Genomic DNA, 53,637 nt, shown 5'->3' with positions numbered 1-53,637 from the left:
AACCGGGCGAACCTGGGTATGGAAGTGATGCACGAGCGCAATGCTCACAACTTCCCCCTCGACTTGGCGACGGCTGAGGCGCCTGAGATCATCGGCTAGTCTTGACTGACTACTCCACTGATTGATTGAGCAAAGAGCGCTCCTCGAAAGGGGGGCGCTTTTTCGTTCTGGTGTTGGCGATCGCTACACTCTAAAATAAGCAATGCCCATTGGTGGGCAAAACCCAAACGAGACATGGCTCCCACAATGCAAGCACTTCACGATCTACAGCAAAGCCAGGGCGCGATTTTGTCGTTGGAGGGGATTCCCACTGCGTTTAACAATGTTGCTGACTTAGAAACGGTTAAAACTGGAGCTGTACTGTTCGATCGCAGTCACTGGGGCGTGCTCCAGATGTCTGGGAGCGATCGCCTGCGGTTCATCCACAATCAAACCACCAATACATTTACCCAGCGTCAGCCCGGCGAAGGCTGCGACACCGTATTTGTTACCTCTACTGCTAGAACCATTGACTTGACCACCGTCTACTTAACCGAGGAGGCGCTGCTGATTCTTACCTCCCCTGGTCAAGATCAGCGCTTGATGGACTGGATGGATCGCTACATTTTTCCGGCCGATCAGGTATCGCTGGCTAACCTAACCGCAGATACAGCTGTCTTTTCCCTCGTTGGCCCTGGCAGTGCTGCTGTACTTAAGGACTTGGGTATCGAATTAGAGCCTGATTTACCCACAGCTCACCACCGGAGCGTTGATCTCGGTGGTGTTGCCCTGCGCTTAGCGGCAGGCAATGGTCTAGCTCTGGCTGGGTACACCCTCCTAGTGCCGGTAGAAGGCGCAGCATTCGTGTGGCAACAGCTCACGGATGCTGGCATCATCCCCGCAGGAGAATCGCTCTGGCAGCAGTTGAGGGTGCAGCAGGGGCGTCCTGCCGCAGGGCGCGAACTCACCGACGATTACAACCCGCTCGAAGCAGGGCTATGGGACGCGATTTCCTTTGAAAAGGGATGTTATATCGGTCAAGAGACAATTGCTCGACTAAACACCTACCAGGGGGTTAAGCAGCAGCTCTGGGGTCTTCAGCTTAACGGCACTGTTGATCCAGGGGAAGTTATTTTTGTTGGGGATGAAAAAGTCGGTCTTCTCACCAGCGTAGTTGAAACTCCCGGTGGTTCAAGAGGTTTAGGCTATATTCGCACCAAAGCTGGTGGAGCAGGCTTAACGGTCAGCGTCGGTGCAGCTAAAGGCACGGTCGTTGACGTGCCCTATCTAACTCGAGGGTACCTGACGACCAATAATCTACCCGTTTAAGCGGTAATTTGGGTATTCTTAGGTGAACTCACTTGATTGTATTTAAGTAACGCACTGATTGTATTAAGCTTGGTCAGCCAGGCATTGCCGTACCGATTTATACCCTATGAGCCAACCTAAACGCGCCCTGATTACTGGTATTACCGGTCAGGATGGATCTTATCTAGCAGAATTACTTTTAGATAAAGGCTATGAGGTTCACGGCGTTATTCGCCGCACCTCTACATTCAATACCGACCGCATCGATCACGTTTACGTTGATCCCCACAGTGCCGAAGCACGTCTGTTTTTGCACTACGGCGATTTGACCGATGGCACCATGCTGCGGCGCATTCTTGAACAGGTACAGCCCCAAGAGGTTTACAACCTGGGTGCTCAATCCCACGTGCGGGTGAGCTTTGATTCGCCCGAATACACCGTAGATTGTGTGGGTATGGGTACGCTGCGGCTTCTTGAAGCCATTCGCGACTACCAACAACGCACAGGGTTAGAAGTGCGCTTCTATCAGGCTGGCTCCTCTGAGATGTTTGGTAAGGTGCAAGAAATTCCTCAGACGGAAACGACGCCCTTCTACCCCCGTAGCCCCTACGCTTGCGCTAAGGTCTTTGCCCACTGGCAAACAATTAACTACCGAGAGTCGTATGACTTGTTTGCCTGCAATGGCATTCTATTTAACCATGAGTCGCCCCGGCGTGGCGAAACCTTTGTAACGCGCAAAATTACCCGAGCGGTAGCTCGCATCGTGGCCGGTCAGCAGAAAAAACTGTATCTGGGCAATCTCGACGCCAAGCGCGACTGGGGCTATGCCAAAGACTACGTCAAGGCTATGTGGCTGATGCTGCAGCAAGACCAGCCCGATGACTATGTGGTAGCCACTAACGAAACTCACGCCATCAGCGAATTTTTAGATATTGCTTTTAACCATGTCAACCTCGATTGGCACGATTACGTGGAGTTTGACCCCCGCTACCTGCGGCCGGCCGAAGTGGAACTGCTGATTGGCGACTCAACCAAAGCCCGCCAGGCTTTAGGCTGGGAGCCTAGCGTTACCTTTGAGGAACTGGTGCACCTAATGGTGGAGAGCGACCTAGAGGCCATCGGTATTCGTCATGGCAATGGTGCCCCCTCCGATGTGGCGACTATTCGCAAAGAGATGCTGCACTTGGCGCCCCAGGGCTAACAGCTGAAGTTGGTCGATCGCCCCAAAATGGTACCTGTCTTAGAGATAGATACCGTTTTGGGGCAGCAAGGCATGCGTTTTGGAGGCCTTTCCTCTAGTATGAGAAAGAACAACTGGGTAAGTGGCTCAACCCATTGAGTTTGCCTGGATTGCTGTTGTAGGTTTCCTTTATATGGCTGACGAAAAGACTCCCCCAGTAGACTCTGCCCCCGCTGAGGATGCTCCCGCTCCTCAGGCAGACACTCAATCAGCAGATGCTGCGGCTAAAGCTGCCCCTAAAGCAGAAGCTGGAGCTGAACCCAAAGCTGCTCCCAAAGCCGCTCCTAAGAAGGAAAAGCCCCCGGCATTGGAAGACAAGCCCTTCACTGAATTCATTGAGCAGCACTTTATTCCAACGCTAGAATCAGCGCTGAAGGATAAGGGCATTGACGATATTCAGCTCACTCTCGATCAACGGCCCTTAGAGGTGTTTGGGGTCAGTGATGGTGAGCAGTACTGGCACGTGAAGGGACAGTGGCAAAAGGGCGATCGCCAGTTCAACATTGCCTTTACTAAAGACAATATCTCTAGCCCCAAGCTGTTCTACTATGCCGATAGGGGCTCGCAACCCAGCACCATTGAACAGTTCATGGGTGACGAGCGTAAAATCACCCTAGATTTGCTGGTTCTATTCACTCTGAGACGGCTTAACGGTCAGAAGTGGCTGGCGCGAAATTGAGCTAGTAGGCGGTTGAATTAGCGATGCTTGGCTTGTCATTCTCAGGCAGAGTGTTGGGCTAGGAACTGCTTGAGCAAGCCAACAACTACGGCAGGATGCTCGACATGGGGAAGTACCCCGGTGTCGGGGATTTCGATCACCTGCTGCACCGCTTTGGGATTGAGGCTCGCGAGCCGTCTGACCGTGGCTGGCGCTGTGAACCGCGACCCTGCACCCAGCACAACGGTGGTTGGAGTTTGAAGCTGGTCAATATAGCGCGATAGGTCGAAGCTGACCGATCCATTGAGGGAGGCCAGAGCAGAGTACTCGGCGTTGGGCTGCTGGGTGCAAGTGAGGTAGGCCTGCACCGTCTCTGGGGTGATACGACGAGAGTCGGCAAAGAGAAAAGTGGAGAGGAACGATCGCACCGCCAGTTCGTTAGCTGCCCCTACCTGATACAGCACTTTATCCACGCCGGGTGTGCTGGCTAGCAGAGCGGGTAGGCTGGCTTTGTAGTCGCGGCCAAAGTCACTGTTGCCCGAGGGTGACACCAGAAATAGGCCTTTGAATAAATCGGGCCGCAGTCCCGCCAAGCGGATCACTACACCAGCGGTAAGCGAGGTAGCAGCTACTAAGGTTGGGGGCTGAGCTACCGACTCCAGCAGATGGGTGATCATGTAGAAGTAGTCTTCGGTCGAGTAGGTGCGGGGTGGATGGGTTGACTGCCCCCAGCCGATTAGATCAGGGGCAATTACCTGGTGGGTGGTGCCAAAGGCGGCATAGACCTTAGACCATTCAAAGGCTGAAGAGCCGCCCCCCAAGCTGTGTAGAAAAACGAGGGGCGGACGGGTCGCGTGGCCTTCCCCTTGCCAAGGCCAGCCACCGGGGGTGTAGTAGGCCATGACCCCTAGATCTGTAGCGAGGGCCTGCTGAATAAAGCCCGGCGGCTGGAAGTTAAGCATGGTGATATTCGCTAAGATTCGTGGATGTGGGGCTGGCCCTACGCTGTGATTCAATCTTAGGGCCAATCTAGGGGCCTCTGCCGCCCATTTGAATTCTCCCGGGAGGTGAGGTCAACGTTACCGAGTGAGCTGTTAATTTATCGGTTTCAGGGGGAGGGGCTACAGCCCAAGCGGCTGGCGCTGGATGAGGCGAATCGGGCGATCGCCGCCGATCTCATCCAACTTTTTCAGCAGCAGGTGGGCCTCACCCAGGGTGACCTCAACCGCCAGCTGCAAGAGCTAGAGGGCGAAGATACCAACTACCGCATCAAGCGTGGGCTGGCTCACATTCTACGCAACAGCTTTGCCACGTTTGATGTGGTGAGTCCGCTAGAGCCCATTGAACTGCGGCGGCGGGTGTTTGCGCTGTCCGCACAATCAATTCCGTCTCCTAGGGCAGCCGAAGCTCATTTGTCAGTCCTGGGCCAGCAGCTGGCTGAAGAGCTAGCTCGCGAGGTCTCGGTAGCTGACCTACGCCAGGGGCTATACGCCGATCGCCAGGACAACCACATTCTGATCGAGTATGACGCCCCTACCCCCGATGCGCTGCTCCATCGCTACAACCTGTCGCAGACCCAGGGGGTGTTTTATAAAGCCAGCGACCTAGTGATGCACTTGTATCGCAACGACCCCGGCGAGTATAAGCTCATGTTTCGCTATCTGAAACTGTTTCGCCTGATGACTTACATTGAGGGCGATGCCGATCAAGGGTTTACCATCACCATTGACGGCCCCGCCAGCCTGTTTAAGCCCAGCACACGCTATGGGGTCGATATTGCTAAGCTGATCCCCGCTATTCTCCACGTCAGCAAGTGGCGGCTGGCGGCGACCCTGCAAATGAAGGACAACTTTACCCAGCAGGTAAAACCTCGCCAGTTTACCCTCGACAGCGACTGTGGCCTAGTCACCCACTATCCCCCCGGTAAAACCTACGACAGCATGATTGAGGAGTCGTTCGTCAGCCGCTGGCCCGCTAAAACCCCCTGGCGACTGGAGCGAGAAGTAGATCTGGTTCCCCTGCCCGGCAGCGTGATGATTCCCGACTTTCGCTTGGTGCACCCCGACGGGCGCGAGTACTTGTTGGAAATTGTTGGCTACTGGCGGCCTGAATACTTGCGGAAGAAATTCGCCCAGGTGCGTAAGTCGGGTCGCAATAACTTGATTTTGGCAGTTTCAGAACGGCTCAACCTAGAGAATGCTGGGGTGGATATTGCTAACGTTCCAGCCCAGGTAGTGTGGTTCAAGACGAAACTTCAGCCCAAGGTGGTGTTGGAGGTACTGGGGGATTGAGGAGTAAGGATTAAATAAAGTGGGATAGCCGTCTCGGCTGTCCATGGTCAGGCAAGATGCCTAACCCACAAGACAAGGATCTTTAAAGTCCTTGTTTTTAAAGGCTTGGCGAGCTACTCAAGGTTCCGCTGAAGTCAGTCTAGATGCCAGTAGCCACCAAGCTACCCGCAGGACAATTCTGGGTTCTGAAATGATAAGGCTATGTCATAATTGCGCCGCCCATCAGTTTTTCGTAGCGACGCTGAAGTTCTTTAGCGAGTTTGGGCCAGCGACACAGGGTGGGATCTTCTTTCAGCATGGCTTCTGCTGCTTCGCGGGCCACCGTCAGCACATCCTGGTCTTCAATCAAACTAGCTAAGGCAAAGTCGGGTAGGCCAGACTGGCGAGTACCTAGCACTTCTCCAGGGCCCCGAAAGCGCAGATCCATCTCAGCGATAAAGAAGCCGTCCTGGGATTGCTCTAGCACTTTGAGTCGCTGAATGGCAGTTTCGCTGCGGCTGCCGCTAAGCAATAGGCAGAAGGATTGGGCGGCCCCTCGACCGACCCGACCCCGCAGCTGGTGGAGCTGGGAAAGGCCAAACCGTTCGGCGTGCTCAATTAGCATGACCGAGGCATTGGGCACGTCTACACCTACCTCTACCACTGTTGTCGACACTAAAATGTGCGACTCCTGATTGCGGAAGGCGGTGATAGCAGCATCTTTCTCGGCGGAGGACATACGGCCGTGGAGCAGGCCGACGGTGAATTCTGGAAAGATCACCTCCGCTAGCCGCTGGTGCTCCTCCACAGCCGATTTGAGATCGAGCTTTTCGGACTCTTCGACTAGGGGCAGCACGACATAGACCTGACGACCCTGGGCAATTTCACGCTTGATGAGATCGTAGGCATGGGGGCGTTCTTTGTTGGTCAGCAAGGTTGTTTGAATCGCTTTGCGCCCTGGCGGCAATTCATCGATTTGGCTCACATCCAAATCGCCATGCATAGTCAGCGTGAGCGTACGGGGAATGGGGGTGGCGGTGAGCGTGAGGACGTGGGGATTTGCGCCTTTTTGGGTCAGCCTAGCTCGCTGCTGGACGCCGAAGCGGTGCTGTTCGTCGATAACCACTAAACCGAGATCGCGGAACTGCACCGGATCTTCGATCAGGGCGTGGGTACCCACCAGAATAGGCAGTTCGCCAGTAGCGAGTTCCCCCAACATTTTGCGACGTTTGGCGGCGCGGGTTGAGCCCGTGAGCAGTTCGACCGGCAGGTGGAGCTGGTTAAACCATTCCACTAGTTTGCGATAGTGCTGTTCGGCAAGCACTTCGGTGGGAGCCATGATGGCCGCCTGATAACCTGATTGAATTGCAGCGAGGGTAGCGACTACGGCGACGACGGTTTTGCCGGAGCCGACATCTCCCTGCACCAGGCGATTCATGGGGATGGGCTTTTGCAGGTCAGAGAGGATATCGTTGACGACCCGCTGCTGGGCACCGGTGAGGCTGAAGGGAATCACGCCGTAGAACTGGTCGATCAGTTTCCCGGTGGGGGCGAGGGCGATCGCGGTTTGCTGAGCCTGCTGCTGCTGGCGGCGGCGCAGGAGGCCCAGCTGGAGATAGAGAAATTCGTCAAATACCAGGCGGCGACGGGCTTGGGCAAGTTTTTCTTCGTCGTCGGGAAAATGGATTTGAGCGATCGCATCTTCCACCTTTACCAGCTCATACCGCTGCCGCAGATCTACCGGCAGGGGATCCTGGAGTTCGGGCACCGCCGGCAGGGAAGCGGCTACCGCTTTGCGCACCAGATCCGCCGGGACGCCCTCGGTGAGGGGATACACCGGCACCATGCGACCAATGGTGAGGGATTCGATGCGATCGCTCAAGCTATCCAACACCTCCAAATGCGGGTCTTCTAGCGTCACCCCAAATTTGCTGTCTTTGACTAGGCCGGAGGCCGCAACGATCGCCCCTTGGGGATACTGGCGCTTTTGCTGCTGCTGCCAGCTGGGAGTGGCATAGCGATTGCCGGGGTAGAAGCGGTTGAGCTTGAGGGTGCCGCTGCCGTCGGAGAGCTGAAGCTCAAAAATGGTGAGCTTCTTATTGCGTGGACTAGTGAAGCAGTTGACCCGCTTGACGGTGCCAACGATGGTGACAGTCTCACCCGGTTCTAAATCGCGAATTTTGACCTGCTGGGCGTAGTTGATGTGGTCGCGAGGGTAGTAGTAGAGCACATCCTGCACAGTGAACAGACCTAGCTTGGCCAAGCGCTCGCTGTTTTTAGGGCCGATGCCTTTCAGGTAAGTGACGGGCTGCTCGAGGCTAAAGTTAAAGCTGCCGGTGCCAGAGGCCTCTGCCAGCTGAGTGGTTTTAGGGGTGGCTTTGGACGTTTTAGACGTTTTGGCTGTTTTAGTCGCGGTTGATTTTTGAGCGTCTGAAGCGCTGCCTTCACGGGTACGGAGGGATTTGGTTTCGGCAAATTTTTCCAGCAGGCGCTGGGTACCGTGAAGAAAGCGGCGGGTTTCAGCTACCAAGTGCTGGCGTTGGGCAAAGCTGAGGTCGATGTAGCTGTCGTACTTTTGGGCCAGGCTCTGCCAAGATTGCTGATGATCGCCAGGGAGAACGGCTGGAGCTTGTTGCAGGCTGTCGCGCAAAAATTCGTTGAAGCTCTGCTGTTTGCCCACCAGATTGTTGAAACCGGTTTCGGCCTCAACTGAGAGGGCTCGCTGGAGCCGCACCCAGTCGGGTAGGGATGTCTGTGCTTCTGTCATGGATGCTTCCCCAGTGCCCTACCGGGAGGAGTCGTCGTACCAGACTGCTCGCCACGCTTGTTCGGCCTGGGCGATCGCTAGCTCACGCTCGGCCCGCTGGTACTGTTTACCCAGCTTGCGCAGTTGTCCCACAGCAGTCCGTAGTTTGCTGCGCCACAGAGCAGTCTGCACATCCCCTAACTCTAGATCGGCTAGACGCAGCTGAACGGCGGCTAAGTGAGTCATGGTGCTTTCTAGGGCCTCTTCCTCGTCGTCTGAGGTATCAGCGTCGTCCTCGTCTCGTTCGGTTTGCTGACGGTCAAATTCTGCAGCTACGTCTCCAGCCATCGCCACCAGCACGTTGAGTACGTTGGGAACGGCACGCCCCTTGGGAACGGCCATGTCTGCGTCGGAGGCGACCTCTAATACCGACTCGGGCAGGTCAGGAATAACCTGAGCCTTACGCAACAGCCGGTTAGCTTTTTTGGAGACGCGCTGAAGGACGTCGCGGATTCTCTGCTCCAGAATTAGGTGGTGTTTGGCGACTAGGGTAGGGGTCATCGGGTCGCCGGTAAACGGGCGATCGCGAAACACGTCTTCTATGTCGTTAGAGATAGCCGCCATCAGTACAGACTGGATGAGCTGCTTGGGGTCAAGGGCCGAAGCGTCACCGTCAGAGGAAGCCTCGTTTTCTAAGGATGGTGCCGGGGCTTCAGCAGACTCTGGCGCTGGATTCTCATCAGAAGTTTCGGCGACTGTCTCCTCTGTGGCTGCTTCTACAAAGGCTACTTCTACAGGCTCCTCGATCGCCTCAGCATCGGCCTCGTCAGCCCCTGCTGGTTCCTCCTGCTCCAAAACCTCATCGGTAGGCGGTGTGGAGTCTGTTGAGGGCCGGGTGAGGGCCACCAGAGCAGTTTCTAGGCGATTGAGGTCGTCGCGGTCAAGACTAGGCTCAGCCGCAGATGAGTCGGGCTCCATCAGCTGCTGTAGCCAGCCTTGGGCTTTGTGACCCAGAGTTTGCATGCCTTGCTGCAGGCGGCCGCGATCGCTTACGGGTAGAGCCAAAAACTCTTCAGGGTAGACCTGAGTACAAAGATGGTAAGTGGCCATAACGACCTGGCGCCGCACGGTCTGCCCCAGCACCGTCAGATAGGTGGCATAAATTTGGCTAAACTCTTGGGCTAGGGTGGCGGTGGCACCTTCTAACCCATTGAGATCTTTACGAATGCTTTCAACTGGCCTTACCATACCGCCTTCCCCACGCCATACCTGATTATAGGGAAATATCGAAAGCGGGGGCGCAATGCTGACACCCCCGCTTTTGCAGCAGCCAGGGGCAGGTTTATAACCATCGCGGCCTTAACCACTAACCCCCAGGCCTAAGTAGGCTAACCTAGCCTTACTTTTTCTTCTTACCCTTTTCCTTCTTCGGCTCGGCTTTCGGCTTGGCCTCGGCTACAGGCTCAGCTTCAGCTACAGGCTCAGCTTCGGCTACAGGCTCGGCCTCGGCTGCGGGCTCTTTCTTATTAAGACCAGCTTGAGCCGCGACTTCCTCAGCGAAGTTGGTCTCTTCTTTTTCGATGCCTTCACCCAGCACAAACCGAGAAAAGCGCCGCACCTGAATGTTTTCGCCTAGCTTAGAAACGGCCTGCTTGATCAGCTCTTCCACAGAGATGTTCTGATCTTTGATAAAGGGCTGATCGACAAGAGACAGCTCCTTGAGGCGCTTCTGAATGCGGCCCTCAACGATCTTTTCTTGCATGGCGACGGGCTTGTTGGCAATGTCGTCGCGGCCCATCTCGATGGACTTTTCTTTGGCGGCAACATCGGCAGGAATATCGCTGACGCGCACGTACTCCACATTGGGGCAGGCCGCAATCTGCATAGCGATATCGCGCACGAGAGTTTTGAACTCATCGCGGCGGGCGACAAAGTCAGTTTCGCAGTTGACTTCTACCAGCACACCTACCCGGCCACCAGTGTGGATGTAGCTCTCCACTAAACCTTCAGCGGCGACACGTCCCTCTTTTTTAGAAGCCGAAGCAATGCCCTTCTGGCGCAGCCATTCGATTGATTTCTCGATGTTGCCATCGTTTTCTTTGAGGGCTTTTTTGCAATCCATCATGCCCGCGCCAGTCTTGTCGCGCAGGTCTTTAACGAGCTTTGCAGAAATTTCTGCCATGGTGATCTACCGTCCTAACGCGCTATCGTCAAACTCAATACAAACTTAAGGGGAAACGCCCTAGTTCAGCTTAAACCCCAGGGGCCATCTTAACTAAGGCAGCTGTTGGGCAAAGGCAGAATATTCTGCCTTTGCCCATGGAACTTAGACTCCCGAATTCCTCTCCGGTGGGAAAGGGGATTGGACTAAGTTCTAGTCGTCGCTATCGGCAGCGGGAGCGTCGTAGCCGTACTCGTCGTCTTCGCCACCGTCATAGTCTTCGTAGTCGTCATCGGCACCACGAGCCTTGGCACCGTTAGAGCCTTCGTAGATGGCGTCGGCTAGCTTGCCGAGAATTAGCTTGATGGAGCGAATAGCATCATCATTGCCGGGAATGGGCACATCTACCAGGTCGGGGTCACAGTTGGTATCTAGCAACGAAATGATGGGAATGCCCAGCTTGTGGCATTCCGACACGGCATTGTATTCGCGCTTGATGTCGACAATGATGGCGACATCAGGCACCTTGCGCATAGTTTTGATACCGCCTAGATACTTTTGCAGCTTCTCTAGCTCGCGGCGCAGCACAGCGGCTTCTTTTTTGGGGCGCAGATCAATCGCTCCCAACTCTTCCATGCGCTCAAGCTCTTTGAGGCGGTTGGCGCGAGACTTGATGGTTTCCCAGTTGGTCAGCATGCCACCCAGCCAGCGCTGGTTGACGTAGTGGGAGCCACAGCGGGCAGATTCTTGGGCCACAATGCCAGCCGCCTGGCGCTTGGTGCCAATGAACAGGAATTTTTGCCCCTGCTCTGCCGCAGTGCGGACAAATCTGTAGGCTTCTTCCATCAGCTGGGCGGTCTGCACCAGGTCAATGATGTGAACACCGTTGCGGGAGGTGAAGATGTACTGGTCCATCTTGGGATTCCAACGGCGGGTTTGGTGGCCGAAGTGGACCCCAGATTCTAGTAGCTCAGGGAGAGTAATAACGGGCATTAGGTTTTGACTCCTTTCGGGTTAATCCTCCATTCGAATGCGCTTCCCCCAAAGTTAAAACTAGCGGGGAAGACCCGAAAATTCGAATGTGTGGTTTTTTTGACAACTTTTCTAGGGTATCACAAAAGGGTGGGGAAGGGTTTAGAGGTGCAAGGTATAGGGTTTAAGGTACCGCCCTACGCCCTGCACCTTAAACCCTGTACCTTGCATCCCCACCCTAATCGTTAAAGTGCTTGACGATCGCCTCGGCAAACTCTGAGCACTTCAGCGGTGGGTTGACCGGCGGCTCCATCAGGCGGGCCAGGTCGTAGGTGACTTCGCGGGAGGCGATCGCCCCCCCAATCCCTTTCTTGATCAAATCGGCCGCCTCTTGCCAGCCCATGTACTCCAGCATCATGACGCCGGAGAGAATGACGGAGCCAGGGTTGATGCGATCGAGCCCGGCATGCTTAGGAGCGGTGCCGTGGGTGGCTTCAAAGATGGCGCAGGTGTCACCGATGTTGGCCCCTGGCCCCATGCCCAATCCGCCGACGATCGCCGCCGCTGCATCCGAGAGATAATCACCATTCAGGTTCATGGTGGCGAGAATAGAGTATTCGTCGGGCCGGGTCTGGATCTGCTGGAAGATGCTGTCGGCGATGCGATCGTTCACCATGATTTTGTCTTTCCACTGGCCATTGCCGTGGGTCTCCCAAATGGCGGCGAGAATGCCCTCGACTTCAGCATGGATAGCCGCCTTTTTCTCGGGGGTCAGGGCGTCGTAGCCCGGCTCGATTTGGCGGGCGTTGTCTTCGGTGGAGAGGTCAGGATTGGCTTCTTTATTGCCCAAAATCCAGGACTCGCGCTCGGTAACGCAGTCGGCGCGAAATTCTGAGGTGGCCAACTCATAACCCCAGTCGCGGAAGGCCCCTTCGGTGTATTTCATGATGTTGCCCTTGTGCACTAGGGTGACCTGCTGCTTGTCTTTGGGCAGCCGCAGGGCGTGCTTCATGGCGCGGCGCACGAGGCGCTGGCTGCCGGTTTTGCTGATCGGCTTAATACCAATGCCCGAGTCAAGGGGAATCTGCTTCTTGCCGTGCTCTGGGGTGGCGGGGATTAGCTCGGTGTTGAGGTATTTGATCAGCTGGTCGCCAATTGGGTCGCCCTGCTTCCACTCGATGCCTAGGTAGATGTCTTCGGTATTCTCTCTGTAGATAATGACGTCGAGTTTTTCGGGGCTGCGGTGGGGGGAGGGGGTTCCGGCGTAGTACTTACAGGGGCGCACGCAGGCGTAGAGGTCGTTGATCTGCCGCAGGGCTACGTTGAGGGAGCGAATGCCGCCGCCGACCGGGGTGGTGAGAGGACCCTTGATCGCCACGCCAAATTCTTCAATCGCTTTGAGGGTGTCGTCGGGCAGGTATTGGTAGGTGCCGTACTGCTCACAGGCTTCGTCGCCAGCGTAGACCCGAAACCAGACAATCTCGCGCTTGCCGCCGTAGGCTGCGGCCACCGCCGCGTCAAACACCCGCTGGGCAGCGGGCCAAATGTCTACCCCCGTTCCATCACCACGGATGTAGGGAATGATAGGCGTATCTGGCACGACGGGTTCGCCATCTTTAAAGGTGATGCGATCGCCTACTGTCGGGGGAGTGATCCGTTCGTACATCGCAAATTGCCCGCAAACGACAAAACATCCCATAGTCTAATGCGCTTTAACCCACATTTTTGCTCGTTTAGCCACGATTTAAATCTGGGTGTGAACGTCTGGAGAGCCGCCAGCTCCTAAATCTCTCTAGACATCGAGATAGCGATTGTTTGCTGCAGCCGTTGTAGTCAGTGGTGGCGGTGACGCCATAGATTGCTAGCCTTTGCCCTCAGCCCTAGTCTGCTTTGCCGTTGAGACTTTAGATGTATGAATACGGTTTTAATTGTTGACGACGATCCCATATTGCAAACGGCATTGACCCGGCACTTAAAGGCTCAGGGGTTTGAGGTGATGAGCGCGACCTCAGGCCAAGAGGCACTAGATTTGTTGTGCAATCAACCTGCGGACGTGGTGGTGTCAGACGTGGTGATGCCGGGCATGAATGGGTTCGAGTTTTGCCATCACCTGCGCTCTAGCCCCGCCGGAGAAATGGTGCCGTTTATCTTTCTCTCTGGCCTGGGGGAGTTGACTAACCGGGTGCAGGGTCACATGCTCGGGGCCGATGACTATTTGGTTAAGCCCTTCTCGGCGCAGGAGCTGATTGCCAAAGTGAAGGGAGCGATCGCGCGATCGCAGCGTCTTCACAGTGCTCTAAAACGCATGCTTGAACAGTCTGCCCTCCAGCCCAGCCCCCTACCCCTCACCCCGGCCGAAGAGCGGGTGTTTTGGGAGGTGGTTCAAGGCTTCACCAACAAGCAGATCGGCGAACACCTCTTCCTCAGCCCCCGTACCGTGCAAACCCATCTCAGCAACATGCTGGCCAAGCTCAACCTCGAGAACCGCGCGCAGATCGTGCGCTTTGCCTTTGAGCACGGGTATCGGATGCCGGAGGAGTTGGAGAGGGGGTGAGGGAGTGGATGGGTAGGAGGGTGGATGAGTGATGGGTAGATGAGTGGATGGGTGGATGGGTGGATGAGACCTGACTGCAAACCCTGAACTACACCCAGCGTTTCCAACCCTTTGGGAAGCCACCAGGCAAAAAACATTTGCTCCTCACCCTCTACCCATCCACCCTCCTACCCATCCACCCATCCACTCCCCCACTTCACCTGGCTACCCAACACGCCCTATGATTGGAATGGGCTCTCTTGTGCGGTATCTATGGTTTCGGACAGTGACACATTAGTGAATTTGCGCGCTCAGCTGCGGGGTGATTCGCTGAAGAAGCAACTCTCGGCGGTGCACGAGCTGCTGGCCCTGGGGCAGGAGGGTATTGAGGTTTTGACCACTACCCTATTGGAGCGCAAGGACGAACCACCCACGATTTTGGACGGCAAGATTTTTCAGGTGCTCTACGCCACCGAGCAGGAAGCACTGCGCGGGTTGTTGGCCCAGCACTGGCCCCAGGGACGGCTGGAAACTCCGACGGAGCAGGGTGTTGACTATGGGTCACTGCAAGAGTTGTTGGTTCAACAGGACTTTGAGGAGGCCGATCGGCTGACGTTAGCCAAGCTGTGTGAGCTGGCGGGGCCAACGGCGGTGAAGCGCAAGTGGGTCTACTTTACCGAGGTGGAGCAGTTTCCGGTGATGGATTTGCGTACCATTGACCAGCTGTGGCTAATTTACTCTGAGGGTAAGTTTGGCTTCTCGGTGCAGCGCCGGCTCTGGCTTAGCCTAGGCCAAAACTGGGATAAGTTTTGGCCCCGCATTGCTTGGAAGGACGACAATATCTGGACGCGCTACCCCGGCGGCTTTGTTTGGGATTTGAGCGCTCCGGACGGCCATTTGCCCCTGTCCAACCAGCTGCGCGGCGTGCGCATGATGGCGGCTCTATTGGCGCACCCAGCCTGGAATGAGGAGGGGTAGCTGTGCCGAAGCAGCGCGCCAAGGCCGACTTACCCACTAAGGTTTGCCCGGTATGTCAGCGTCCGTTTACCTGGCGCAAAAAGTGGGCCGACTGCTGGGATGAGGTGAAGTATTGCAGCGATCGCTGTCGTCGTCGTCGCTAGTCGAGCCTCTGACCTAAATACAGAGCATGCTCGCCAGCCTGGACCGGTGTCTGCTTCCTCACTGAATTCTGAATGAGGTATTTCACCCTGGTGAGCTTCAGCAAACTGAGCTAGCGGTGCGATCGCCCTCGCTACAGTTATCTAATAATCAACCCCTTAAGATAGGAAAGCATTTTAAGGACAGCTGCTATGACTCAGGCTTTACCTAAGGTAATCATCCACGGAGGAGCCGGTAGCTCAGTGGGCCACAAGGAAAGACTGCTGACCCTGCGGGAGGATTTACACAGTATTGTCAGCCAGGTGTATGGCAAAGCTGAGTCGGGGGCCAGTGCTCGCGACTGTGTTGTGCTGGGCTGCCAGCTGATGGAAGACTCGCCCCACTTTAATGCTGGGTATGGCTCGGTGCTGCAATCCGACGGCCAGGTGCGCATGAGTGCGGGCCTGATGGATGGTGAGGCCCAACGGTTTAGTGGCGTTATCAATGTGTCGCGGGTGCGGCATCCCATTGACCTGGCAGCCTACCTGCAACCCGCCCCCGATCGCATCGTCTCTGACTATGGCGCGGCTGAGCTGGCCCGCGAGATGGGCCTGGTGCCCTTTGACCCAGTGACCGATCTGCGCTTAAAAGAATGGATGAGGGAGCGGGCCACCAACTTTCAAAGCGCCATGGCTGGGGTGGTGGCTGAGACTGTAGATGTAGCTGCTGACTCCGAAAGTCGGCGGGGTACGATTGGGGTGATTGTGCTGGACGGGTCAGGACACCTAGCCGTGGGTACCTCTACCGGGGGTAAGGGGCTGGAGCGGCTGGGGCGGGTGAGCGACTCAGCGACCCCGGCCGGTACCTATGCCAATGCGTTTGCGGCGGTGAGCTGTACGGGCATTGGCGAAGACATTCTTGACGAATGCCTGGCCGCCCGCATTGTTGTGCGGGTAACCGATGGTATGGAGATTGCGGCGGCGTTTGAAAAAACTTTTGCGGAAGCGACGAACCACAGGCGAGATTTTGGGGCGATCGCCCTTGACCGCTGGGGTCAAATTGCCTGGGGCAAAACTAGCGAGGTGCTGATCGCGGCCTACCACACGGGCGATGGCCTAGGCGATACCCTAGAGCTAGACTCAGGTACCTTGACCGGAGTGGTGCAACCGCTATGACTGACCCCAAAGCTTCTAAGCGCAATCCCTCGGCGACCGAGAAAAACGTGCTTAAAATCGATGTGCCCACCCTGATGGTGATTTTGACTGGGCTGATTTTGCTGCCTCTGCTAGTAACAGGATTTATCTCTCAATAAGGAAAGGGTGGTGGAGCAGTTCTAGGCCAAAGCAGAGAGTACTCCTCCCTAAAAAGTAGGTAAGCGCTACTCTCTGCCTTGGCTTTTGCGATTTTGACTACAGCAGTGTGCGGTCGTACCCGAGAGCTAATTGCCCGGAAAGTTTACGCTGGCCCTCATCTCGCAGGGGGTGAAACCGTACCCCTTGGGCATCGCGGAAGAGTTTTTCTAAGCCAAAGGGACGGTTAAAGGAGCGACCGCCAGCGATCTCCATTGCCATATCTACAACCCCAAGCACCGATCGCGCTACCAAGGCTCGACCCGTCATAATTTGGTTGGTGGTATCAAAGCCAGGCTGGCTAGAGATGCTGGTTGAAATCATATGTTGTAGAGCAATTTTAGCCGCAGCTAGCTCGTTGTCTAAGCCGCCAACTTGATAATAGATATGCTCATCATCACAGTTGCTAATGTGCTGCACGACTAAATCTCTGGCGGCCTCAGCTACCCCAACATAGACCGAATAAATAATGGGGAAAGCAATCATGGTGATCAAATGGAATGCCGGGTGCCATTTGTCGGCCGGACGACGTAGGGCGATCGCCTGATCGGGTACAAAAACATTGGCTAGCACAATGTCGTGGGAGCCCGTGCCGCGCATGCCCATGGCCTGCCAGGTGGGCACAATTGAAACACCAGGGGCCTGCATGGGTAGGGCAAAGTGCAGCACCGTTTTGCCTTCGGCAGGGTCGTCATAAACGGCGCTAGTCATAAGCAAATCACCGGCTGGGGCACCGCTAGCAAAGGCTTTGCGCGCCGTGATTAGGAAACCACCTTCGGTGCGAGTCGCGGTGCCAGAGCCGGGCAGCCAATCGCCGCCGCCACTGCTAAGCAGAATAATTTTCTCTTGGGCAATGCGTTTGAGTAACCCATCTACCGGAGCGTTTTGGTGCTGCCATTTCCAAGCCGGTACCATGACCTGATGGGTGTGCATCGAAAAGGCCAGGGCAGTCGAACTACAGTGGCGAGCTAAGGTTTTTAAAGTTTCACAAACCTCTGTATAGCTAGCCCCACCCCCACCAAATTCTTGGGGAACACCCATGGCTGATAGCCCCGACTGTCGCAATATTTCAAAGTTTTCGGCGACGAAGGCATCGTTGGCATCGGCGGCCTGTTCGCTGGGGGAAAACTGTTGACCTAGAGATTGGGCAAGGGCTGGCCAGTCGCGATTTTGCTGTTGATGGGTGGGTTGATTAAGAAGTTCAAGCATGGGGGCTCCTTGAAAACTGAAATCGTTGAATGGGTCTATTCTGTTGTTGAAGCCCCTGGGGTACAAGATCACAATCTGTACTTCCGTTACAGATTGAAATAACGGATGAGGATGGTTGCCATGGGAAAGGGATATGGACAGTACTGCCCTATTTCTAGGGCGGCGGAAATTATTTGTGAGCGCTGGACACCCCTGATTTTGAGGGAGCTGATGTCTGGCAGTCACCACTTCAACGAGATCAGCTATGGAGTGCCGCTGATGTCGAGGGCGCTGCTGATTAAGCGCCTCAAAGAGTTGGAGCTGGCTGGCATTATTACTCGCCAGGAAAAAACGACTGGGCCGGGATCGGTTTATTTGCTCACTCCGGCGGGGGAAGCGCTGCGTCCTCTGATTGACCAAATGGGGGTTTGGGCCTCCCACTGGACCCGCGATCGCCTCTCCCCTGATCAGCTAGATGACCGGCTGCTGATGTGGGCCATGCGGCGGGGCATTAATCTTGGGGCGTTTCCACCGGCCAAAGTAGTGCTGCAATTTGACCTGCGCGGTCTGACCAAAGGAAAACAGAAGGAACGCAGCTATTGGATGGTGGTTGAGTCAGAACGGGTCGATGTTTGTTTCCAAAACCCAGGCTTTGGGGTGGATGTCGTTATCTTTGCCGATCTCAATGTCTTTACCCATGTCGTTATGGGCTACGAAAGCCTGGAGCAAGCACTCAAGACGGGCAGCATTGCCTTTGATGGGCCGAGTGATTATGTAAAACAGTTGCCGACCTGGCTCTACCTACAGCGCGAACGCCGTCACTTGTCAGGGATAGCACCTGTTGTGCTGGGCAAGATGGCATAGATTGAGGGCATGCTTCTGCCATCGCTACCGATTGACTAACGCTGCCACCGGAGCCTTCAGATACTCTAAATCTGGTCCAGAGGGAATAATGCCGCCTGGATTGAGCGGAAACAGGTTGCCGTAGTAGTCGCGCTTGACCGCTTCGATGTCGCAGGTCTCCGCTACGCCGGGTAGTTGATACAGACGCCGTAGGTAAGGACCCAGGTGGGCATAGTCTTGAATGCGACGGCGGTTGCACTTAAACAAGCTGTAGTAGACCACATCGAAGCGAAAGAGCGTCGTAAACAGCCTCACATCCGCCAGTGTCACCCTGTCGCCGCAGAGGTAGGGGCGATCGCCCAAGGTTTGGTCGATCGCATCCAGCGCATCAAACAGCTCGGTGACGGCGCGATCGTAGGCGGCCTGGGTTTGCGCAAATCCGCAGCGGTAGACACCATTGTTAACAGCCTGGTAGGTGCAATCGTTCCACTGGTCAATCTCGGCTTTGAGCGCGTCAGGATACAGGTCAACCTCAGGGTGGGTTGCCCACTCGTTAAACGCTTCATTCAAAATCACAATGATCTCGGCGCTTTCATTGTTCACAATGCTGGCCGTCTGCGTATCCCACAGCACCGGGACTGTGGCGCGCCCCTTGTAACCTGGCTGAGCCTGACGGTAGAGCTCCGGCAGCGTGCGACAGCCGCGAAAGGGGGTTTCAAACACCCAGCAGCCTTCGTCCGGGGAAGGAACCACAGGAAGAACTGAAATCGCTTCCTCCAATCCCTTTAAGGCCCGCGTCACCAAAGTCCGGTGCGCCCACGGACAGCCCATCCCCACAATCAACTGATAGCGGCCTGCGGCGGGTGGACACGTACCATCCGGTTGAATCCACTGCCGAAACTCACTCTCAGGCCGCTGGTAGTCGCCGCTCTTGCTGCTAGGGGCCATCTGCCCCATCATGGTCTGCCACAGCGCTGTCCAAATCTGCTTAGCGGTGCGAATCAGCAAACCCGGCGGAAGACCAGCCATAACACTCTTAGTTAGGGGATGCCTTCACTATACCGAGGCAGCGGCGACTGAGATGGTGGGCAATGCCCACCCTACGAGAAAGCCTTGCTTAGGTTCATCGGAGTTACTTAAAGGTCAGTTGGCAACATAAAGGTTTAAACCGATGCTAAATAACTCCTTTCCGTGAGGTCAAGGACGGCGGAACGTCCTTGTCGAAGGGGTCTGGGGGCTGCGAAATGCCCCCAGCAGTAGATCTGGCCTTTGACCCTAATTGTTCGCTGCGATCGCCAACTTCTAGCAAAGCCGTACCTGCCTAAAGCCATAGACTTTGCATCGGGCGAACAACCATTCGCTCCTACGAAGAAATGCCGCTGCCCCCAAAAGGAGCAACGGCAATGGTTTGTAGTGAGGTTTTTAACTCAGGGAACTGTTACACCCGCGCCGGAGCCTTCGTCCACTCCGTGTGGAACGTGCCCTCCTTATCAACCCGCAGGTAAGTATGCGCCCCAAAGTAGTCGCGCTGTGCCTGGGTGAGGTTTTGGGGCAGGCGATCGCGCCGGTAGCTGTCAAAGTAATCCAGCGACGCACTAAACGCCGGTACCGGAATCCCAAACGTCGCCGCCATCGCGATCACCTCTCTCCAAGCCGTCTGGCGATCGAGAATCGTCTGCTTAAACTCTGGGGCCAGCAGTAGGTTAGGCAGGCTGGGGTTCTCATCGTAGGCATGCTTGATCTTGTTCAAAAAGCCTGCCCGAATAATGCAGCCCCCCTTCCAAATTCGAGCCGTTTCACCCAAATTGACATCGTACTCGTAGGCCTTAGAGGCCGCGCCAATCAGCGCCATGCCCTGGGCGTAGGAGCAAATCTTCGAGCAGTACAGCGCATCGCGAATTTTGTTGACCACGGCTTTGACATCGCCGTCAAAACTAGCCGTGGGGCCGCTCAGCTCCTTCGACGCCGCCACCCGCTCCTCTTTGATCGACGACATAATCCGTGCATTAACCGCCGCCGTAATCGTAGGAATTCCCACGCCCAGCTCCAGGGCGCTCATTACCGTCCAGCGACCCGTACCCTTTTGCCCCGCCGCATCCAAAATCAGTTCCGCCAGGGGTTCACCGGTTTCGGCATCGATGTTGGTAAAAATATCGGCGGTAATTTCGATCAAAAAGGAATTCAGCTCGTCGGTGAGATTCCACTCAGCAAACACATCAAACAGCTGGTTATGGTTCAGCCCCAACACGCTCTTCATCAGGTCGTAGGCTTCGGCAATCAGCTGCATATCGCCGTACTCAATGCCGTTGTGCACCATTTTGACGTAGTGACCCGCACCACGAGGGCCAATGTAAGTAACACAGGGGCCGTCATCCACCTGAGCCGCAATTTTTTTAACGATGGGCTCAATCGAGTCGTAGGCCGCGCGGGTGCCACCGGGCATGAGACTGGGGCCGAGCAGCGCTCCCTCTTCGCCGCCGCTGACCCCCATGCCGATAAACCGCAGCCCTGTAGATTCCAAATCCTTTGTGCGGCGCTCGGTGTCTTCGTAGAGGGAGTTGCCGCCGTCCATAATCATGTCGCCGTCATCCAGCAGGGGGCGCAGCTGGTTAATTACAGCATCTACCGGAGCCCCGGCTTTGACCATGACCAAAATGCGCCGGGGCCGCTCTAGAGACTGCACGAACTCTTCAAGGCTGTAGGTGGCCTTGACATTTTTTCCTTGGGCACGCTTCTCCATAAAACGTTCGGTCACGGCGGCAGTGCGGTTGTACACGGCCACTGGAAAGCCCTTGCTCTCGACGTTAAGCGCCAGGTTCTCGCCCATAACGGCAAGCCCAATTACACCAAAACTCTGTGCCATATCAATACTCTCGGTAACGGTTCGGTCGGGGGTCTAAAACGGGTTTTTACGGAAAACTGTAGGGTGGGCGGGTAGTGGGACGTTAACGGAATGCCACAAAGAATGCTACTGGCATCAAAGCTGTCAACAGCCTAAACAACTTTTTCGGGATGGCCATGCTCCCAAAGGTTTTCTTTAGGTGTGAGGCTCAAAAGCCAGGAAGTCCTAACCTCCAGCGACCAGTAATCCACCCTAGGTACAGAATGGGAAAAGCCATATTCTGTATTCCACCCTAAACTTCCTGCCCCATCTCCCCCACCCTCCTTACCTCCCTCCTCCCTCACTGGCTTCCACAGATTTTTCTGAGATTCTGTAGCCTCTGAAGCTGTGGAATTGAGCAACTGCCGCAACAATGGCCTTACGTTGTGGTGTTCTCTATTCATCTGGCTATGAAACTTCTGTCTCGTTCTGCCCTGGTGGCTGTGGCGGTAGTTAGCATTTTGGCTGCTGTGCCTGAACTTGCGTATTCTGGCTATGCCCTGTCTAACCTGGGCGATTCTGGAAGCACGACTGGCGATTCCCTGAAAGGGAGGCTTCGCCATCACCCCAGCGGCTTTTGGGCAAGCAATGCTGCGGGCATAGCTCCGGGTGGTTTGGGGGCGATCGCCCTTTGGGGCGGGTCTTTGACCATCGCTGCTCTGCTAACTGGTGGTGCCTTGCTAATGCGGCAGCGCTGGCTAGCCCAAGAAGCGGCGGCCAATGCGGCAGCTCTGGAGGCTGAAGTAGACCTGAGCCTGATTACTGAGACTGAAACGGTTTTGGTGTCTGAGCCAGCTGAAATTGAGAGTGAGGTGGCTTTGGCCTACCGACGCTAGATCGCCTTGACTGTGGTTACAAATCTCCTTGAGTAGCTAAATCGCGGACTGGCCATTGGTCGGTCCCTTTTTTTGCTTTCAGGACGGCTGCACCTGGGCCTGGAGCCAGGTTAGATAGTCAGGCAGACCGGCCACAATCGATAGCGCAATAATTTCGGGCACCTCGTAGCTGTGGTGCTGGGTAATAGTTTGGGCGATCGCATCAAACTGGCTGAGGTCGGCTTTGACGATCAGCTGCCACTCGGGCTCGGCATGAATTTTGCCCTGCCAACGGTAAACAGAACGCACCGGCAACACGCTGACGCAGGCGGCTAGGCGGGCTTCCACTAAATGGCGGGCCAGGCTCTCAGCCTCGGCCTCAGAGCCAGCGGTGACTAGAACGACTCCTAACGACGGGGGCGACATCACTGCTGGGGAATGCGATCGACAAACTGCGACTGGTTCAGGGTTTCTCGGGCTGGACGGTTGGTCCAACGGGTTTCCCCCTGCACCGTTTCGTAGAGATAGGTGCGGGCCTCGGCGGGCAGCACCGACTCAGTGAACTCAGTGCCCACCACCACCGCTGCCTTGAGAGACGCCTCCCCCAAGTGAGCACGGGTGAGGTCAGCCCGCGACAGGTCTACGCCGTCAAGCATGCCGTTCCACAGTACGGCCCCGGTCAGGTCAGAGCCGCTGAGGTTGGCCCCCACTAGGCTCACCCCGCGCATGGTGGTGTGGGTGAGATTGGCCGAGCTGAGGTTGGCATGATCGAGGTTGGCTCCGTTGAGTTTAGCCTCTTTGAGGTTTGCCCCGGCCAAATTCATGCCGTGCAAGTCTACGCCGTTGAGCCAGGCTCCTTCCAGGTTGACGGCATCCATACAGGTGCGCTCTAGGTCGGCCCCACTGAGTCGAGCTCCAGTGAGATGCGCCCAGGATAGGTTGGCGCCGCTCAGATTCGCGCCGCGCAAATTGGCCCCGGTCAGGTTAGCGCCACAGAGATTAGCCCCCTGCAGATCGGCATTGCGCAGGTTGGCATGGCACAAATCGCAGCCGCTGAGTTTAGCGTTGCGCAGGTCGGCCCGCACTAGGAAGGAGCCACGCAGGTTGGCCTTGGTGAGGTCGGCCTGATTCAGGTGACTTTCGCTCATCTTGGCAAAGCTCAGGTTCGCCCAGTTGAGGGTGGCGTAGTCGAGGTTAGCCTGAGTGAGAAAGGAGCGGCTGAGGTTGGCACCTTTGAGATTGGCGCGGCTGAGGTCAACGTCTACCAGAATGTGGTGGCTAAAGTCACCACCGGCTAGGCTAATGCCGGTGAAGTCGCGGTAGCCAGCTTCGTAAAGCTCGAGGAAATATTTAATGTGCATAATGCTTCTATGGTGAGCCGGGGAAGCGCCAGACTCACGGGGGGCGACTAATGGCACGGCAGGTTCCCAAAATTGGGGCATACAGACAGTGGAGAGGGTATGAAAAGCGACCTTAAAAACGAGATTTATGAGTAAGGTTAACGCTTCTTTAACTAAGACTCAGGAACATAAATTTACGGTTCAAAATGTGTTTAATTATTTTTTTACAATTGCCGCACATGGGGGCTGTGTGGCTTGAATACAGCTTATTTGCTTTCTTCTAGGCTGACAGACTTCGTTGCTTTTGTTTGATAATTTGGTGAGAAACTTAGCACTCAACAAGGCATGAATCAATTAATTTTTTGGGGCCTTTGGCTTGGGTTTATTCTGTATGCGTTTATACTTGCTCCCCCCACTCGCCCTGGCACCGCTGATCTGATCCTAAAACTTTTCACAGGTGAGTGGGGGGGCATTAACCCTACCGTTGTCGCCCTATTTAACGCCATGGGAGTTTGGCCGATGGCCTATGCCGCGCTGGCTCTGGTAGACGGCCACGGTCAAAAGCAGCGAGCCTGGCCCTTTGTGCTGGTGTCGTTTGCGGTAGGAGCCTTTGCGCTGCTGCCCTACCTGGCTCTGCGCCAGCCCAACCCCAATTTTAGTGGCCCTAAGAGTGCACTGCTGCGACTAGTCGAGTCTCGCTGGTTAGGAGCGGCCTTGGCCGCTGGAGCGATCGCCCTGGCCGCCTTTGCATTACTTAAAGGAGACTGGCTCGATTTTTGGCAGCAGTGGCAGACCAGCCGCTTTGTCCACGTCATGTCGCTGGACTTTGTTGCTCTGTGGCTGCTCTTCCCGGTGCTGCTGCGCGACGATATGGCCCGCCGGGGCATGAGTCAGCCCTGGGTGGTAGCAGCGGTGCTGGCCCTGCCGTTGATAGGCGCGTGTTTGTATCTAGCGCTGAGGCCGTCTGTTGAGGCTGAAGCGGGGACGGCGGTTAGAGAGGGAGTAGGAGGGTAGGGGGTAGGGGGTGGATGGGTAGAGAGGAGATGGGGAGGATGAGGGAGATAGGGAAGGTAGGGGTGGGGGAAGAGTTTTAAGTTTTGAGTGCTTCGTGTATAACCTAAACTCAAAACTTAAAATTAAGCACTCAAACTTTACTTCCCCACCTCCCTTACCTTCCTCACCCCCTCATCTCCTCCATGCCCTACGCCGTCATACTCTGCAACCGGCTCAGGGTGCGCTGCACTGAGGACAACCCCTGGCGATCGCCCTGAGCTTCTAAATAGGCACTGGCTCGCTCTAGATCGGCGATCGCTCTGGCCTGGTCGCCCTGGCTCTGGTAGGCGGCGCTGCGGTAGCAGTACGGCAGCGCGATGGGGTCGCCGCAGGCAATGGCGTCGCTGTAGTCGCGCACCGCGCCTTTGAAGTCGCCCAGCTTGTGCAGGGCGCTGCCTCGGTAGACGTAGGCCATGGGCAGGTGGGGCTTGAGGGTAACGGCTTGGGTGAAGTCGGCGATCGCCGCCGCGTAGCGACGCTGCTCTAGACGCAGCCAGCCCCGGTTGCAGTGGGGGGCAAACAGTTTGCCGTTTTGCAAAATTGCCTCGCTTAGATCGGCTTCAGCAGCCTCAACCTGGTTGAGTTCGAGCTGGGCTACCCCCCGATTGTTGAGGGCAATGGCGTGGTCGGGCTGGAGGTTAATCACCTGGCTGTAGTCGCTGATGGCGCCGGGCTGGTCGCGCAGGTCGTGGCGGGTGGTGCCTCGGTTAAAGAAGGCCACGGTGTCCCCAGGGGGAATGGCCGGGTCGTGGAAGCGCTGCATGAGGGCATGGACGACAGCGGGTTCGGCGGTGCGCAGCTTGGCGTCTAGATCGGGGATGGCAGCGCTCTGGGTAGGCAGCGCCTTGAGGCTGACAATAGCGTAGGTGTGCCCTATCTCAGCCGAGGTGGTACCGCTGTCGCAAACCAGATAGCTCTCGGCGGTGCCCATAATCCTGAATTTGAAGCGATCGGGGTAGTTTTCTCGCAGGGGCAAGAGCTGATTGAGGGAAGACTTGAGCAACTGGAGCTGGCTCGACTCGGTGCCCCAGCGCTGGCTGATGCGCCAGGCCAAGCGGCCATCGTGCTGGTCGCCCCGGTGGCACCAGCCAATTTCGAGCTGGCCGCCCCGGTCGAGCAGCTGGCGAAACTGTTCTAGCAGGCTGTCGTCGATAGTGACGTAGCTAGCCCAAGGCCACACCAACAGCACCCGCCGCGTGGCGGTTTTGAGGGCAGCCTCCAGGGCCTGACGGCTGGCCATGGCCTGGGGCTCGATGGCGTTGGCCACAGGGAGGTCAATGATCCAGTCGGGCTGGGGCAAGGGCAGTGGCTTGGCCATGGCCGTGGGCTCTTGACGCGAGGTTTTGAGCTCAGTTTCGGTCTGCTGCACTCGCCGTGCTAGCTGCATCAGGGCTTTGCGGTTGGCGGTGTCGTCGGGGGCGGTGACCAGCTGACTGGTGAACTGCTGCTGTCGTTCAGAGAGCGATCGCGTTACCCCTTCTAGCTGAGCCACCTGAGCCTTCACTTGCCCTAAGTACTGCGACACTACCTGCTGCACCTGTTCCTGGGTGTGGCCAGCGGTTTCCTGACGGCTGACCTGCTGCTGCAACTGCTGCACCTCCGCGGTCAGGCGCTCTAGCTCGGCGGTGTTGGGCGGTGTCGCCGGCAACCCGTTTACCGTGCCCACCGGAATTTTGGTGAGGGCTTGCTCCAAGCGGGTTTGCTGGCGAGTCAAGTCTTTGACGTGATCGACTAGCCGACTAAATTCTGACTGGGGCACCAGGGCAGCCATGGCCTTGACCACTTCCCCCATTTCAGAACGGTACTGGCCAGGGGCACTGGTCTGGGGAAACTCCTGCCAGCGGCGATCGATTTGCCCCAGGGCGTCTTGCAGATTGGTGACCAGGATACGGGTTTCTGAACGCAGGTTCTCGAGGCTCACCCGCGTCTGCATCAGGTCGGTTTTGACTTGGGAGAGCTTGTTTTCGGCGGCCTCTACCCGAGGCGTGGTGACCAGCCGCTGCATGTAAGTGTTGAGGTTTTCGAAGCTCACTTGGGCTGCGGCTGACTGCTCCTGGAGCTGGGCAATCTGCTGGTTGATATCGGCCAGGTCGGGGACGGGCAGCGCATCAAGTCGCTGATCGACGTGGGCTTTGAGGCCGTTGATTTGCTTGGCAAAGCGGATGAAGGAATGGTTGTTGCGATCCATCACCGCCCGCTGGAAGTTGGTCAGGGCCTCGGGCGAAGGCATGGCCGTCACCTGTTTGGTCAGGTTGGTGAGGCGGTGGCCGGTTTGACGGTGCTGGCGGGCGAGCTTTTCCTGGGCTTCTTCGAGCTGCTGCTCAACGCGGGTGCGGTTGAGTAGCCCAACCGCCGCCAGCACCGTGAGCGGTGCCGAGGCCAGAGCAATGTTTTGGGCGGCGATCGACGCTACAGCACCCACGCCAGACCCTACAACCAGAGCGCGTTCGGCTCTTGTCAACCAATGATTATCGGCCACGTTGTTTCCCCTGATGATTAAGACCGCTGAGGCGTGGCGATGCCTGAGGGGGGTGTCAGGGGGGCTGCATCGCTACTGATCTACTCTTCGGGAAGCGATCGCGATGTCAGGATGTTTTTAGGAGAAGCTAAGGGAAGCGAGGGGTAAACAGATAAGCATTATTGAAATTTATCAATAAGGAATGAAAAGCAAATAGCATTTAATCAATTTACCCCTTTCTTTTTAGGTCAGGCATTGGCTAAACTCTATTGAAAATAGGCTCAAGTCTATTCATATAGTGATTTGATTGATAAAGGTCAATCCTCGCTTGGGTTCCCATACCTGAGCTGAAACCGCCGCCAATCCCTGCCAGGTAATGCTTTCGCTGTCCTTTTGCCCGAGGATGCTTCGTCTATGACTCCAATTATTGCCCAAACAAGCTGGCTGATTCCCCTGTATCCCTTGATGGGAGCGCTGCTGACTATTCCCTGGTCGCCGGCCTTTATTCGTAACACTGGGCCGCGCCCGGCAGGGTATATCAACATTGTGATGACGGCCCTTGCCTTGATTCATAGCCTGCTGGCGTTTTTGGCCCTCTGGGGGAAGTCGTCGCCCCAGTTTTTCTTTGCCTCCTGGCTGGATGTGGCGGGGCTAAACTTGGCCATTCCCTTAGAGGCGTCGCTGATTACCCTAGGGGCCTGCGTGCTGATTACCACGCTGAATCTGCTATCCCAGATCTATGCTGTGGGCTACCTGGAGATGGACTGGGGCTGGGGCCGCTTTTTCGCCATGATGGCGCTGTTTGAGGCAGGCATGTGTGCCCTGGTACTGTGCAACTCGCTGTTGTTTGCCTACATGCTGCTGGAGATTTTGACCCTAGGCACCTACCTGCTGGTGGGCTTTTGGTACAACCAATCCCTAGTGGTGACCGGGGCCCGAGACGCGTTTTTGACTAAGCGGGTCGGCGACTTGGTGCTGCTGATGGCGGTGCTGGCCATCTATCCCCTCGCCCACACCTGGGACTTTCGTGAACTGGCGGCCTGGGCCCAAACTGCAAATGTGGATCCTGGGTTGATCACGCTGATTGGTATGGGTCTGATTGCTGGCCCGATGAGCAAATGTGCTCAGTTTCCGCTGCACCTGTGGCTGGATGAGGCGATGGAAGGCCCGCTGCCCAGCACCATTTTGCGCAATTCGGTGGTTGTGACGACCGGCATTTGGGTGCTGGTGGAGATGGAGCCCGTGATTGCCCTGTCGTCGACGGCCTCGGCCTTTGCCATTGCGGTGGGAGCGGTAACGGCGATCGGCGCGACGCTGATCTCGGCAGCCCAAATCGACATCAAGCGAGTGCTTTCGTACCTCAGCAGCGCCTACATGGGGCTGATGTTTATCGCCCTAGGCGCTCACCAACCCGGTGCCGCTCTGTTGTTAGCCCTGATCTACGCCCTGGGCATGGCGGCTTTGGTCATGGGCGCAGGCTCAATCATCATCAATATCACCACCCAAGACCTGACCCAAATGGGCGGGCTGTGGGGTCGCCGCCCTGTTACCGCGATCGCCATGCTTACGGGGGCGATTAGCCTGGTGGCCCTACCTCCCCTGGGTGGGTTTTGGGCCATGCTCTCGCTAGTGTCTGGCCTCTGGCACAGCGATCGCGGTCTGCTGGTAGCGATCGTGCTGCTGGTGAACTGGCTGATGGCCTTTAGCCTGGCCCGGCTGCTGGGTCTGATCTTTGCTGGCAAGACCCAGCAGATGACGATGCGATCGCCCGAGCCGATCTGGTTCATTGTGCTGCCGCTGGCGATCGTCGCTGGTTTCGCCCTGCACCTGCCCTTGATCATGGCTCAGTTCAACCTGCTGCCCGCCTGGGCTGAGATTAGCCAAGACATGGCTCTGCTGCTCACCTGGTCGAGCATTCTCGGCGCGGCAATTGGCACCCTGCTCTACGTCAACCGCATGGTGGAAGACCCGAGCAAGCTGATTCAAAAGCCCCTGCAAAACCTGCTGGCCTACGACTTCTACACCCCCAAGCTCTACCGCAACACCTTTGTATTGGGGGTGGATGTGCTGTCGCGCATGACCGACTGGCTCGATCGCTACGTGGTCGATGGCCTGGTCAATGCCGTGGGCTTGGCCTCGCTCTTCAGCGGCGAAACCCTCAAATATGGCAACAGCGGACAGCTTCAGTTCTACGTGCTCACGATTGCCCTGGGCGTTGCCGGACTCGGGGTTTTGATGAACTGGCAAGCCCTATCGGCGCTGTTCTAAGAGGGTGAGGAAGGTAAGGAAGGTGAGGAAGGTCGGGAATTGACGTCATCCCCATCTCCCTTATCATCCCCATCTCCCCCATCTCCCCCATCCTCCCCATCTCCCCATCTCCCCATCTCCCCATCCACCCCCTACCCATCCACTCCCATGCTCACCCCCCTCCTCCTAATCCCCCTCCTCGGCGCGATCGCCATCTCCCTTTGGCCCGGCCTCCCCAGCCAGCAGGCCCGCAACGGTGCCCTGCTTGCCTCCGGTGCCGCCCTGCTGTGGACCATTTGGCTGTTTACCCAGTTCGACCTGGCCTTTGGCGGCTTTCAGTTCCACGAATTTTTGCCTTGGCTGCCCGCCCTGGGGCTCAACTATGAGCTCAGCCTGGATGGCCTCTCGCTGCTGATGGTGGCGCTGAATAGCCTGATCACCTGGATCGCCATTTGGAGCAGTAATCCAACCATTGAGCGACCCCGACTCTTTTACAGCCTGATGCTGCTGGTGAGCAGCGGCGTGGCGGGGGCCTTTGTGGCTCAGAACCTGATGCTGTTCTTCTTGCTCTACGAAATTGAGCTGGTGCCCCTGTATCTGCTGATCGCCATCTGGGGCGGTGAGAAGAAAGCCTATGCGGCCACCAAGTTTTTGCTCTACACAGCGCTGTCTGGGGCGCTGATGCTGGCGGGATTTTTGGGCACGGTCTGGCTCAGCGGCGCTAAAGACTTCACCTACTATGCGGTGATGGGCCATGACCTGCCGATGGTGTGGCAGGGAGTGCTGCTGGGGCTGCTGCTGGTGGCCTTTGGCATCAAAATTCCCCTGGTGCCGTTTCACACCTGGCTGCCCGATACCTATGTGTCGGCCTCGACTCCGGTGGCGATGATGCTGGGCGGGGTGCTGGCTAAGCTCGGTACCTACGGTCTATTTCGCTTCGGCCTAGGGCTGTTCCCTGATGCCTGGGCGCAGTTTTCGCCCTACCTGGCGGGGTGGGCGGCAGTGAGCGTGCTCTATGGGGCAGTGACGGCGATCGCCCAAAAAGATATCAAGCGCATGGTGGCCTACAGCTCGATCGGTCACATGGGCTACGTGCTGCTGGGCGGCGCGGCGATGACTGACCTGGCGCTGACCGGAGCCCTTAGCCAAATGGTTTCCCACGGCATTATTCTGGCCATCCTCTTTCACCTGGTCGGGGTGATCGAAACCAAAGTTGGCACCCGCGAACTGGATGTGTTGAACGGGCTGATGAACCCGGTGCGGGGGTTGCCCATGGTCAGCTCCCTGCTGGTGCTGGGGGGCATGGCCAGCGCCGGCATCCCTGGCTTAGTGGGGTTTGTGACCGAGTTTCTGGTGTTCCAGGGCAGCTATGCGGCCTACCCAGTGCAGACCCTGCTGGGGGTAATTGGCACGGGCCTGACGGCGGTGTACTTCGTGATTTTGCTCAACCGCACCTGCTTTGGGCGGCTGGACAATGCGATCGCCTACTTCCCCAAGGTCACCTTCTCCGAAAAACTGCCCGCCTATATTCTCGCGGGGCTGATTCTCTTCCTCGGCATTCAGCCCAACTGGCTGGTGAAGTGGGGCGAACCGACGGCCAGCCTGATGGTGGCTAACATTCCGATCATGACCACTGAGGTCGTCGCCGATGAGGTCATTCAGCAGATCCCCGATGAGGTTCAACCTGATGCCGCGATCGCCTTCCCCGTCGCTACCCTCCCCGCTCTGCCATGACCCAGAGCCCATGGGCTAACGGCGATCGGTTGAAATCAGAGGAAATCCCAGAGCTGTTCGGGAACCAGGCGGTGGGGGCCATCGCGGAGGTCGGCGGGCGATCGCCAAACCGCCTTAAACTGCCGCTTTCCCTCCACCACATCTAAGCTCTCCTGACCGTAGAGCGACTCATCCACAAATCGCCCGTCGTAGACAAACACGATTTCGTGCCCCGGCTCGCCCTCGTAGACAAAGATGTTTTCCACGATGCCCAGCAGCTCCACCCCAGCAATGTCGGCTCCCAGTTCCTCTTTGATTTCGCGAATCGCCGCCGCTGCGCTGGTTTCCCCAAAATCAATACCGCCTCCCAGAGGCCGTGCAAAGCCCCGCTCTTTCACTGAGTCGTAGCTCTCATGCACCAAAATCTCGTCGCCCCGCCGCAGCAAACAGATCGAAATTGGCCGAACTCGCGCTTTTTTGCCCATCGTGAAATCCCTAGTTGAACGAATTTAGCCTACAGCAGTCTGGATGGTGGGCAGTGCCCACCCTACTTCCTCATCATTCATAACTCTCCTACCCATCCACCCTCTACCCATCCACCCCTATGCCCACCCTCACCCAACCCCAAACCCTAATCCCCCCCTCCACCCACCCCCACGCTGATGTGGTTCACCGGCTGGAGGCCGGCGGCTCAATGCTGCCCGACACGCCGGAAAACTTGATGCAGATCATCGGCATCTACAAGGCCTATGCCGTGCCGATGGATTTCTACTGGCGCGACCTGCTCTACATTGCCGAGCGGGTGTTTTTGAATCCGATCCCGGCGTTTAAGTACTTCTTGCCTCAGGAGTACCTTGACCTGCCCAACCACTATGCGGGCGACACCGCCGATCTGCGGATTTGGCGAGGGGAAGCTACGGCCCACCCGGAGCTGCTGGAATTTATGGAAAAGGGCGAGCTGAAGCGCAAGCTGCCCAAACTGTTCCACCACCTGTGGCACGATCGCGTCAACATGGAGTTTGCCGAAGCCTGCATGCGGGCTATGCTCTGGCACCAGGATATGGGCGGGCGGTTCAACGACTATTTATATACCGAGGAATATAAGGCGGCGTGCGATCGCGCCATTCGCGCCTATTTCAAGGGCAATCCGGCCATGCTGGGGCTGCACAAGCTTTTCCCCGAGATGTTCTACGAAAAATGCCGTGAACTCTCCTACTATTCCAATCTGGGCTTGTTCTGGGAAGTGATGGCCCCAGTCTTCTTCGAGATGAGCGACATCTACGATGAAGGCGGCTTTGCAGGCGTCCCCGACGCCATGAACTTTTTGGTCAACGGCATCTTTGCTGTTGCCGGTCGGCCCATCTACCACCACGTCTATGTGGGTGACGAATGCTTTGAGCTGATTCCCAAATCCTGTGGGTTCACCTGGCTGTATGAAGCGGCTTTGCCCTACGTCGAAGCCGTGTTCTATCGCACCGCCCCCTTCCGAGGCACCAAATCCTATAACGCCCAGGCTGGGCAGGTGCCCCAGGATCAAAACGATTTCCACTACGGCATTCTCTATGCCGATGTTTTCCCCGTGGGCAGCGCGGGCATTCCCCCCACCCTGCTGATGCAGGACATGTTGCATTTCCTGCCGCCCTATCTGCTGGAGTATTACCAGCAGCACTGTCGCGGTGAAGACGACATGCTGATTCAGCTGGGGATCACCTTTCAGCGATCGATGTACAACGTCACCTCAGCGGTGATCCAAGCCCTGCGGGCAGCGCTGCTCTACCCCCTAGATGACCAAAACCCTCGCCACCTGATGGCCAACCGCCAGTTCTTCGAAGCCCAAATGGATCGCTTTGTGCGCCCTGAAGCCCGGTTGCGGGATGTTCAGCGGCAGGAATACCGGTAGATGAGTCGATGATGGATGGGTGGATGAGTCAGCGTCCTCGTCACCCCCTCACCCATCCACCCTGTTACCCATCCACCCTGTTACCCATCCACCCTGTTACCCATCCACCCCCATGCCTACCATCGTCGATATTGCTGTCAACACCGAAGGCTTCTCCACCCTGGTTGCGGCTGTTCAAGCTGCTGGGTTGGTCGAAGCGCTGCAAAGCCCTGGCCCGTTCACAGTCTTTGCGCCGAATGATGCTGCCTTTGCCAAGCTGCCCCCCGGCACGGTGCAAACCCTGGTGCAGAATCCGCCCCAGCTGGGCCGCATTCTCAAGTTTCACGTGGTGGCGGGCAAACACACCAAGGATGACTTGATCAAACTCGGTACCGTGGATTCTCTCGAAGGTGCGCCCATTCCCATCCATAGCCCCATTGAGGATGAGGCGTTCGAGGTGAAAAATGCCACGGTGCTCGCTGCCGATATTGAGGCCGACAACGGCATTATTCACGTGCTGGATACCGTCATGTTGATGGGATAAACCTAGGCTAACCTGAGTTCGGGATAAGCCCGGCATCGTTGTGGCCCTCTCCCTAAATCCCTCTCCCTTAGGGAGAGGGACTTTGAGCGCTTCTGGCTCCCCTCTCCTCGTGGGAGAGGGGCTGGGGGAGAGGGCTGCCGGGAAACATCGCTTAACTATGCCTAACCCGAACTGAGGTTAGGCTAGGGAAGCGATTCTGGAACGGATACTCGTTTCGGGTCGGCTCCCGTTTCTGGGATGCCGTAGGTTTTATGCTTCGCGAATCGCGGTCTCCTGATCTGGCTAGATTGAGTGCGTTCTTGCCGGAACTGCATCACTGGGATAGGTATCCTTGGTATAGAGGGTGACATCCTTTGTGAAACTAGCGATCGCATAACCGGCCCCAATGATGCCCCTAACCCGAAGTCGATATGTGACGACCCTGATTGAGGGGTTGTCTAGTTTAGGACTGTTACTAGTGTCTGGGTGCTCGGCCTTGCCTGAGGTAGAGGCTATTGGTGCCCCGTTTAGCGAAACAGAGAATGCCGAGGCTTCAGCCAGTGAGCAAAATTCTTTACCAGCCGTCACTGCTCAAGACGCGCACCAAGCCGCCGCTAAAACCCTACCCACCGCAACCGTAGTTTCTGTGGGCGATGGCGATACCCTGCGTGTGGAGGGGCAGGATGGCCCAGTCACTATTCGTCTGGCCTGTGTGGATGCACCTGAAAGCAGTCAAGCCTTCGGCCCCGAGGCAACGCTGCGGCTGCGGCAGGTAATTTCAACCGGGCAGCCGGTGGAGGTGCGGGCGATTGAGCGCGATCGCTACGGCAGGACCGTGGCTGAAATCTACAGCGGCGGTGAATCAGTTGGGCTGCAACTGGTGCGTGAGGGGTATGCCGTCGTCTACGAACAATACATTTCTGGCTGCGCCGCCACCGCTGATGACTACCGCCAGGCCGAAGCTGCCGCCCGCAATGCTGAGCGCAACTTTTGGAGCCAGCCCAACCCCACCATGCCCTGGGATTTTCGTCGGGGCGAGGCATCCCCAACTCCGACCAATCCACCTCCGGCTGTTGTACCAGTCCCCGTTAACCCGTCTCCGACGGCGGACTCGGCCAACGCACCTGCCTGTGTCTCTAGTGACTGCGACTGTGGCGACTTCACCACCTGGGAACAGGCTCAGGCCGTGCTCAACGCCTCTTCCGGCGACCCCCATCGTCTAGATGGCGATGACGACGGCGTTGCCTGCGAAAGTTTACGCTAAACCCTTCCCCACCTTCCCCAACCCCCTTATCTTCGCCACCTTGCCCATTACCACCGCCGTCGCCGCGATCGCCGCCAGTTAAACCAGTTCTCGGCCCAGTCGCGTCGCCAGGTGCCGTGCTGCCAGCGCTGCCGCTGCCACTCACTCACCATCAGGGGAATGATCTCCGCCTGGCTGGGGGATAGCGTCGGCACCCGATCGAGCTGCGGCAGCGAAATATTTTGGGCGATCGCCAGCGCTACCGTATGCGTGAGTTCGCTGGCTCCGGGGCCGCAAATCTGGGCACCGAGCAGCTGCCCATCGGCCCGCACTATCCACCGGCAAAAGCCTGTGATGTCGCTACCGTAGTGGGTTTTAAGAATTTGGCCGAAAGCTACCTGCACCACAGTCGCTTCGCTGCCGTACCAGCAGCGGGCTTGGTCAGCGGTGAGCCCAATCCGCGCATATTCTGGCGCGGTGTGGAGCAGAGCTGGGCGATGCAAAAAAGACAGCTTGCGCCAGGGTAAGTAAAGGGCATTGTGCAGGGCGATCGCCACCTCCTGGCGATCGGTCGACTCAGCCCAGTAGCCGCCCAGGGCCGGGCCGCAGGCAAACACTCGGGGATGGGCGGTGGCAAGGCGATCGTTCACCGGTAGAGCGGTGGCGACGCCGTGAACTAGTTGGGGGTGAATGCCGATGCTGCTGAGGTTGAGCGGCCCCAAGGCAGGGTGGGAGGCGGTAGCGAGCACCAGGGTTTGAGCCTTGAGTAAGTCACCATCGGCCAGCGGGACCTCAAAGCTATCCTTGTAATGGATCGCGTCTAAGCGAGTGTTGAGCTTGAGGGTTACCCCTGCCGCCTCTAGCAGCGCTTCCACAAAAACCGATATATCAGGGTCCTCGGTGGGGAGCAGCTGGTCGCCTCGGGTGACTAGGGTGGTGTGACAACCGAGTTGAGCCAGGGCTTGGGCCAGGGCGACCGCCGCCGCACTCCGCCCCAGCACGATCGCCGACTCAGGCGGTGCCGCCAAGTCTAGCAATGTGTCGAGGGTGAGGTAAGGGGTCTCGGCCAGTCCAGGAATATCGGGGACGGCAATCGCGGTATTGGGGGTAAGGAGGTAGCCGCGCGATCGCAGTCGCCGTGTCAACGTCGTCACTGCTAAATTTGGCCGGGGGCTAAATTGGCCGGGTTCTAGCACTACATCCACACCGCTGGTAGCCAGGCCATCGAGACTCAGGTGGGGATAGGCGATCGCCTCTAGCGCTCCAATCTGAGATTTCAGCGACTCCCAGGTCTGGCTCTGAGAGGTTCTAGCTTGAGCTAGGCTGGTAAGCACAATCTGCCGGCGAACCTGCCGCTCCACCTCACCCGGAGGCTCAACCAGGGCTACCCGCGCACCCTCCCGCGCCGCCAGGGCAGCGGCCTCGCGCCCCTGCACCGTGCCGCCGAGAATCACTGCGTCGTAGTCAACGGTCATGGTCTCTCCACTTCGTGTTCCCATGAGTTTAGCGCCAGCGCTAGCGGGGGGAGCGGGAGGTGAGGGAGATGAGGCGGGTAAGGAAGGTGAGGGGGTAGGGAGTGGGGGTGAGGATTTGTTGGCTTCTGTGGATTTCTCTAGTTCCCGACCTTCCCTATCTCCTCCATCTTCCTCACCTCCCCTACCTCCTCTATTTAGTCTCAGTAAAGTTTTTTCCCCGCCCTGATGGGTTGCAGCGGGGCAGGTAAGATTTGAAACAAACGCAGCATGGGCGACTATGACAGGCACCACCACTACCCGCGAGTTCGCATCGATCACTGATTTTTCTGACTTTGCCCCGCCAGAAATTACTAGCGATCGCGTTTTGGCCGCCATCGACGTAGGTACCAACTCGATCCACATGGTGGTGGTCAAAATTCAGCCTGACCTGCCCGCTTTCAGCATCATTGACCGCGAAAAAGAGACCGTGCGCTTGGGCGACTTCAATGCAGCCACGGGGGGGCTGTCGGAAGCTGCCATAGAGCGGGCGATTAAGGCGCTAAAACGCTGCTGTGCGATCGCCACCAGCCTCCAGGCCGAAGATATCGTGGCGGTGGCCACCAGCGCCGTGCGGGAGGCTAGCAACGGCCAAGAATTTATTGAGCGGGTTTACACAGAAGTTGGCCTGGCCATCAACCTGATCTCGGGCACCGAAGAAGCGCGGCGCATTTACCTGGGCGTGCTCTCGGGCGTAGAGTTTGATGGCCAGCCCCACGCCATCATCGACATTGGCGGCGGCTCCACTGAGCTGATTTTAGGCACCGGTGAACCCCATCGCTTTCTCAGCAGCACCAAGGTGGGGGCGGTGCGGCTCACGGCCCAATTTGTCACCACTGACCCCATTTCAGATGCTGAGTTCAGCTCTCTGCGAGCCTACGTGCGGGGCATGGTAGAACCCAATACCACCAAGCTTAAGCACCATCTCAAAGACGACGAGCCGATGCAGCTGATGGGGACCTCGGGCACCATTGAGTGTCTAGCGGCGGTCATTGCCGCCGAGCGACTGGGCCTGGTGCCCAACCCTCTCAACGGGTTTCAGATGAGCTACGACGAGATCTCACAGCTGGTTGAAACCCTGCGCCAGGCTACCTACGCCGAACGGCTGGCCCTGCCCGAAATGTCGCCGCGCCGCGCCGAGATTGTCGTAGCGGGAGCGGTGATCTTGCAAGAAACTATGGGGCTCCTCAACGCTGACAGCATCACGATCTGTGAGCGTGCCCTGCGAGAGGGGGTGGTTGTCGACTGGATGCTCACCCACGGTCTGATCGAAGACCGCATGCAGTTTCAAAAGTCGGTGCGGCAGCGCAACATTCTCAAAACCGCTAAAAAATATAAGGTGCACCTCGATCGCTCCGGACGGGTGGCCCAGTTTGCCATGGATCTGTTTGAGCAAACCCGAGGCAGTCTGCACACCTGGGGCAATTTAGAAAAAGAACTGCTCTGGGCCGCCGCCATCCTGCACAACTGCGGCCACTTTGTTAGCCACTCGTCGCACCACAAGCATTCCTACTATCTCATTCGCCACGGCGAGCTGCTGGGCTATACCGAAACCGAGCTGGAGGTAATCGCCAACATCGCTCGTTACCACCGCAAGAGCGCCCCCAAAAAGAAGCATGAGAATTACCGCAATCTGCCCACCCGCTACCACCGGCAGATGATTACTCACCTCAGCGCCCTGCTGCGCCTGGCGGTGGCCCTCGATCGCCGCGGAATTGGGGCTGTTGAGAGCATTCACTGCAACTTTGACGCTGACGCCCACCTGCTGACTATAGAGGTCAAAGCCGCCAACCCCAACGATGACTGCGCCTCAGAACTGTGGAATCTGGACTATAAGAAGGCCTACTTTGAGCAGGTGTTTGAGGTGAAGCTGGCGGCTCAGCTGGTCAGTTGAGGCATTTCAATAGTTAGAAGCCCTAGTAGTCTACCCAGCCAAGGTGACAGGTTAATGGGGGTTCAGGGTTTAAGGTGTCGGGTTCAAGGCAGGTCCTAAACCCGACACCTTAAACCTTGAATCCTAGGCTGTTGAGCCTGTTACAGGCAGCTTGATAAAGTCCTAGTTTGGCGGCCCTTAGTCTGGCTCGGCGCTGGGACGGCGTTGGGCTTGCTGAGGAGATCGACTGGGCAATAGCTCGGGAGAGTCGGCGGTAGGGGTGACCTCTAGCCCAGCCTCGGGAAGTGCGTGAAGGGTGGTTTCTTCGAGCTGGGGAAGCGGGGCATCCAGGTTGCCAGGAAGCGCGCGATTCCCCTCCGGAGAGACCGTGCCATCGCTCTGGTGTTCTCTGCGGCTGTCCTCAAGCTCTATCAATCGGTGGTCTGGGTTGGGCAGGGGGGCGCGATCGCCAGGCTGAATGGCGGGTTGGGGCGTCTGGGCTGATTTGGCGGGGCGGCGGGGCGGCGGCTGAGGCGATGGCTCTTTCGTCCAGGCTTGCCAGGCGGCGCGGGCTCCGGCCATAAACGTTTTGGTGCCGGTGTTGAGGCGTTTGGCTCCGGTCTGGGCGGTGGCAATACTCTGGTTGACCTGCTGCACTACCTGGCCAGCACTCTGTACGCCCTCGGTGACATCGTCGGTGAGCTCCACAATTTCTAGCCCCGTGAGACGAATGGCTTCTAGGGTGGGGGGCAGCTCTCGACCCAGGGTATCAAAGAATTTTTCAGCACTGCGGGCGGCGCGACCCAGCTCGCGCATGGCCGGTATGGCCACCATCAACACCGCCGTCAAACTGATGACAACCAGCAAAAATGATAGAGCTAGCCAAAACAGCGGGTCGGCCAAAATGGGTGCTCCTACTCCTGGGTAGACCCGTTGCTGGCCACGGGTGCGGATTGGCGAAGCTGCTCATATTCTTGGCGGCTGGCCTCTTGACCGGCGGCGATCGCCGCCCGCAGCCGAGTCAGGGTGTGATCCCAGTTGACTAGGGCAGTTTCCGACAGGCGATCGGCCTGGAGATTGACGCTGGTGGCCAAGTCTTCGACCAGCTCAGGCAGGGCATCGGCAGATTTTTTGAGAATGCGTCGGGTTTCGCGCCCGGTGCGGGGGGCCACCAATAGCCCTGCCACTGCGCCGATCGCGGCTCCTAGCAGTACTCCGCCAACAAACCCCCCTGACTGTTTCTCGCCCATAATGTGTTTATCCTGTGGTTGCCAGACCGTTACCCCAATCCTCTGCCCCAATCGCTTGACTCGCTGGGGCTAAGGCAATCCTACCGCCTTTTAGCAGAAGCCACGTTGGCCCTGGGGCTGAACCGGCGGCCCATTCCCAGCCAACGGCTGGCCTGGGGCAGCAGACCCACCATGGCCATGAGCTGTTGCAGGCGTTGAAGCTGTAGCTGGAGTAAGCTGTAGCGCTGCCGGAGGTAGACCGTGCCTGCCTGGCCGCGCAAAATAGCGGGAGGAACAACAATCGGATTGAGGGTGTTGTGGGTATTGCGCTCCCAGGCCGTCAGCGCGTCGGCCACGGCCCCTAAGCTTTTGCTCAACTGCCATACCCGCCAGGCCACGTAGAAGCAAAACAGCGCAATGACTAGATTTAGGCTAACGGCAACCGCAATCACAACTTTCGCCCTATCCTTTAACTGGCTAAATCATAACGACATTCTGGGCCAACCGCCGTATTTCCTGCTGCCGTTAGGAGATCTCCCCGTTGGATACCATTGCTAAAACCCTCGATGTGGATCCCAACCGTGGGATTGATGAACCCTCGGGCCGTCCTCACCTGCCCTACAAAACCCTGACGATCGCCCTCGGTGCTGCCCAGGGCAACACGCTGATCAAACTCGCCCCCGGCACCTATAGTGCCGCTACGGGCGAACGCTTCCCCATCACGGTGCCGGACGGAGTGATGGTTGCCGGCCAGGAATCGACCCAGGGCCAGGGGATTGCGATCGCAGGCGGTGGGCCGGGGCCAGGAGCAACCTCGGTGGGGTTGATTATTCAGGGCCAGGGCCAGCTGCGGGGGGTGACGGTGCAAAACCCCCAGGGCATCGGCATTTTAATGGATGGGGGCGCGCCTCTGGTGCGAGCCTGCCGCCTCAGCCAGTGTAAGGTAGGGCTTCAGGTCGCGGGGGCAAGCCGTCCCCTAGTAGCCAAAACAGGGGTGGATGACTGCGGCGATCGCGGCTTCAGCTTTGTCGAGCAATCTCGGGGCGAGGTGCAAGACTGCACCCTAGAGCGCTGCGGCACCGGCATTTATCTGGGGCAAAACGCTGCTCCCCTAATTCGCGGCTGTCAGTGCTCAAACAATCAGGTCGGGGTGCAGATCGCCGGGGCTGCTAGCCCAGTGCTGCGGCAAAATCGGCTGGTGCAAAACCAAACTGCTGGACTGGTGGTGCAAGACACCGGTCGCCCCGACCTAGGCCAGCCCGATGACCCAGCGGGCAACATTCTGCGCTACAACCGCCAGAGCGATCTGCGTAACGACACCCAACCAGGGCTGACGCTGGTGGGTAACGATGTGATCCCCACGGGACTGGTGGGGATGGTCAATCTGGTGGCGAGCCAGTGGCCTGACCCCGCCGCCGTACCCCCGGTGCTGCTCGATCGCCCCGCCGTTTCCCCTGCGCCCCCCCAACCCTCACCCCCCACGCCGTCGGACGGGCCCCTAGCTCCAGCCGTGCCAGTGCCCAGCCGCTTTACTGACCTGGGCAGCCACTGGGCCACGCCCTACATTGAGGCTCTGGCCGATCGCGGTCTGGTGAAGGGCTACGGTAACGGCACCTATCGCCCCCAGGAAACGATCAATCGGGGCCAGTTTGCGGCGCTGGTAGCTGCCAGCTACAGCAACCTCGACCCGGTGCGGGGAGCTATCACCTTTGTGGATGTGCCGCCAACCCACTGGGCCGCCAGCGCCATCGACCAAGCCCAGCGCAAAGGTTTTTTGAACGGCTACCCCGATCAAACCTTCCGCCCTAACCAGGGCATGGTGCGAGTGCAGGCGATAGTAGCGCTGGCTACCGGGCTGAAGCTGCCCCCGACCCCCGCCAGCGGGCTGGGGGTGTACCGCGATCGCGCCCAGATTCCTAGCTATGCGATCGATGCTCTGGCCAGCGCCACCCGGTCTGGCCTGGTGGTCAACCACCCCGACCCGGAGCTGCTGCGGCCCCTAGAAACCATGACCCGCGCCGAGGTTGCCGTTCTGATCTACCAGGGGCTGGTGGCTCAGGGCAAGGCCCCACCCTTAACTACCGTCGCTATCCCCCCCGCTGCCATGGCTCAAGGATCATTTCCCGATATTCAAACCCATTGGGCGCTGGACTTTATTCAGGGCTTATTAAATCTCGGCCTGGTGCAGGGAGATGAGGCTGGCCGCTTTAACCCTGCCCAACCCATGAGCCGGGCCCAGTTCGCTGCGTTGATGAGCCGCGCCTTTGCCCCAGCTCCCCGCCGACCCGCCCAACTGTTTCGTGATGTGCCCTCGGGCCACTGGGCGGCCGGTGCCATTCAAACGGCCTATCGGGGCGGGTTTCTCTCGGGGTTCCCCGATCAGACCTTTGGGCCAGACAATTCATTGCTGCGGGCCCAGGTGTGGGTGGCGTTAGTGTCGGGGTTGGCCGTGCTGCCCAACCAGCCTGGCAATTTAAGGCTGCTGGAGCGCTACCGCGATCGCACTACTATTCCCGACTATGCGGTGAATGCGATCGCCAAGGCCACGCAACTCGGTTTAGTGGTCAACGTGCCTGACATTGCTCAGCTCCACCCCAACCGAGTGGCCAGCCGCGCCGATGTCTGTGCGGCGGTGTATCAAGCGCTGGTGCTACAGCTGCGGGCGTCGAGGATTGACAATCCGTTTATTGTGCGGGCGTAGGGGGTGGATGGGTAGGGGGTGGATGGGTGGGTTAGGTGACTTTTTCTAGGACTATGAGCAGGCGGGTGGCGAAGATTTGAGGGAGGTGGTTGCAGAGGCGATCGAGCGTCGTCATTAGTGGCAGCCAGGCGGTGGGGTAGAGTTGGGGTTTGGAGTAGCCGCCGGAGGCGACGTAGGAGATGGCGGCGTAGCGCTGGGTCGTGACGATTCGAAATCCGTTCAAGTCTGGGGGGATTTTGGCTGTGAGAAACAGGCGGCTGGCGTTGCCCTGGGCGGCATAGTAGTCAATTTGGCTTGGATTCCAGGCGGGGGGCGCGTACCACTGAATGGGCTGGTTGAGGGCTAGGGGTTCGGGGTGGAGGGCGCCGTAGACTAGCAGACCCAGCAGGCTGACGCAGGGCTCAAACAAAATCACTCGGCCACCGGGGGCCAGCACGCGATTGAATTCTTGGAAGGCAGTGCCGGGATAGCGCAGGTGGTGAAACACATCAAAGAGCACCAGGTTCGACAGGCTGCCGGAGGCAAAGGAAAGGGCGTAGGCGTTCTCAACTCGATCAATCCAGGGGTTGGGGAAGATATCGGTGCGGATACAGCCGGGGATCACCCGCTGAATATCGGCAACGCCGGAACCTAGCTCGACGGTGGGCTGGGGCAGCGGGGCCAGGTAGTTGGCAATGGTTTGGTGAAACGTTTTGTAGATGGCCCGTAGAGCTGGCTTTTGATGCCAGGCTTCGGCATTTTTGAGAATTTCTTGGTTGTGTCGATCAATGCTTCCCGCCGCCATTGCTTCGCTTGCCTCTCCCTTGAGCTTGGATCTAGGCACCATCATAGGCGCTCATTCCCGCGAAAAAGCGGCTGGCTACCGGTAGCACCTGGCTCTCTCAAGGCCGCCGTCTATAGTAGGGTGATGAAATTGTCTGACCCCGAGGTCGAAACTCTCCATGCCCTTGTCCTCCAGCCTGACCACCCGGCGGTTTAGCCTTGGCAAATCCTCCTTTGCGCCCTACCTGGTGCTAAGTCTGTGGGTGGGCCTGTTGCTGTTATTGCGCAGCCCGTTGCAAAGCCTGATGCCCCACGACGAGGGCCTGTATGCCCAGCAGGCTCGGTGGATTGTGGAAACTGGCAACTGGGTTACCCAGCAGTGGTGGGGTGCCCCAGTGCACGATCGCATGATGGGCATTCAGTGGCTGATCGCGGCCTCCTACCAGCTGTTTGGGGTGAGTGAATGGTCGGCGCGGCTGCCGGGGGCGATCGCCAGTTGGGGGGCGGTGATGCTGACCTACGGGATCGGCCTGCGGTGTTTGACGCCCCAAATTGCTCTGTGGGGTGCAGCAATTCTCGCTGCTACCCCGATCTGGATGCAGGCCTCGCGGCTGGCTACTCAAGACGTGCCGCTGACCGCGCTAGAACTGCTGGGCATCTGGGCCTTACTTCAGGCGGAGGCGCAGCCCCACAGGCGTTGGGGCTGGGGGCTGCTGGCAGGCAGCACCGTGGGCCTGGGCTTCATGCTCAAAAGCATTATGGTGATTCCGGTGGTGATGGCCCTGGGGCCATACCTGGTGCTGGAGCATCGCCGCCACCGCCATCTGCTGAATCCGGCGCTTTATCTGGGCCTGGTGGTGGGAATGGTGCCCGCGATCGCCTGGCTGGCTCTCAGCGTGCAGCGCTATGGCTCATTGCCCCTCGAGCGTACCTTTGGCCTGCTGACCAACCTGGCCCAGGAAGACTTTCACAATGTCGGCCCGCTCTACTATTTTTGGAATATTCCCCTCAATGCCTTTCCCTGGCCGTTGCTGGCGGTGCCGGGAGTGTGGCTGGGATGGCAGTCGCCCTACCCGCGCAAAGCGCTGTGGCTAGGGTATCCGCTGGTGCTATTTACCCTGCTGGCCCTGTTTAAAACTCGCACCTGGTACTACCCGCTTCAGCTGCTACCCTTTGTTGCCCTGCTGGCGGCGCTGACCCTGACGACCCTAGGCGCATTTTATCGATCGCATCACCGTCCTCGTCTGGTAGCAGGGTTAACCACTCTCCTGGCTAGTATTGGTGTTGTACTGGTCATCGCAGGGGGCGTGGCCCTGCTGCAACCCCAGTGGTTCCCGGTGGCGGGGCTGTGGCGCTATGGACTGGTGGCGATCGCGGCGGGGCTGGGGTGGCTAGTGCCGCTAGCCGTTTACTGGCGCTACCCCCGACACCAGCGGGCTGAGACCGCTGCCCTATGGCAGGGGGGGTGGCTGCTGGGGCCGTGGGGGGCGATCGCCCTGCTCTACGCCACCGGCCTGTGGGGCAACTACAACCCCGACATTAAGCTGGCACTGACCACGCCACCCCTCCAGGAGATTGTGGCCAACAACCCTATCCATGGCATCTTCAAAACCGTCAGCCCCGCTGAGGAAGATATGGTGCTGCTAACCTTTTACACACCCCAGCCCGGCAGCGCTACTGACAACTGGCAGACCCTAACACCGGGCAGCTACGCCTGGGTCGCCGTCCCTGACTTAGGTGCGCTGCCCGCCGAGACAGTGCGCCTGGGCCAGGTGCGCGACTGGGCGCTAGTGCAGCTTCCTTAACATTTTTAAAGTCTCCGTAGAGCTGGCAAAACTTAGTGTTGTATTAAATACCACTAGAGGCAGTCTAGTGGTTAAGGTCAATCGCTGGTCACGAGCCGGGCGTTGGCCTCATCCTTATTAACCTTGGAGCACTAAGTATGGCTAAGTTTGGAGTGACGATGACGGCAACGGTAGCCCTGGGGGCGATCGCGATTGCAACTACAGCAACCATTGCCCAGGCTCAGTCTCGCTCAGACTGGCTGAGCACTGGCGAAACCATTACCTATGAAGGCTACCTGCTGGCCGATGAGGCTGTGTTTGCCAGCTGCGACGACGACTGTAGCGACCTCGACATGTTTCTCTACGACGCTCAGTCGGGTGAACTGGTGGCCTCAGATACGCTGGTTGACGCTGTTCCTGGGGTAGTTGCCCCCTACGAGGGCAACTTCTTGATTGAGTTGGTGATGGCGAGCTGCAGCGTCGAACCCTGCGCTACCTGGACCGAGTCGGACGCCGGCTTTTAGGTAAAAGTAGAGGTTAAATTTCCAGGAGAGTATCTGAGGAAATCATAGAGGGCAGGGGCGATCGCTCCTGCCCTCTCGTTTTGGGGAATCCCCACTGAATCCCTTGTGTATGAGTGGTGCCTTTCCCTCGGTTAGGGTGCATCCGGCAGGGGCAATCCATTGAGACGCAAAAATGTCAGCTTGTCCCAATAACCGCGCTGAAAGACAATTTTGCCGTCCAGAATATGAAAAAAGCCGCAGCCTCGCAGACCTAAGGGGTCGCGCCATTCGAGAATGGCCCACTCTCCATCCTGAAAAATTTGCTCAACGATACAGACCATGTCGGCCTGGGCAAACGCCGCCGCAAACATAGCTCGAATGGCGTGGCGACCGACAACGGGTGCTTCGGCCACTTGATGGTTAATGGCATCGTCGCTGTAGAAGGCTACTAGGCCTTCCACATCGCGGCGGTTGAATGTATCAACCCAAGCCTTGATGAGATCTCGCGGTTCCATAGTCGTTTACCCAGGTAAGTATGCAATGGCACCTGTTGCTTCACCTGCTTTCTAAGGGGCTGATGCCGATTTATCCCTTGGCCAGTGCTGCTCTAATCTCTAGCCAGTACTGCCAGTATAGGCAAGTACTGATGTGCCCAATGCGTTAGTTAACTGCTGCGATCGCCCTACCTTTTCTAGTAGTTCACGCTACCAAAAAAGGCCGTGTTCCCCGCGTCCGTTAAATTTTCAGCGACTTCCATCGCTATTTTTAGAAAATACGCCATAGTTTGGGCAGTTAGCGGTATCAACGGGGCATTGGCAAACCTATGGCATTTGATGCAGGGCGGTTTTTTCGGGCTTGTAACCCCAGCAAAACCCTCAACCTCACCTCCCCCGCCGACAAACAGTACTACATCGACTTCTCGGCGGTGCGGGGCAGCGATCTGGTAAAAGAGCTGAAGCGCACCATTACTCTGTCGGGGGAGGAGCCCACCTGTCAGTTGTTTACCGGCCACATTGGCTGTGGCAAATCGACAGAACTCTCTCGTCTACAGGGCGATCTAGAGGCAGCGGGCTACCATGTGGTCTACTTTGAGTCGACCGACGATTTAGACATGGGGGATGTGGACATCAGCGATATTTTGCTGGCGATCGCCAAACAGGTCAGCAAAAGCCTAGAGGATGCCCAGCTGCGTTTAACTCCCAGCCGCTTTCAACAGCTAATCAAGAGCACCGCCGATCTGCTCAACTCTGAGGTCACAGGGCTAAAAGTTAAAGGACCTGAAATTGGCGGTATCAAAGTCGGTGGCGACCTGGGTATCAGCGCTGCGGATGGCACCTATTCGCTCTCCCTTGGCATTGGCGAAATTACCACCAAGGCTAAAGACAGCAAAGACGTACGCGCTCTGCTGCGCCAGCACCTGGAGCCGCGCATCAAGACCATTCTTGACATCATCAATGGCGAGCTGATTGACACCGCTAATCGGCAGCTGATCGACCAGGGCAAGGCTGGGCTGGTGGTGATTGTCGATAACCTCGATCGCATCGACAACAAGCCTCGGGTGCAGGACCGCCGTCAGCCCGAGTACCTGTTTGTGGACCGGGGCGACCAGCTCAAGCAGTTGCGCTGCCATGTGATTTACACCATTCCCCTGGTGCTGTCGTTTTCTAACGAAAAGGAGAACCTGACCAATCGGTTTGGGGCTAGCCCTCAGGTGCTGCCGATGGTGCGCACCCAAAACCGCGACGGTAGCGCCTGCGAACCGGGTTTAGACGCTCTGCGCCAGATGATTTTGGCCCGCGCCTTTCCGGAGGTGCCTGCCGACCAGCGGCTGGATCAGCTGGGGCAAATCTTTGACTCGACTGAAACCCTCGATCGCCTGTGTTTGGCCAGCGGTGGCCATGTGCGAAATTTGCTAGTGTTAATCAACAACTGCCTTAGAAAGGCCGACCCGCCGCTCACCCAGGCTCTGCTTGACCAGGTAATTAGCTTGCGGTTGGGCGAACTGAGCAAGGCGATCGAGGTCGAAGAATGGGGTCTGTTGCAGGAGGTGCATCGCACCAAGGCGGTGCGGGGCGAGGGTGAATATCAGGCCCTGCTGCGCAGTTTGTTTGTGTTTGAATATCGGGATGCTGGGCAAACCTGGTTTGACCTCAACCCCGTGCTACTGGCTGCTAAGGAACTCACGCCCAATGCCTGACGTTTCTACCCTGGAGATGGATCGCCACAACCAGCAAGCGCTGGAGGAGCTTTGCCGCCTGCTGCGGTTTTCGCAGGGGGAGTTTGAGCTGATTTTGGCGGTGTGCAACTCGTCGCGGCAGCGGCAGGGGTTGGTGCAACAGCTGCGGCAGCAGTGCAGCGTTGCCTTTGCCGAAATCACCCTTGAGTCAAGCACTACTACCCTATTCACCACCATTCGCAGCGCTATCGGTAGCCCACCTCCCGAGGCCCTAATGGTCTACGGCCTGGATGGGGTGCATGACCAGCGCCATCTGCTCACCGCCACCAACCAAATTCGTGAAGAGTTTCGCCAGTTTCCGTTTCCCCTGGTGCTGTGGCTTACTGACGACAACCTTAAGCAGCTGATTCGCACGGCCCCAGACTTCTACACCTGGGCGAACTCGGTTACTTTTGCCACGCCGCCCGAGTTTTTTCTTGCTTTTTTAAACGAGCTGATTGCCGATGTCTGGCAGCAGGTGGTGGAATCGCGGGAAAACCGCTTTCTCAGTAACCAGGAGCTGGGCCTTACCCCTGGCTCGGCCCGCTGCCGCGAGCTAGAAACTAGCCTGGAGGTGCTGGCGGTGCAGGGTATGGCCCTTACCCCAGAGCAGTCAGCGGGGCTGGCCTTTGTGCAGGGCCGCATTGCCGATAACAACACCCCAACGGCCCGCGAGCACTATGAACACAGCCTGGCTCAGTGGCAGGCATTGGTTGAGCAAAACCCTGGTGCTGAGGCAGTTGCCCAATGGCAGGAGAAGATCGGCCACGGGCAGTTTTATCTGGGCCTGTGGTGGCGTAACTACTCGGTGCGCCACCGCCGCGAGTTCGAATCGGCCTGCCAACAGGCGTGCCGCTACTTCGAGCAGGCCGTACAAACCTTTGAAAGCGCTCAGCGGCCAGACTTCGTGGCTCGCTACATCAACTACTGGGCCGAAGCCTTGCACCGCCTGGAAGCATGGGACGATCTAGAGACCGTTGCTGCTAGGGCTCGGTTGCTGCACCAGGCCCAGGTCGACCCAATTCGGCAGGCCCGGGCCGAGGGCTTTTTGGCAGAAGTTGACTTGGCCCATAAGAACAATATTGAAGCCCAGCGCCATGCCGAAGCTGCTCTGGCTTTGATTCAGCCGTTGGCTGACAGCAGTGCCGCAACCTCGACGGCAGATCGCGATTTCTACGCTTGGGTGAATAGCTTTCATCGCAGTTGGTATGTGTTTTCGCTGGGCAAGGCCCAAATGGGCCAGGGGCAGGTGGATGCGGCGGTGCAAACGCTGGAGCAGGTGCAGCGCATTACTCAGCCGGAGTATGACCCGTTGCTCTACAGCCAAACGCTGGAGTATCTGCGCCAGGGCTATTTTGAGCAGGGCCACTACCTACAAGCGTTTGAGACGCGGCGAGAGAAAGAGGCGATCGAGAGCCGGTTTAACTTTCGGGCGTTTGTAGGGGCGGGGCGGTTACAGCCCAAGCAGCAGATTACTAACCCGGCGCTGCCCACAGGCGATCGCGGCCCCGATTTGATTATGGCCTCGGGCCGCAGGCAGGATGTGAGCCGGTTAATCACCCGGCTGGAGCAGGATGAATTTGTGCTTACCGTAGTCTATGGGCCATCGGGGGTGGGCAAAAGCTCGCTGATTGAGGCGGGGCTGGTGCCAACTCTAGAGCAGCAGCGGTTTGGGGGGCGGCAGGTGGTGCCCGTGCGGCTGCGAAGCTATGGCAATTGGGTGGAGGAAGTGCTGGGCGCTATGCCAAGGCCAGCTGCTCTAGCCGAACCGGCAGGGGAGAAGGTCGCTGACTTAGAGACCCTGTTGTTAAATCTATTGCGTCAGCAGACTCAAGTTAATAGGGTTATCATCCTTATTTTTGACCAGTTTGAGGAGTTCTTTTTTGCCTGCGATCAGCCAGCGGAGCGTCTGCGCTTTTATAACTTTTTGCGCGACTGTTTGACGATGCCGTTTATTAAGGTAGTGCTGTCGCTGCGCGAAGACTATACCCACTACCTGCTGGAGTGCAACCGCCTGACGGACCTGGCAATTATTGACAACAACATTCTCGATAAAAAGTGGCTCTACTACCTGGGCAACTTTAGCCCTGACGATGCCAGAGGCGTAATCAACGATTTGACCCACCTCACCCCATACGCCCCTGCTTCCGATTTAGTGGAGCGGGTGGTGGCCGACCTGGCGGCAGAGGCGGGGGAAGTGCGCCCGATTGAGCTGCAAATTGTGGGCTCTCAGCTACAAGCGGAGGGAATTGCGACGCTAGCGGATTACCAAGGATGGCTCCATACCGGGGCGAACATTAAAGCGGCCCTAGTGCAGCAGTACCTGAACGATGTGGTGCGAGATTGCGGCCCGGTGGCCCACCAGCAGTTGGCGAACCTGGTGCTATATCTGCTAACGGATGATAAGGGCACGCGCCCGCGCAAAACTAGGTCTGAACTGGCCAATGAGTTGCAGGCGTTGACGGCTCAGGCGGCGATGGATGTGGCCCCCTTTGGGCTGGTGCTGCAGGTGCTGACGGAGTCGGGGTTGGTGGTGCAGCTGCCCGAAGCGCCGGAGGATCGCTACCAGCTGGTGCATGACTATTTGGCGGCGTTTATTCACCACCAGCAGCAGCCTCAGCTTGAGGCGCTGCTGGCCGAGTTGGAGGAAGAAAAGCGGCAGCGGCGACGGTTAGAACAGCAAAAAGCAGAATTAGCCGAGAGTAATGAAAATCTTGGGGCAAACCTTGCACTTATGAGGGCTGAGCAGGACGACCTGCAACAAAAGAATAGACGAGCAAGACGGGTGTTAGCAGGTACGGTGGTAGCAGCGGCAGCCGTAGCAGCACTGGCCGGAGGCACAGCCATTACCTCTACCCTGCAGGCAAGATCTGCAAGGGCTCAGACAATCGAAATTCAAGGGAAAGCGACAAAAAAGGAAAAAGAGGCTGACCTGAATGTAATGCGGGCTGTGTATCAAGTGGGTATGGCTACCCTACAAGAAGGAGTAGCCGATCGCCGAGCCGTCCAACGGGAAGCCGAAGCACAGCAGGAAGTTGAAGCCGCCCTGGCCCAACTGTCAGATATTGACCAGAGGGCTAAACAAGAGCAGCAGGTCGCTCAAGCTGCCATTCGAAATGCTGAGGCTCAGGTAGCTGCTGCTAAAGTTGCCAGCGTGCAGGCTAAGGCAGATTTAGCAGTAGCCCAAGAGGCCAGAGCCATCGCCCTTATGGAACAAGAAAGAGCCCGCTACGAAGCTACCCTGGTCAGGCGAGTGACTACTCTAGAACGAGCCGGAATAACGGCGGCTCAAACATTTCGGTTTCGTGAAACAGAGACTCTTTTAGCGGCTTTTAAGGCGACTAATGAGGTGAACACTTTTATTAGAACTGAGGGACTTGCTTATTTGGCCTACAACCCGCTACTGGCGTTGCAAACCAGCTTGAATCAAATTCGGGAAACTCGACTTACTGGTCATGAGGGCTATATCGGGCAAGTGGTGTTCAGCCCGGATGGGACGCAGATTGCCACGAGCGGGGTTGACGGCACGGCACGACTGTGGGACTTGGTAGGGAATCAGGTGGCGCTGATGGAAGGTCATCAGGGCTCCGTCGGGCAGGTAGTGTTCAGTCCGGATGGGACGCAGATTGCCACGAGCGGGGTTGACGGCACGGCACGACTGTGGGATTTAGCAGGGAATCAGGTGGCGCTGATGAAAGGCCATGAGGGCTATATCGGGCAAGTGGTGTTTAGTCCGGATGGGACGCAGATTGCCACGAGCGGGGACGACGGCACGGCACGGCTGTGGGACTTGTCGGGGAATCAGGTGGCGCTGATGAAAGGCCATGAGGGCTATATCGGGCAAGTGGTGTTCAGTCCGGATGGGACACAGATTGCCACGAGCGGGGACGACGGCACGGCACGATTGTGGGACTTGTCGGGGAATCAGGTGGCGCTGATGAAAGGCCATGAGGGCTATGTCGGGCAGGTGGTGTTTAGCCCGGATGGGACACAGATTGCCACGAGCGGGGACGACGGCACGGCACGGCTGTGGGACTTGCAAGGAAATGAAATTACCAGCATTGTTGGTGTTTCGTCAATTTCTTTAAGCCCCTTACAAGACTATATTGTTCTGGCAAACGGCAGTGGTTCTGTGAGGTTATTAACTTGGTCTGACATGAGAACATTCAGGAGTGACATACTGCTCACAGAAGCAAAAGAATTAACCAATGAATTCAATGTCTTTCCGAATAGAGGTACTTACTTCTCAACTCATACCTTTGAAGGAAAAAAAGACCAGGTCATCTCAGTATCTTTAAAGAGTGATGACTTCGATACGTATTTATATTTAGTCGATGCTGAAGGCAATGTTTTAACAAGTGATGACGATAGTGGATTCAATTCCAATTCGCTCCTTGTTTATTCATTGCCTGCTGATGGCTCTTACCAGATAGTAGCAACCACTTATGTTGAGGGTGCTATCGGTAGCTATGAAATTGCAATTAATATTGAAAACACCTCTACTGTTCTGACAGGTCATAAGGGCCCTGTCTGGCAGGTAGTATTCAGTCCGGATGAAACGCAGATCGCCACGAGTGGGGCCGACGGTACGGCACGGCTGTGGGACTTATCGGGGAATCAGATGGCGCTGATGAAAGGCCACCAGGGCTCTGTCGGGCAGGTGGTATTCAGCTCGGATGGAACGCAAATTGCCACGGGCGGGGCTGATGGCACGGCACGGCTATGGGACTTGTCGGGGAATCAAGTGGCGCTGATGGAAGGCCATCAGGGCTCTGTCGGGCAGGTGGTGTTCAGCTCGGATGGGACACAGATTGCCACGCATGGGGCTGATGGCACAGCACGGCTATGGGACTTGTCGGGGAATCAAGTGGCGCTGATGGAAGGCCATCAGGGCTCTGTCGAGCAGGTGGTGTTTAGTCCGGATGGGACGCAGATCGCCACGCGCGGGAACGATGGCACAGCACGGCTGTGGGACTTGTCGGGGAATCAAGTGGCGCTGATGGAAGGCCATCAGGGCTCCGTTGGGCAGCTGGTGTTTAGTCCGGATGGGACGCAGATCGCCACGCGCGGGGACGACGGCACGGCACGGCTGTGGGACTTGTCGGGGAATCAGGTGGCGCTGATGAAAGGCCATGAAGGCTATATCGGGCAAGTGGTGTTCAGTCCGGATGGCGCACAGATCGCCACAGGTGGGGCTGATGGTACGGCACGGCTGTGGGACTTATCGGGGAATCAGGTGGCGCTGATGGAAGGCCATCAGAGAGGTGTTTGGCAAGTGGTGTTCAGTCCGGATGGGACGCAGATTGTCACGAGTGGGGTCGACGGTACAGTACGGCTGTGGGACTTGTCGGGGAATCAGGTGGCGCTGATAGAAGGTCGTCAAGGAAGTGTCGGGCAGGTGGTGTTTAGTCCGGATGGGACGCAAATTGCCACGGGTGGGACCGACGGCACGGCACGACTGTGGGACTTGTCGGGGAATCAGGTGGCGCTGATGAAAGGCCATGAAGGCTATGTCGGGCAGGTAGTGTTCAGTGCAGATGGGATGCAGATCGCCACGGGTGGGACCGACGGCACGGCGCGGCTGTGGGACTTGTCGGGGAATCAGGTGGCGCTGATGAAAGGCCATGAGGGCTATGTCGGGCAGGTGGTGTTCAGCCCGGATGGGACACAGATTGCCACGAGCGGGGACGACGGCACGGCACGGCTGTGGGACTTATCAGGGACTCAGGTGGCGCTGATGGAAGGCCATCAGGGCTCTGTCGGGCAGGTAGTGTTCAGTCCGGATGGGACGCAGATTGCCACAAGCGGGGACGACGGTACCAGCCGCATCTGGGCCTCAAATGGCCAACAAATTGCTCAGTATGAAGGCTACAGCACCCTGCGCGATGACTGGCGGTACATTGCCGTTGCCTTGGAGGCTGATCGTTTACGGGACAAAGGCGTAGTTAAGCTTTGGCCTGTTTACACCCTCGATCGCATTGATGAGCTATTAGCCGCTGCCTGTCAGCGTCTGACCCCTTATCTAACTCATAACCCCGATATCAGCAACGAAGACCGTGCCCTATGTGGCATTCCACCCCGTGAGGATGAGTAATCACTTATCTTCCAAAATGCTCTACCGTCATCTGTGCCAGGGGCGGCATTTTAACGCAGGCAATGCCGTCAAAGAAGCCGAACTCGTTATGCGCGACTACTCCGAACGCATTTTGCTTAGCGTCGCCACCCGCTACGGCAAAGACAGCGACGAATACGAAATGGCTGGGGGTGTGCGAAAGAGCGATCGCAAGCGCCCTATCCGCAAACCCAAACTGGCTGCGTAACGCCAAAAGGACAGTTGAGCAGAGTCGTTCGTTTTGCGTCTCCCAAAGGGAAAAAGCTACTGTTCCTTAAAATTCAGCCCAGCAGCAAGGGTGAGAGAAGGTCAACTTCCCCCACCCTTGCTCATTAGATATAGCTAAAGCCGGTTAGGTTAGGACACGGCTTGCTTAAGGATTGACTCCATGGCAGCGCGCAAGCCATCGTCATGGGGAAGGAGCTTTCGAATTCGGCTTTTTAACCAACC

At 57.5% G+C, this 53,637-nt stretch carries 43 protein-coding genes; 24 read left to right on the top strand and 19 right to left on the bottom strand.

Going from position 1 to position 53,637, the window contains the following annotated elements; all coding sequences use genetic code 11:
• Positions 1–246 precede the first annotated feature (246 nt).
• The 3 genes from H6F75_RS09785 (at position 247) to H6F75_RS09775 (ending at position 3,206) form a co-directional block, all read left to right on the top strand.
• On the top strand, positions 247–1,308 hold the full coding sequence (locus H6F75_RS09785) for a folate-binding protein YgfZ (protein ID WP_190751634.1): 1,062 nt from the start codon (positions 247–249) through the stop codon (positions 1,306–1,308).
• Positions 1,309–1,414: 106 nt separating this feature from the next.
• On the top strand, positions 1,415–2,488 hold the full coding sequence (gene gmd, locus H6F75_RS09780; RefSeq protein ID WP_190751628.1) for a GDP-mannose 4,6-dehydratase: 1,074 nt from the start codon (positions 1,415–1,417) through the stop codon (positions 2,486–2,488).
• A 172-nt stretch (positions 2,489–2,660) separates the two neighbouring features.
• Positions 2,661–3,206, top strand: coding sequence for a DUF2996 domain-containing protein (locus H6F75_RS09775; protein WP_190751626.1), 546 nt, complete (start codon positions 2,661–2,663; stop codon positions 3,204–3,206).
• 41 nt (positions 3,207–3,247) lie between these two features.
• Here H6F75_RS09775 and H6F75_RS09770 read toward each other — a convergent pair whose 3' ends face one another.
• On the bottom strand, positions 3,248–4,147 hold the full coding sequence (locus H6F75_RS09770; protein WP_190751624.1) for an alpha/beta hydrolase: 900 nt from the start codon (positions 4,145–4,147) through the stop codon (positions 3,248–3,250).
• Between the two features lie 105 nt (positions 4,148–4,252).
• On the opposite strand from H6F75_RS09770, the gene H6F75_RS09765 reads away from it, so the two are divergent.
• A complete protein-coding gene (locus H6F75_RS09765; protein ID WP_190751622.1) occupies positions 4,253–5,476 on the top strand; it encodes a DUF790 family protein in 1,224 nt (407 codons plus the stop codon).
• 199 nt (positions 5,477–5,675) lie between these two features.
• Here H6F75_RS09765 and recG read toward each other — a convergent pair whose 3' ends face one another.
• The 5 genes from recG to H6F75_RS09740 form a co-directional block, all read right to left on the bottom strand.
• Positions 5,676–8,222 carry an ATP-dependent DNA helicase RecG gene (recG, locus tag H6F75_RS09760; RefSeq protein WP_190751620.1) on the bottom strand — a complete coding sequence of 849 codons (2,547 nt, stop codon included), beginning with the start codon at positions 8,220–8,222 and terminating at the stop codon, positions 5,676–5,678.
• A gap of 18 nt (positions 8,223–8,240) precedes the next feature.
• Positions 8,241–9,449 (bottom strand): hypothetical protein, encoded by a 1,209-nt coding sequence (locus H6F75_RS09755; RefSeq protein WP_190751618.1) that lies wholly within the window; start codon positions 9,447–9,449, stop codon positions 8,241–8,243.
• Between the two features lie 151 nt (positions 9,450–9,600).
• The gene (gene tsf / locus H6F75_RS09750; RefSeq protein ID WP_190751616.1) at positions 9,601–10,383 is read right to left on the bottom strand and encodes a translation elongation factor Ts; all 783 of its coding nucleotides are present in this window, start codon (positions 10,381–10,383) and stop codon (positions 9,601–9,603) included.
• A 192-nt stretch (positions 10,384–10,575) separates the two neighbouring features.
• Positions 10,576–11,355: a 30S ribosomal protein S2 gene (gene rpsB, locus H6F75_RS09745; protein WP_190751614.1), complete on the bottom strand. Its 780-nt coding sequence runs from the start codon at positions 11,353–11,355 to the stop codon at positions 10,576–10,578.
• A 217-nt stretch (positions 11,356–11,572) separates the two neighbouring features.
• The gene (locus H6F75_RS09740; protein ID WP_190751612.1) at positions 11,573–13,000 is read right to left on the bottom strand and encodes an NADP-dependent isocitrate dehydrogenase; all 1,428 of its coding nucleotides are present in this window, start codon (positions 12,998–13,000) and stop codon (positions 11,573–11,575) included.
• A gap of 246 nt (positions 13,001–13,246) precedes the next feature.
• On the opposite strand from H6F75_RS09740, the gene H6F75_RS09735 reads away from it, so the two are divergent.
• The 5 genes from H6F75_RS09735 to H6F75_RS09715 all read left to right on the top strand — a co-directional run bounded on the left by H6F75_RS09735 (position 13,247) and on the right by H6F75_RS09715 (position 16,277).
• On the top strand, positions 13,247–13,888 hold the full coding sequence (locus tag H6F75_RS09735) for a response regulator transcription factor (protein ID WP_190751610.1): 642 nt from the start codon (positions 13,247–13,249) through the stop codon (positions 13,886–13,888).
• A gap of 252 nt (positions 13,889–14,140) precedes the next feature.
• A complete protein-coding gene (locus tag H6F75_RS09730; RefSeq protein ID WP_190751608.1) occupies positions 14,141–14,845 on the top strand; it encodes a GUN4 domain-containing protein in 705 nt (234 codons plus the stop codon).
• A 2-nt stretch (positions 14,846–14,847) separates the two neighbouring features.
• Positions 14,848–14,988, top strand: coding sequence for a DUF2256 domain-containing protein (locus tag H6F75_RS09725; RefSeq protein ID WP_071527445.1), 141 nt, complete (start codon positions 14,848–14,850; stop codon positions 14,986–14,988).
• Positions 14,989–15,177: 189 nt separating this feature from the next.
• Positions 15,178–16,140: an isoaspartyl peptidase/L-asparaginase gene (locus H6F75_RS09720; protein ID WP_190751605.1), complete on the top strand. Its 963-nt coding sequence runs from the start codon at positions 15,178–15,180 to the stop codon at positions 16,138–16,140.
• On the top strand, positions 16,137–16,277 hold the full coding sequence (locus tag H6F75_RS09715) for a hypothetical protein (RefSeq protein WP_190751603.1): 141 nt from the start codon (positions 16,137–16,139) through the stop codon (positions 16,275–16,277). Before H6F75_RS09720 ends, H6F75_RS09715 begins: the two co-directional genes overlap by 4 nt.
• A 97-nt stretch (positions 16,278–16,374) precedes the next feature.
• Here H6F75_RS09715 and H6F75_RS09710 read toward each other — a convergent pair whose 3' ends face one another.
• On the bottom strand, positions 16,375–17,523 hold the full coding sequence (locus tag H6F75_RS09710; protein ID WP_190751601.1) for an acyl-CoA dehydrogenase family protein: 1,149 nt from the start codon (positions 17,521–17,523) through the stop codon (positions 16,375–16,377).
• Between the two features lie 120 nt (positions 17,524–17,643).
• Between H6F75_RS09710 and H6F75_RS09705 the strand changes: the two genes are divergently transcribed.
• Positions 17,644–18,366, top strand: coding sequence for a helix-turn-helix domain-containing protein (locus tag H6F75_RS09705; RefSeq protein WP_190751599.1), 723 nt, complete (start codon positions 17,644–17,646; stop codon positions 18,364–18,366).
• Between the two features lie 24 nt (positions 18,367–18,390).
• Here the strand turns inward: H6F75_RS09705 and H6F75_RS09700 are convergent, their stop codons facing one another.
• Entirely contained in the window at positions 18,391–19,374 is a 984-nt protein-coding gene (locus tag H6F75_RS09700) for a glutathione S-transferase family protein (RefSeq protein ID WP_190751597.1), read from the bottom strand.
• A gap of 409 nt (positions 19,375–19,783) precedes the next feature.
• Complete coding sequence (gene gndA, locus H6F75_RS09695; protein WP_190751595.1) at positions 19,784–21,208, bottom strand: NADP-dependent phosphogluconate dehydrogenase; 1,425 nt, start codon at positions 21,206–21,208, stop codon at positions 19,784–19,786.
• A gap of 428 nt (positions 21,209–21,636) precedes the next feature.
• Between gndA and H6F75_RS09690 the strand changes: the two genes are divergently transcribed.
• Positions 21,637–22,062 carry a hypothetical protein gene (locus tag H6F75_RS09690; RefSeq protein ID WP_190751593.1) on the top strand — a complete coding sequence of 142 codons (426 nt, stop codon included), beginning with the start codon at positions 21,637–21,639 and terminating at the stop codon, positions 22,060–22,062.
• Between the two features lie 78 nt (positions 22,063–22,140).
• Here H6F75_RS09690 and cutA read toward each other — a convergent pair whose 3' ends face one another.
• The gene (gene cutA / locus H6F75_RS09685) at positions 22,141–22,467 is read right to left on the bottom strand and encodes a divalent-cation tolerance protein CutA (RefSeq protein WP_190751591.1); all 327 of its coding nucleotides are present in this window, start codon (positions 22,465–22,467) and stop codon (positions 22,141–22,143) included.
• Positions 22,467–23,483 (bottom strand): pentapeptide repeat-containing protein, encoded by a 1,017-nt coding sequence (locus tag H6F75_RS09680; RefSeq protein ID WP_242019854.1) that lies wholly within the window; start codon positions 23,481–23,483, stop codon positions 22,467–22,469. Before H6F75_RS09680 ends, cutA begins: the two co-directional genes overlap by 1 nt.
• 243 nt (positions 23,484–23,726) lie before the next feature.
• Between H6F75_RS09680 and H6F75_RS09675 the strand changes: the two genes are divergently transcribed.
• Positions 23,727–24,395 (top strand): DUF2834 domain-containing protein, encoded by a 669-nt coding sequence (locus H6F75_RS09675; RefSeq protein WP_190751590.1) that lies wholly within the window; start codon positions 23,727–23,729, stop codon positions 24,393–24,395.
• A 187-nt stretch (positions 24,396–24,582) separates the two neighbouring features.
• Here the strand turns inward: H6F75_RS09675 and H6F75_RS28990 are convergent, their stop codons facing one another.
• Complete coding sequence (locus tag H6F75_RS28990) at positions 24,583–26,913, bottom strand: tetratricopeptide repeat protein (protein ID WP_190751588.1); 2,331 nt, start codon at positions 26,911–26,913, stop codon at positions 24,583–24,585.
• Positions 26,914–27,306: 393 nt separating this feature from the next.
• Here H6F75_RS28990 and H6F75_RS09665 point away from each other — a divergent pair, with 393 nt between their 5' ends.
• Together H6F75_RS09665 and H6F75_RS09660 are read left to right on the top strand one after the other, a co-directional pair.
• Complete coding sequence (locus H6F75_RS09665; RefSeq protein WP_190751586.1) at positions 27,307–29,160, top strand: NAD(P)H-quinone oxidoreductase subunit F; 1,854 nt, start codon at positions 27,307–27,309, stop codon at positions 29,158–29,160.
• A gap of 147 nt (positions 29,161–29,307) precedes the next feature.
• Entirely contained in the window at positions 29,308–30,873 is a 1,566-nt protein-coding gene (locus tag H6F75_RS09660; protein WP_190751583.1) for an NADH-quinone oxidoreductase subunit M, read from the top strand.
• A gap of 35 nt (positions 30,874–30,908) precedes the next feature.
• Here the strand turns inward: H6F75_RS09660 and H6F75_RS09655 are convergent, their stop codons facing one another.
• Positions 30,909–31,337 (bottom strand): NUDIX hydrolase, encoded by a 429-nt coding sequence (locus H6F75_RS09655; protein WP_190751581.1) that lies wholly within the window; start codon positions 31,335–31,337, stop codon positions 30,909–30,911.
• 119 nt (positions 31,338–31,456) lie between these two features.
• Here H6F75_RS09655 and H6F75_RS09650 point away from each other — a divergent pair, with 119 nt between their 5' ends.
• From H6F75_RS09650 to H6F75_RS09640, 3 genes are all read left to right on the top strand, one after another.
• Positions 31,457–32,752, top strand: a complete 1,296-nt coding sequence (locus tag H6F75_RS09650; RefSeq protein WP_190751579.1) for a CO2 hydration protein — start codon at positions 31,457–31,459, stop codon at positions 32,750–32,752.
• A 112-nt stretch (positions 32,753–32,864) separates the two neighbouring features.
• Positions 32,865–33,275: a fasciclin domain-containing protein gene (locus H6F75_RS09645; protein WP_190751577.1), complete on the top strand. Its 411-nt coding sequence runs from the start codon at positions 32,865–32,867 to the stop codon at positions 33,273–33,275.
• Positions 33,276–33,732: 457 nt separating this feature from the next.
• On the top strand, positions 33,733–34,518 hold the full coding sequence (locus H6F75_RS09640; RefSeq protein WP_347710632.1) for a thermonuclease family protein: 786 nt from the start codon (positions 33,733–33,735) through the stop codon (positions 34,516–34,518).
• 47 nt (positions 34,519–34,565) lie between these two features.
• Here H6F75_RS09640 and H6F75_RS09635 read toward each other — a convergent pair whose 3' ends face one another.
• Entirely contained in the window at positions 34,566–35,972 is a 1,407-nt protein-coding gene (locus H6F75_RS09635; protein WP_190751573.1) for an FAD-dependent oxidoreductase, read from the bottom strand.
• Between the two features lie 277 nt (positions 35,973–36,249).
• Here H6F75_RS09635 and H6F75_RS09630 point away from each other — a divergent pair, with 277 nt between their 5' ends.
• Positions 36,250–37,902: a Ppx/GppA phosphatase family protein gene (locus tag H6F75_RS09630; protein WP_190751570.1), complete on the top strand. Its 1,653-nt coding sequence runs from the start codon at positions 36,250–36,252 to the stop codon at positions 37,900–37,902.
• A 177-nt stretch (positions 37,903–38,079) separates the two neighbouring features.
• Here the strand turns inward: H6F75_RS09630 and H6F75_RS28985 are convergent, their stop codons facing one another.
• The 3 genes from H6F75_RS28985 to H6F75_RS09615 all read right to left on the bottom strand — a co-directional run bounded on the left by H6F75_RS28985 (position 38,080) and on the right by H6F75_RS09615 (position 39,562).
• Positions 38,080–38,784, bottom strand: a complete 705-nt coding sequence (locus tag H6F75_RS28985; RefSeq protein ID WP_190751568.1) for a DUF948 domain-containing protein — start codon at positions 38,782–38,784, stop codon at positions 38,080–38,082.
• A gap of 11 nt (positions 38,785–38,795) precedes the next feature.
• A complete protein-coding gene (locus H6F75_RS09620; protein ID WP_190751566.1) occupies positions 38,796–39,131 on the bottom strand; it encodes a YtxH domain-containing protein in 336 nt (111 codons plus the stop codon).
• 80 nt (positions 39,132–39,211) lie between these two features.
• The gene (locus tag H6F75_RS09615; RefSeq protein WP_190751564.1) at positions 39,212–39,562 is read right to left on the bottom strand and encodes a hypothetical protein; all 351 of its coding nucleotides are present in this window, start codon (positions 39,560–39,562) and stop codon (positions 39,212–39,214) included.
• Positions 39,563–39,651: 89 nt separating this feature from the next.
• On the opposite strand from H6F75_RS09615, the gene H6F75_RS09610 reads away from it, so the two are divergent.
• Positions 39,652–41,811 (top strand): S-layer homology domain-containing protein, encoded by a 2,160-nt coding sequence (locus H6F75_RS09610; RefSeq protein ID WP_190751562.1) that lies wholly within the window; start codon positions 39,652–39,654, stop codon positions 41,809–41,811.
• Positions 41,812–41,842: 31 nt separating this feature from the next.
• Here the strand turns inward: H6F75_RS09610 and H6F75_RS09605 are convergent, their stop codons facing one another.
• Positions 41,843–42,640 (bottom strand): methyltransferase domain-containing protein, encoded by a 798-nt coding sequence (locus tag H6F75_RS09605; RefSeq protein ID WP_242019852.1) that lies wholly within the window; start codon positions 42,638–42,640, stop codon positions 41,843–41,845.
• 112 nt (positions 42,641–42,752) lie between these two features.
• On the opposite strand from H6F75_RS09605, the gene H6F75_RS09600 reads away from it, so the two are divergent.
• Positions 42,753–44,378, top strand: a complete 1,626-nt coding sequence (locus H6F75_RS09600) for a glycosyltransferase family 39 protein (RefSeq protein WP_190751560.1) — start codon at positions 42,753–42,755, stop codon at positions 44,376–44,378.
• Between the two features lie 137 nt (positions 44,379–44,515).
• Entirely contained in the window at positions 44,516–44,881 is a 366-nt protein-coding gene (locus H6F75_RS09595; protein ID WP_190751558.1) for a hypothetical protein, read from the top strand.
• 131 nt (positions 44,882–45,012) lie between these two features.
• Here H6F75_RS09595 and H6F75_RS09590 read toward each other — a convergent pair whose 3' ends face one another.
• Positions 45,013–45,375 (bottom strand): nuclear transport factor 2 family protein, encoded by a 363-nt coding sequence (locus H6F75_RS09590; protein ID WP_190751556.1) that lies wholly within the window; start codon positions 45,373–45,375, stop codon positions 45,013–45,015.
• 308 nt (positions 45,376–45,683) lie between these two features.
• Here H6F75_RS09590 and H6F75_RS09585 point away from each other — a divergent pair, with 308 nt between their 5' ends.
• The 3 genes from H6F75_RS09585 to H6F75_RS09575 are packed head-to-tail and all read left to right on the top strand — an operon-like array spanning position 45,684 to position 53,395.
• Positions 45,684–47,057: an AAA family ATPase gene (locus H6F75_RS09585; protein ID WP_190751554.1), complete on the top strand. Its 1,374-nt coding sequence runs from the start codon at positions 45,684–45,686 to the stop codon at positions 47,055–47,057.
• On the top strand, positions 47,050–53,169 hold the full coding sequence (locus H6F75_RS09580) for a hypothetical protein (protein WP_190751552.1): 6,120 nt from the start codon (positions 47,050–47,052) through the stop codon (positions 53,167–53,169). Before H6F75_RS09585 ends, H6F75_RS09580 begins: the two co-directional genes overlap by 8 nt.
• Positions 53,162–53,395 carry a hypothetical protein gene (locus H6F75_RS09575; RefSeq protein WP_190751550.1) on the top strand — a complete coding sequence of 78 codons (234 nt, stop codon included), beginning with the start codon at positions 53,162–53,164 and terminating at the stop codon, positions 53,393–53,395. The genes H6F75_RS09580 and H6F75_RS09575 overlap by 8 nt, the downstream gene beginning before the upstream one ends.
• Positions 53,396–53,637: the final 242 nt, after the last annotated feature.

The organism is Nodosilinea sp. FACHB-131 (genome assembly GCF_014695395.1).
Lineage (GTDB): Bacteria > Cyanobacteriota > Cyanobacteriia > Phormidesmidales > Phormidesmidaceae > Nodosilinea.
The sequence above is the reverse complement of the archived record's forward strand: the minus strand, read 5'-3'. Positions and strand labels throughout refer to the sequence as shown.

What these genes read in the sequence shown, in the direction of transcription:
- H6F75_RS09785 (WP_190751634.1), top strand. Translation starts at nt 247, where the DNA reads ATGCAAGCACTTCACGATCTACAGCAAAGCCAGGGCGCGATTTTGTCG.
- gmd (WP_190751628.1), top strand. Translation starts at nt 1,415, where the DNA reads ATGAGCCAACCTAAACGCGCCCTGATTACTGGTATTACCGGTCAGGAT.
- H6F75_RS09775 (WP_190751626.1), top strand. Translation starts at nt 2,661, where the DNA reads ATGGCTGACGAAAAGACTCCCCCAGTAGACTCTGCCCCCGCTGAGGAT.
- H6F75_RS09770 (WP_190751624.1), bottom strand. Translation starts at nt 4,147, where the DNA reads ATGCTTAACTTCCAGCCGCCGGGCTTTATTCAGCAGGCCCTCGCTACA.
- recG (WP_190751620.1), bottom strand. Translation starts at nt 8,222, where the DNA reads ATGACAGAAGCACAGACATCCCTACCCGACTGGGTGCGGCTCCAGCGA.
- H6F75_RS09755 (WP_190751618.1), bottom strand. Translation starts at nt 9,449, where the DNA reads ATGGTAAGGCCAGTTGAAAGCATTCGTAAAGATCTCAATGGGTTAGAA.
- tsf (WP_190751616.1), bottom strand. Translation starts at nt 10,383, where the DNA reads ATGGCAGAAATTTCTGCAAAGCTCGTTAAAGACCTGCGCGACAAGACT.
- rpsB (WP_190751614.1), bottom strand. Translation starts at nt 11,355, where the DNA reads ATGCCCGTTATTACTCTCCCTGAGCTACTAGAATCTGGGGTCCACTTC.
- H6F75_RS09740 (WP_190751612.1), bottom strand. Translation starts at nt 13,000, where the DNA reads ATGTACGAACGGATCACTCCCCCGACAGTAGGCGATCGCATCACCTTT.
- H6F75_RS09735 (WP_190751610.1), top strand. Translation starts at nt 13,247, where the DNA reads ATGAATACGGTTTTAATTGTTGACGACGATCCCATATTGCAAACGGCA.
- H6F75_RS09730 (WP_190751608.1), top strand. Translation starts at nt 14,141, where the DNA reads ATGGTTTCGGACAGTGACACATTAGTGAATTTGCGCGCTCAGCTGCGG.
- H6F75_RS09720 (WP_190751605.1), top strand. Translation starts at nt 15,178, where the DNA reads ATGACTCAGGCTTTACCTAAGGTAATCATCCACGGAGGAGCCGGTAGC.
- H6F75_RS09715 (WP_190751603.1), top strand. Translation starts at nt 16,137, where the DNA reads ATGACTGACCCCAAAGCTTCTAAGCGCAATCCCTCGGCGACCGAGAAA.
- H6F75_RS09710 (WP_190751601.1), bottom strand. Translation starts at nt 17,523, where the DNA reads ATGCTTGAACTTCTTAATCAACCCACCCATCAACAGCAAAATCGCGAC.
- H6F75_RS09705 (WP_190751599.1), top strand. Translation starts at nt 17,644, where the DNA reads ATGGGAAAGGGATATGGACAGTACTGCCCTATTTCTAGGGCGGCGGAA.
- H6F75_RS09700 (WP_190751597.1), bottom strand. Translation starts at nt 19,374, where the DNA reads ATGGCTGGTCTTCCGCCGGGTTTGCTGATTCGCACCGCTAAGCAGATT.
- gndA (WP_190751595.1), bottom strand. Translation starts at nt 21,208, where the DNA reads ATGGCACAGAGTTTTGGTGTAATTGGGCTTGCCGTTATGGGCGAGAAC.
- H6F75_RS09690 (WP_190751593.1), top strand. Translation starts at nt 21,637, where the DNA reads ATGAAACTTCTGTCTCGTTCTGCCCTGGTGGCTGTGGCGGTAGTTAGC.
- cutA (WP_190751591.1), bottom strand. Translation starts at nt 22,467, where the DNA reads ATGTCGCCCCCGTCGTTAGGAGTCGTTCTAGTCACCGCTGGCTCTGAG.
- H6F75_RS09680 (WP_242019854.1), bottom strand. Translation starts at nt 23,483, where the DNA reads ATGCCCCAATTTTGGGAACCTGCCGTGCCATTAGTCGCCCCCCGTGAG.
- H6F75_RS09675 (WP_190751590.1), top strand. Translation starts at nt 23,727, where the DNA reads ATGAATCAATTAATTTTTTGGGGCCTTTGGCTTGGGTTTATTCTGTAT.
- H6F75_RS09665 (WP_190751586.1), top strand. Translation starts at nt 27,307, where the DNA reads ATGACTCCAATTATTGCCCAAACAAGCTGGCTGATTCCCCTGTATCCC.
- H6F75_RS09660 (WP_190751583.1), top strand. Translation starts at nt 29,308, where the DNA reads ATGCTCACCCCCCTCCTCCTAATCCCCCTCCTCGGCGCGATCGCCATC.
- H6F75_RS09655 (WP_190751581.1), bottom strand. Translation starts at nt 31,337, where the DNA reads ATGGGCAAAAAAGCGCGAGTTCGGCCAATTTCGATCTGTTTGCTGCGG.
- H6F75_RS09650 (WP_190751579.1), top strand. Translation starts at nt 31,457, where the DNA reads ATGCCCACCCTCACCCAACCCCAAACCCTAATCCCCCCCTCCACCCAC.
- H6F75_RS09645 (WP_190751577.1), top strand. Translation starts at nt 32,865, where the DNA reads ATGCCTACCATCGTCGATATTGCTGTCAACACCGAAGGCTTCTCCACC.
- H6F75_RS09635 (WP_190751573.1), bottom strand. Translation starts at nt 35,972, where the DNA reads ATGACCGTTGACTACGACGCAGTGATTCTCGGCGGCACGGTGCAGGGG.
- H6F75_RS09630 (WP_190751570.1), top strand. Translation starts at nt 36,250, where the DNA reads ATGACAGGCACCACCACTACCCGCGAGTTCGCATCGATCACTGATTTT.
- H6F75_RS09620 (WP_190751566.1), bottom strand. Translation starts at nt 39,131, where the DNA reads ATGGGCGAGAAACAGTCAGGGGGGTTTGTTGGCGGAGTACTGCTAGGA.
- H6F75_RS09605 (WP_242019852.1), bottom strand. Translation starts at nt 42,640, where the DNA reads ATGATGGTGCCTAGATCCAAGCTCAAGGGAGAGGCAAGCGAAGCAATG.
- H6F75_RS09600 (WP_190751560.1), top strand. Translation starts at nt 42,753, where the DNA reads ATGCCCTTGTCCTCCAGCCTGACCACCCGGCGGTTTAGCCTTGGCAAA.
- H6F75_RS09595 (WP_190751558.1), top strand. Translation starts at nt 44,516, where the DNA reads ATGGCTAAGTTTGGAGTGACGATGACGGCAACGGTAGCCCTGGGGGCG.
- H6F75_RS09590 (WP_190751556.1), bottom strand. Translation starts at nt 45,375, where the DNA reads ATGGAACCGCGAGATCTCATCAAGGCTTGGGTTGATACATTCAACCGC.
- H6F75_RS09585 (WP_190751554.1), top strand. Translation starts at nt 45,684, where the DNA reads ATGGCATTTGATGCAGGGCGGTTTTTTCGGGCTTGTAACCCCAGCAAA.
- H6F75_RS09580 (WP_190751552.1), top strand. Translation starts at nt 47,050, where the DNA reads ATGCCTGACGTTTCTACCCTGGAGATGGATCGCCACAACCAGCAAGCG.
- H6F75_RS09575 (WP_190751550.1), top strand. Translation starts at nt 53,162, where the DNA reads ATGAGTAATCACTTATCTTCCAAAATGCTCTACCGTCATCTGTGCCAG.